Below are 53,764 nucleotides of genomic sequence, written 5' to 3'. Positions count from 1 at the left end.
GTAGGTCGTCGCCGATTTTTTTGTGAAAAGCCTGTCCTTACGGACGGGCTTTTCTCGTTTGGCTCCCAAGCCTTTTTCCCCCTCTTCCCCCTCTTCCCCCTCATCTGCACAGCTGGCTCCGCCTCGTATTGCGGGACTTCCGCCAGGACAGATGCCATTTCTGCTGATTGAAATGGCTCTTTTGTTCCAGATATTGCTGCGCCATCGTGGTTTTCCTGACCTGGCGAGGTGTATGGACAAGCTGTATGAACCTTCCCGGCTCGTGATGCAGAGGGTGAGTCAGCTGTTTTTTTATGGCGCGTTCACTTTCATGGTCCTCACCAGCTGGACAACAACCCCCTCATATGGACCGCCTTTTTCCCACAGCAGGATCTCCTTTCCTTTCGCTGTGTTTTTGACGATATGATCGCCTTCTTCAGGTGAGAGTCCGGGATGGATAAGCAGAGTGTCTCCTTCCATGATCATGCCGGGAGTCATCTTCTTTCCTGCAGCTGTTATGCTGTAAATCTCCCCGGCCTGTCCGATTTCTTCAAGCCTGAGAGATGGATGAGGCCGGGGCAGGTTTTTCTCAATCATTCCTGTTCCCGTCAAGAGCCATGAACTGTTGCACCCGAGGGCTTCAAGGCGCTTGAGTATGGGGGCTCCCGGCTGGCGCTTGTCTGAAAGATAGAACTGCAGGTTGGATGCACTCATTTCGAGGGCATCGGCAAACGCCTTGACTGTTTTGAATTTCAGTTTACCAAAAGTCCGGATTCTGGCGCCCGTAGTCAGCAATTGCATTCTTTTTTTTGTTAAAAAGTCACTAATTGTATACTATTCTTGCATAGGGTCTTTGAAAGCAAAGATACGAAAAGCCCGGAATCTTCTTTGCCGTCCGGGTTATTGCTCATGAGAGGCTGCTGAGGGGTGTTTGGGGTGGCTTTGTTTTTGTTTCTGTAGGCAATCGCATGTATTTGTGGGTTGAATTGTATGTATTTGTTGGCTAAAGTAAGAAATAACTGAATGTTACATTAGATGGATGCCTTATGGTCAGTCGTTACCCGAGTTCCACTATATCATCACGACGGGTTGTTGTCGTGCAGAGCGATCCGGATGCACGGGAGCGCCTTGTTGCATATCTGAAGAAAGAGGGGATAGATGTTTTCTCTGTGGCTTCAGCTCTTGAGCTTTACAGCCTCCTTTCGCAGGAGGAGTTTGCGTTGGCGGTCATTGCCGATGACCTTGCAGATCAGCGCGGTCTGGTTGTGGCGCGTTTTCTCAAGCGCAATACCTCCCTTTCATCAATTATGCTGATTGGAGCAGTCACGCCCAAGGCGCGTCTTGCTGCATATAATGCCGGTGCACTGGCATGTTTTGCCACACCTGTTGAATGTGCAGAGTTTTCTGTCCTCATCGGGAATCTTTTGGAGAAGGGGGTTGCCGAAGGACGCGGTGAAGCAGCGTTGGCTTCGCAGCTGCAGTTCGGAGGCGGCGAGTGGAAGCTTCTGCGCAATGGCTGGGTTCTCGTTGGTCCCGGGGGGGCAATGGTGAAGCTGACAATAAAGGAGTTTGAATTCATGTCCATTCTTGCGTCATCAAAAGAAATGGCTGTGCCTCGTTCCACCCTCATGGAGCATATGGAATACCGTAACGACATTCATGGGCATAAAGCACTTGAGGCGGTCGTTCACAGACTGCGTATGAAAGCAGAAAAAGCTGGCGGTCAACTGATAGAAACGGCCCATGGCGTAGGTTGGGGCTTTTCGTCTGTCGTCACCCTTGTCTGATTGCCCTCAACCCTTCCATTCCGTCCCTAGAATCTATAAGCCGCTGCCAGGCCTGTTATGGAAGGCATTTCTTCGTCTGAGAGAACAAGAACCCTTCCTCCTTTCTCCATTACCAGCGATCCAATATCATCAAGAAGATCATCGACTCCGGGATTGTCAAGCGGTGCAAATGTGACTTCTCCTGTGGCTGGATCAAGTTTTCCCGGCAGCAGGGCTTCGCTTCGGAGAAGAAGCACTGCGATGCGTCCCTCTGCGGCGGCCACGGCAGCTGTTTCCGGGTCATCGGTTCCTGTTCCTGAGGCAATGGCAGCAGCGCACAGCTCACCTTCACGGGATATTCTTGCTGCATGAACCGGTGCCATGGCTTCCCATGCGCGCTTTTTGAGCTGCTCTTCTGAAAGATGTTGCGGGTCGGTCGTCATTGCTTCTTTGATAAGCCGCTCATTCTTGCTGATTTTGCGGAAAAGACCCTGGTGTTCCGGCAGAGCTGCCAGCATAAGAGGCATACCGGAGGTATTGCTGAACATTCTGGAAACTGCTGAGTCGACCTGCCTGAAAAACTTTTCAGCATCAATTTCCTCCTCGTCTCTCCGCGAACTGTGGCCGTGGCGTCTCACACCGCCACCTGCCGCAGGGCCAAATGATGCAAGAGTGATTTCAGGGTGGCTCAATTCACTGCCAAGTGCCTGTTCAAGGGTGGCTGGAAAATCTGATGGCAGCTGAAGTGCATCAATGGAATACTGGTCAGCCTCAAACATTGCTGCAGTAGTCCTGCTCAAAGAGAGAATATGAAACCGCCTGCTACTCTGCATGACGCGTAAAAGAGGCTTGGTGTGAAAACTGTCGGCGGCTATTGCAAGTTCACGCGGTGAACCCTGGAAACGATAGGCATGGAAAAAGCCGGGTGCACCGAACACTGCCAGCCCATCAAGCGCATGAGTCCAGAAATCTTCGTCATCTGCCAACTGCAGGTAGGGTTCGAGAAGTGTCTGTATTTCTCTTGCCGGGTATTTCTGAGCAAGAGAGCGCTGAAGGGTACTGAGAAGATTTGTGTAACGCAGAGTGTCCTGGCGGTTTTCAGGAAAAGTTCTGTGAGTCTTCTGGTAGAGCGAAAGGCATGGTGACGGGGCGTTTTTTATAAGTCCAGGTACCATATACTCATTGAGTGCGCTCATGATAATCCTCCATGGTTTCAATGCCAGCCTATCATATAGGTAAAAAAATATCAACAGCGTTCTTCCTGTTTTAGTTGCAGTAAGTACACTCAGTCATGAGTGTCCCCAACTTTTGGGGCTTTTGTGGGGATTTAGTGTTATGTTTCTTGAAAGGTATTTTTGGAACGGGAGATTTTGAGATGATGGATGGTTACCAGTTTGAGATTGAGATGGGTGTTCGCGATTATGAGTGCGACATGCAGGGGATTGTCAATAACAGCGTGTATCAGAATTATCTTGAACATGCCCGTCATGAGTTCCTGAAGGTGGTTGGTGCTGATTTTGGGGGATATGCGAAAAAGGGCATCAATCTTGTTGTTGTAAGGGCCGAGCTTGATTACAGGTTTTCGCTGCAAAGCGGCGACAGGTTTGCGGTGGGGCTGAATCTTGCACGGGAGTCGGTTTTGAGGTTTGCGTTTTATCAGGATATTTTCCGTCTGCCGTGCAGGAAACCTGTGCTGCGGGCAAAAATTATTGGAACGGCGCTGAATGGTTCGGGCCGTCCTGAAATTCCTGCCGCTCTGGTCTCTCTTCTTGATGGCGGGGCGGGGAAAGCAGTTGAGGAGACAAAAGAATGAAGCCATTGCGGGAGGTTGCCGGAGCCTATGCGGCTTTGGGAAAGGCTGAGCGGGAGCTTGGCGAGGGTTTGTTTGAGGCGGCTGCCCTGAGCTGCAGGAACGCAATGGATGTTTCCCGGACGGTTCCGGCTGAAGAGGTGTTTGACCATGCCGGATTTGATGCGTTCTGCCATGCCTGGCTTTCACGGGCGCTTGGAGAATTGGGCCGCTTTGATGAGTCGCTTGCTGCAGCGGAGCTGTCGCTTGGTTATTTCAGCCGGCGGGGCGAGTTGCAGGAAGAGGCGGGGAAGATGTGGATTACTGCGGTGATGCAGCGGGCTCTGGCTTTTGATGCTCTTGGACGGCAGGAAGAGGCTCTTGTGGAGCTGCAGAAGGGGGTGGAGATGCTTCAGGAGCGAAAGGGGGAGATGGCCCAAAAGGAGGCCTACCTTCGTGAGGCATCGTTGCGCATTGCCCGGCTGGAAGACTTTCAGAAGCAGGCAAAGCCTTCTGGTTACAAGGCCTGGTGGGAGTTCTGGTCGTAGTATGATGGAAGAGGCTCCCTCCATTCTTGTTGTCCGGCTGAGTTCCATCGGCGACATTATTCTGACGACGCCAGTGGTGCGTCGTCTCAAAGCGAAATGGCCCGGGGCTGTGATTGAGTATTGTACCCGGCCTGAGTTCCTCTGTCTGCTTTCCGGCAACCCGCATATTTCCGTTCTGCATACCCCCGAAACGCTTCCCGGGGGTTCGTATGACCTGATCATTGATCTTCAGAACAGCCGCCGCTCGCGCACTCTGCTGCGGAGGGTGGAGGGGGATGTCAGGGTGCGATACCGGAAAGCAAATTGGAAAAAATGGCTTCTTGTGCATCTGAAGCTTCGTGTCGATGCACTCTCTTCTAGTGTTGTGGAGCGATATCAGGCGGCTCTCGGGGATGTGTTGCTGCAGGATGACGCCCTTGGGTGCGAACTGTTTCCCTCGGAGGAGGATGCTCTGTTCGCATCTTCTCTCATAGCTCCCGGCGAGCGTGTGCTGGGGGTTGCATGCGGGGCCCGGCATTTTACGAAGCGGTGGCCGCCGGAGCATTTTGCTGAGGCAATCCGTCTTGTTGCGGACGGCGAAAAGGTGAAGGTGCTTCTTCTGGGCGGAAAGGATGACCGGCAGAATGCCCTTGGGATTATGGACAGGCTCAGCGAAAAGACGCTGGAGAGTGTGCATGATCTGACCGGCACCTGTACACTGATGCAGACGGGCGCTCTGCTCAGGCGGTGTGATGCGGTGCTGACCAATGATACGGGTTTGATGCACGAGGCTTCAGCTTTTTCAAGAAGGCTTTTCGTGCTGTTTGGTTCATCGGATGCTTCGTTTGGATTTCTTCCCTACAATACCCCGTTTGAGCTGTTTGAGGTTCCGGGTCTTTCCTGCAGGCCTTGTTCGCATATCGGTAGGGAGCGATGCCCTGAAAAGCATTTCCGCTGCATGCGTGACATTCTTCCCGAAAGGGTTGCCGGAAGCATTCTGGCGTTTTTCAGAAGCTTTGCATGATTGAGTGTGTGTGGTGGTGATTGTTGCGTGAGGGGAAATCAGCGGTAAGGTTGGAAATGAGATTGTGATGTCTTACATTTAAGGTCCAAATTTGCGGGCGGTGTTTGCGCTTTCTGGCGTGAAGCCGTGGGTCCGGTGTGCGCAATCCCGGAACCTCGCCGTCTGCAAGCAACTGAGGACACTCAATCATTATTGCATTTGCGCTATGGAAACAAACAAATTATACGAATGTACGGTCATCATTGATGGCGGGCTTCAGGATGAGCCTATTGCCGAAGCAATGGCGATGGTGCAGAAGGTCATTACCGAAAAGGGCGGAAGCATCAAGAGCGTTCTTGATATCGGTCGCAGGAAGACTGCCTATCCGATCAACAAGAAGACCATAGGCTACTATGCCCACATTGAATTTACCGCAGACACTCCGGTTATTGCCGAGATTGAGAGGGTACTCCGTTTTGAGGATGTCCTTCTGCGCTATCTGATCATCCATCTGACAACGCCTCTTCTTGAGATGCGCAAGAGGGTTGAGAAGTACAGTGTGGTCATTGGCAGCCCTGAAGACAAGGCGGCTGCGGAGGCTGAGGCATCAGAAGAGGAAAAAAAGTGATTGTGAGCCGTTGCGGCTGAGATGGTTACGGCAGTTGAGCTTTATGAGATATAAACGGAGGGTGTTATGGCTGAATTGAAAATGCCGGAAATCAACGGTGTTGTCATTGCGGGGAATCTTACCAAGGATCCTGTTTTCAGACAGACCAATTCAGGCGGTACGCCAGTCGTGAATTTTTCAATAGCATGCAATCGCCGGTTCCGCGACAGCAACCATCAGTGGCAGGAGGATGTCTGCTATGTAGGGGTGGTCGCCTGGAACAAACTTGCCGAAAGCTGCCGCGACAATCTGAAGAAAAGTTCGGCAGTCCTTGTTGATGGTGAGTTACAGAGCCGCACATGGAAAGCGCAGGACGGTGCATCACGGACCGTGGTCGAAATCAAGGCAAGACGGATCCAGTTCCTCAACAAACGGAAAAAGGATGGCGAGGAGGATCACGACGGCTTCATAGAGGACGAGAATCATGAGCATCATCATGAGGAGTTTCATGAAGAGGATGCCGGCCATATTTATGAATACAAATATCTCTCCTCCGATTGAGGGGGCGGGTTAAGACAAATTCGCAATGAAACCAATGAGACAGAAGCCCGGAAGAGGGCAGGGCAACAAATCAATCAGCAACGCTCTGGCATCAAAGAAAAAGGTATCGAAAAATCAGGCGGTGTTTTTTGATTATCGTGACGAGCGCAAGCTGAAAAGATTCATCAACGATCAGGGAAAAATGATTCCCCGTCGCATTACGGGACTTTCGGCCAAAGAGCAGAACCTTCTGACCCATTCAGTGAAATGGGCGCGGTTCCTGGCTGTTATACCGTATGTGTCTGATGAGTACAAGTAAAATATTTTGCAATCTTTGAAACGAGGAAGCTAAGAAGTGAAAGTCATTTTAAGAAAAGATGTGGCTGCCCTTGGCGATGCAGGTGAAGTTGTTGCCGTGAAGAACGGTTATGCAAATAACTTCCTGATTCCGCAGGGCATGGCCACGAGGGCTACCGAGGGAACCCTCAGGGCTCTTGAAACAGAAAAGAAACAGCAGGCAAAGAAAATGGAGCTGAAGAGAAAGAGCGCCCGTGATCTTGCTGCCAGAATTGAGCAGATGGCCTTGAAAGTGCAGGCGAAAGCCGGCGAGTCGGGCAAGCTGTTCGGAACGGTTACTGCAGCTGATATTGCCGAGGTCCTGAAAGCTCAGGGTGTTGAGATCGACCGCCGCAAAATCACCATGGAGGCTCCTGTCAAGACGCTTGGAAAGTATGAGGCCGAAGTAAAACTTTTCAGTGATGTCGTCGTGAAGGTTTCCTTTGAGGTTGAGGCAGAAGGGGTTGAGGCGTAAAAGGCATTTCCTTGCCCTTACAGTGATAAAAAGCTCCGTATCCCCCAGGGGAATGCGGAGCTTTTTTCTTTATCTTCCGCCAGGAGATGCATGGTGAAGTTTTTTAATCAAGATGTGATTTCTTATGATTCAGACCCTTCTGCAGGAAAAATATCCTGTCTATACCATCCAGTTTGATAAAAAAGAGACGAGCTGTGGTAGTGTTGACGATATCATTGCCCATTTCAAAAAGCGGATTGACGCCCATTCTGTTGTGCGTTTTATTGGCGTGTTCGACCATTATGCCCATACAGCCTCACTTGAGGGGGGGGTGATTGCTCCCGGTATCAAGGCGGCGAAGAACATTCTGTTCTGCTTCGGCAAGGAGATGCCGAGCCCGCTGGTGTTGGCTGTACGGCCCCGTTCAATCGGTGTGACGGAGATGGATGATTCATTTGTGGTGACCTTTCTCGAGGCTCCCAACCCTACGGCTAATGAGGCTATGGAGAGTTGGACGAAAGCTCTGATTGATATCGGGGGGTAGGCGGGCAAAAAAGGCTCACAATGCTGCCGGTGGGGGTGCTGCAGTTGGCTGTAGGCCCCTTATGCTGTGAACTGGCGAAGCATACGGATATCGTTCTCAAAGAGAAGCCGGATGTCGTTGATTTTGTAGTGGAGCAGAACGGTTCTGTCAACGCCCATGCCGAATGCATACCCGCTCCATACCTCAGGGTCTATGCCGCAGTTCTGTATGACATTGGGGTGCACCATGCCGCATCCCATGATTTCGAGCCATCCGGATTTCTTGCAGACTTTACACCCTTTTCCTCCGCAGAGGTAACAGGTGACATCCACTTCGGCTGAGGGTTCCGTAAAGGGGAAAAAGCTTGGGCGGAAGCGGAGCTTTACATCAGAGCCGAACATCTGGTGGGCAAAGGAGTATATGGTCGCCTTGAGGTCGGCAAAGGTCACCCCTTTATCGATATAGAGCCCTTCAAGCTGGTGGAAGACGCAGTAGCTTCTGGAGCTTATGGCTTCGTTCCGGTAGACTTTTCCGGGGCAGATGACGCGAATGGGTGGTGGTTCTTCAAGCATAACCCGAACCTGCACCGGTGAGGTGTGTGTTCGGAGAAGGACATCATCTTCATTACCGTTCCGTTTGATGAAAAATGTGTCCTGCATGTCTCTGGCCGGATGGTCGGGGGGGAAGTTCAGCATGTCGAAATTGTAGCTGTCAAGCTCCAGTTCCGGTCCGGTTGCCATGGCAAATCCCATGGCGGAAAAAATGCGTTTCATCTCGCCCAGAACTTTCTGGACAGGATGCTCGCTGCCTGTGAATGAGACTCTCCCCGGCAGGGTCAGGTCAATTACCGGCTGAGAACTTTCTTCATGGTGGCTTATGCTTTCGGCCGCTTCGGCAATTCTTGCTTCGGCGCTCTCTTTGAGCTGATTGAGCAGGTTCCCGATACGGGGTCTGTCTGTTGGGTCAACTGACTTCAGCTGAGAGAAAAGGGCTGCTATCAACCCTTTTCTCACGGTATAAAGCAGCCGGAACGATTCAATATCTGCCTCGGAGTTGAGAGGCGCGGCATTGATCTGCTGCTGTAGGCTGCTGATGCTTTTTTCCATGAAGAGCGGTGTTCTCTGCTTAATCGATGATTGCTTTCACGAGCGTGGTGAAGGCCTCGGGATCCTTGACTGCGATTTCAGCCATTGCCTTGCGGTCGATTTCAACGCTCTTCTTGTTCATTGCGTCAACAAGACGGGAATATGTTGTGCCATTGAGGCGTGCTGCAGCGTTGATGCGCATGATCCAGAGGGCGCGGAATGTGCGCTTTTTTGCGCGACGGTCGCGGTATGCATACTGTTCGGCTTTGTCTACGGCGTGCTTGACAACGGTCAGCACATTGCCGCGCGAACCCCAGTACCCTTTGGCTTTCTTTAAAACTCTCTTTCTGCGTGCCTTTGCGGCGACGGCATTATTTGCTTTTGGCATTGTAGTGTAAGGTTATGGATTGAGTGTTATGCCAGAATCATTCGCTTGATCTGCCGTTCCTTTTTTGTGCACTCGAGGAGTGCGGACTGGTGGAGACGGCGCGTGCGCTTCCTGTTTTTGTGTTCGAGGTTGTGCGAGCCGTTCATTCTCTCTCGTTTGATTCTTCCTGAAGCAGTGGCTTTGAACCGTTTGCAGGCACCGCGGTGCGATTTCATTTTAGGCATGATCGTCCTTGTTGTGTTGGTATTGAAAAATGCGATGTTCAGTTAATCGTTGTTCTCTCCATCCTCTTCGGGTTCGTCGGGAAGAGGTGCCAGTTTGCCGGTTTTGGTTCTGATCCGGTCGTAGGCGTCAATTTTCTTCTTGTCTGGTTCGAAGTAGACAAAAAGCTTTTTACCCTCAAACTTGGGGTCACCGTCGCGGTTGCCTACAACACTCAGCCGTTCGGTCAGCCGTTCGGCGAGTTCCAGCCCCTTGTCTTTGTATATGATGGAGCGGCCGAGAAAGACGATTGTTGCCCGAACCCTGTTGCCTTTTCGGAGAAACTCTTCAAGGTGGGCTGTCTTGAAGTCAAAGTCGTGTTTGTCGGTGTTGGGGTGAAACCGAAGCTCCTTGAGCGTTGTGGTTTTCTGTTTCTTTTTCAGGTCCTTGTCCCTCTGCGCCATTTTGAAGAGCAGTTTGCCAAGGTTGTCAAACTTGCATACGGGCGGCTCGGCGTTGGGCTGCACCTCGATAAGATCGGTGTTGCGCTCTTCTGCCATGCGTCGTGCCTCAGCAGTCTGCATAACCTTCTGTGTCCCGTCCTGAAAAATAATGCGGACTTCTGGTACACGGATCTGTTCATTGACCCTGTAGGTGATTTTTGGCTTCTGGGAAGTAACCTTCTGTTTCTTCATGCGTTCGTAGTTGGTTTGGTTGTCAGCCCTTTTGCGGCTATCTCGTTCAGGAGCTTTTCGGTCATTTCCTGTATGCTGAAGGCTCCTTCGTCACCGATGCGGTGGCGGCGGAGCGATACGGAGCCCCCCTCTTTTTCTTTCTGGCCTACAATGACCATGAAGGGGATTTTAGCGAGTTCAGCTTCACGGATCTTTCTTCCGATTTTTTCATTCCGTACATCAAGTTCAACACGGATGCCTGCCCGGTGCATTGCGTCCCGTACCTCGCTGCCGTAGTAGTGTACATCTTCTGCAATCGGAAGTACGACGGCCTGTACCGGTGCGAGCCAGAGTGGGAAGTTGCCGGCCGTATGTTCAATGAGGACGCCGATGAAGCGTTCCATGGAGCCGAACGGTGCCCGGTGGATGACAATGGGACGGTGTTTCTGGCCGTCGCTGCCGACATAGCTGAGGTCAAAGCGTTCGGGCATGACATAGTCAACCTGCACTGTTCCGAGCTGCCATTTCCGCCCAAGGGCGTCGCGAACGATGAAGTCTATTTTGGGGCCGTAAAAGCTTGCTTCCCCGACACCTATGAAGTAGTTGATCTTCATGCGGTCAGCTGCTTCCCTGACATCCTTTTCGGCCTGTTCCCATACATCGGCGGTTCCTCCGTATTTGGACGGGTTCAGCGGGTCGTGCATGGAAAGGCGGGTCTCCACTTCAGTGAACCCGAGCGTAGCAAAGACATACCGGGTCAGATCAATGGCGTTGCAGATTTCATCAACCAGCTGATCGGGGCGGCAGTAGATGTGCGAGTCGTCCTGGGTAAAGCCCCGTGCGCGTACGAGTCCGTTCAGCTCTCCGGATTGTTCGTGACGGTACACGGTACCGAACTCAGCGAGGCGGACCGGCAGGTCGCGGTAGCTCCGCATTTTTGAGCTGTAGATGAGGTGGTGGTGCGGGCAGTTCATCGGTTTGAGAAGATACTGCTCCGCTTTGCCCTCTTCATCGTGATAGGTCAGTGGCGGAAACTGAGAGTCGCTGTAATAGGGATAGTGTCCGGACCGTTTGTAGAGGTCTATGTTGCCAATGTGGGGCGTATAGACCGGAAGGTAGCCGCGCCGGCGCTGCTCCTCTTTGAGGAATGATTCAAGCTCCTGGCGGATGACGGCTCCTTTGGGAAGCCAGACGGGCAGACCGCTGCCGATTTCGGGCGAGAGCATGAAGAGCTCCAGCTCAGTACCGAGTTTGCGGTGATCGCGTTTTTTTGCCTCTTCAAGAGCAGAGAGATGTGCTTTGAGGAGTTTTTCTGTGGGAAAGGCTATCCCGTAAATCCGCTGCATGCTTTCACGCGACTGGTCGCCGCGCCAGTATGAGGCGGAGATGTTGAAAAGTTTCACCGCTTTGAGTGCCGCTGTTGAAAACAGGTGGGGGCCGCTGCAGAGGTCGGTGAAGCCGCCTTCATGGTAGAGGGAGACCGTTTCTGTCTCTTTGAGCGTGTCGGTAAGGATTTCAACCTTGTACGGGTCCTCCCTGACCGTCCGGAAGTACTCTATGGCCTGTATGCGGGGCATTTCTTCCCGGACTATCGGGATGTCGCGTCCGGCGATAAGGAGCATACGCTCTTCTATGGCTCTGAGGTCCTCTTCGGTGAAACGGTGTTCTGAGGCAATGTCGTAGTAGAAGCCCTGCTCAATGGCCGGGCCGGCGCCGAATTTTGAGCCCGGGAACAGTTCTTCAATGGCATGTGCCATGATATGGCTGGCGCTGTGCCAGAAAATTTCCTTCCCTTCAGGGGAGTCGAATGTGATGATTTCAGCGGTGCAGTCGGCCGTGAGTGGAGCCGACAGGTCAACGGCTTTGCCGTCAATCTTGATGGCGACTGCTTCACGGGCAAGCCTGCGCCCTATTTCAAGGGCTATATCCATGCCGGTGCTGCCAGCGGGTAACGGTTTTGTCGTTCCGTCCGGCAGGGTAACGGTCAAGGTCACCTGCTGATCCAGATTCTGAGACATATGTCGTGTCCGGTCGTTGTTGTTTTTCGGGCGTCAGCCGGCTTTGGTTATGGCGCGGATCCGTGTCCGAAACACTCGTTCAATACAGCCTCTTGTCGTCGGTATTATCCGGCCGGGAGGGCTGTGTCAGTGCACTCTGTTTCCTGAAACTCTTTTCCGCATACTGACGCGGATTGGTTTTCAGGGTATAGGTGCGGTTACCCCGGTTCCGTATTGTGGATTTTGATAGTACGAATTATCTCCTAAAAATCCAAATCACAGGACGAGCGATACTGTCTCTTTTGATATGGTTTTTTTACCCTGGCGGATTGCGAGCAGTTCGGCTTTCTTTTTGAGTTCACGGCCGAATGATATCTGGCTGATAAAGGGTGCTTTTTTTACGGCCTCGTTGAGGAACTCTTCGGCTTCAGCGTCCCATTCAGGCTTTTGGGTGGGGGTTTCACCGGCTTCGCTGAGCCTGTTGAGCGGGAGAAAGTTGAAAAGCATGTCGTAAAGCGAGTTCACAATCTCCTGCAGGAGGAATACCGCTCCGCTGTGCCCCATGAACGGGGTGCCGAGTGCCCGGCGGACGATTGGTCCGGGAAAGCCGGCCGGAATGAACCGTGTTTTGGCGTCAAGTTCGGCGAGGTAGATTTTGTCGACAATCCTGCCGAAGAAAAACTGCGGCTGTACGCTGGCCAGTTGCTCGCGGAGGGCTGTGTTGTCAGTTTCTTCGGTTATGTGGCTGAAGAGGCACTGCATACCCATTTCATCGGCAAGAAATTTTTTCAGGCCGTTTGCGTAGGAAGCAGCAGCAACCACGCCGAAGCGGACTGTGGGGAACCATTCTGCCTGCGGGCCGCGCCAGAGGTCCCAGATGGGGGCCAGAACGGTCTGTTTCTCTTTGGCAATGAACGCTTCTCCTGTTTGTTCACACCCGAGCAGTCGGGCGAGTTCCATAATGAAGGTCGAGGTTTCGTCAATGCCGAAGGGGCCGTACAGAACCGGTCGGTTGAGAAGCTTGCCGAGGCGGCTTCCGAACTCATGGTACATGAGAATAATGACTTCAGAGTTTTTCAGGTCGGAAATGTCGCTGAGTCTGCTTTCAAACGGGAAGACATGTTTGAGGCGGCCGCCGGCGCCTGCAATGAGCCGTTTGATTTCGGCAAGGTCGGAGGGGCTGTTGAAGCATCCGTAGGTTGGTCCGATAATGCTGACTGTTCCGGGTTCAACTGCTGCGGGGCGGCCGTCGTCAAAGTTTTTGAAGAGCCATTCAAGTGCGCGGTCGCGGCCCTGCCACTCGTTTTCTCCCAAAGAGTGCGATGGGAAGAAGCGGACAAGGGGGAACTGCATGGCAAGCATGCGTTCGTGGTCGCTGCCTATCATTTCGCTTTCGGCACTGGAGACCAGAATCAGCTGGCGGCCCGGTTCCTGCAGTTTTGTAATTGTGTCGCGGACGATTTCAGAGCTGCCGGAGGAGGCAATCTCTTTTTCGGTGAGGCTGGTGGGGGTGAAGTTCTCCAGATAGGGAATGGCATCGGTATAGTCCATGACTGCGGCCCCGACAAGGTTGTAGCAGCCTACGGGAGCATCGGCTATGACATGCACATCGCTGAGGGCGCAGAAGGTGTTGACGGAGGCCCAGTATGCGCTTGCAGTTGATTCATCTCGAATTGTCTTGCCCATGGCCGGATGGTTCTTGCGGGTTGTTGGTGATGTTGAGTGCTATCGGCAGTTTCCCTTCAGCTTTCTGTTTGCCAAGCAGGACGCCCACAGCGTTCCGTTGACTTTCTTCCCCTGTGGAGAAGGTACAGATGGAGTTGTTGATTTCAGGGAAGATGTTGAGAATATATGGGGTGCCGAGTGCTATGAAGACAAGCGGTTTTGTTGCCTGGTGTTTTTCTGCGAGTTGGCTGATGAACTTCTGCTGGCTTTGGGTGAGGTGCCGGGAGCCGGGTCCGGGGAGTCGCCCGAGGGTGGAGCTGATGATGATGGCTGCTGCGCTGTCGGCCAGAGCTTCTGCCTGCCGGTAGGTTGCGGGGTTCGTTTTCGGGTTGCATTGGACATGCGTGGCGTGCCAGTGGCGGTCAATTTCCTGCGAGAAGGCTTCTGCGGGGTGGGCGATGCCGGAGTCGCTGAGAATCAGGTGGAGCACCGGGGCCGGGGAGGAGAGTTGGAGCGGGATGCTGCCACTCTCTTTTGCGATGGTAATGGAGCGCCGGGAGAGCTCGCTGGCAAGCGCCCTGTGTGAGTGGGGGCTGGAGAGCGCCGGAACATGGTTCAAGTTGACCATACGGCTCTGCTGCAGCTTGAGCCAGCGTTTGGCCTGCATGATGCGCAGGACGGACTGGTTGATTCTTTCTTCTGTGATGAGACCGCTCTTAACCGCTTCAAGCAGGGAGCGGTGGGTGAGGGCGGGGTCGGGGGAAAAAAGGAGCAGGTCGTTACCGGCAAGGACTGCGCGGACTGAGATGCCTGGGATGTTGCTGCCGTTGTAGAGCGCTTTCATGTTGAGCGCATCGGTGATGATGAGCCCTTTGAAGCCGAGTTCCTGACGGAGCAGACCGGTGATTATTTCGGGCGATAGCGTTGCGGGGGTCATGGTGCCGGTAATGGCGGGTACGGCAAGGTGGCCGACCATCACGCTCATGACCCCTTGCCCGATGGCGGCCCGAAAGGGTTCGAGCTCATACTGCTGAAGGTGTTCTTTCGGGGCGGAGAGCACAGGGAGTGCGAGATGGCTGTCGACATGGACATCACCGTGTCCGGGAAAGTGTTTGATTGTGGCTATGAGGCCTCCGCGCTGGAGTCCCTCAATGTATGCTCCTGTCATCCTGACTGCGGTTTCGGGGCGGTCGCCGAAGGAGCGGGTGTTGATGACCGGGTTCATCGGGTTGCTGTTCAGGTCGCCAACCGGGGCGTAGTTCTGCCGGATGCCGACAGCTTTTGCCTCGGCGGCGATGGCCGCTCCCATTGCTGCTGCGAGTCGGGGGCGTTGGGTGGCGGCAATGGCCATGGCGGGCGGAAATTCGGTTGCTCCTTCAAGGCGCATGGCTGCGCCGTTCTCCATGTCGGCGCTCAAAAGCAGCGGCTTCGGGGCGATTGACTGGAGGTGGTTGGCAAGCATGGCGGTTTTGAACATGCCTCCTTTGAGAAACATGACTCCGCCGATTGTTCCACTCCGTACGAGCGATTCAAGTTTCTCCTGCTGCGGAGTGTTGTCGGTTTCAAAGCCGCCGGGGCTGTCGGCAATGAGCATCTGTCCAATTTTCATTGAGAGCGGCATCTCGTTGAGTTCCCGAAGCAGCAGGGAGTCGGCGGGGGTGAAGATTTCTTCTGCCCGCCATGGGAGATGTTCCGCCATGGCCTTGAATGGCGGTGCAGCTATTGCCGGAAAAGTGACAATGGCCGCTATGAGAGTGGCGTATGTCTTCTGAAAAAGGCGTTTCATTCGGGGCCCAGGGATGGTTTTCTGCTGGAACTGGATGTGCTGGAAAGGAAAAGTAAACAAAATCCGGATAATGCTGTTGTTTTCGTCGAATGGAGTTTGTGGGCAGCGGGCGGGAGAGGCGGATGCGCTCATGTCATGTAGAGGTAGGGCTTCCAGTCTTCAGCTGCAGCGGCTGTCAGCTGCTGCATGAACATGAGGTGGTTTGGTCGCTGGGGCTGTTTCATGATGGGCATGCCGGCTTCGCGGGGGGTGCGGTTGCCTTTTTTTGAGTTGCACCGGCGGCATGCTGTGATGAGGTTTTCCCATGAGTCTTCACCGCCGCGGGAGCGGGGGATGATGTGGTCTATTGTGAGCGGGGCATCGGTTTTTCCGCAGTACTGACATTGAAAGGCGTCACGGCGGATGATGTTTTTGCGGTTCAGCATGATCCGCTTGTAGGGAACCCTCACAAATACCGTGAGGCGGACAATGCTTGGCATTGGATAGGTTTCGGTAACGGTGCAGATGAAGCGTTCAGGGTGGTGGGTGACCGGTACTGCCTTGCCGCCGAAGAGGAGGAGGATGGCTTTTTGGGCGTCGCAGACACTGAGCGGTTCATAGCTGCTGTTGAGCACCAGGACTTTTTGTCGGATCAGTGACATTCCATTCCGGTTTATGTGTCATCGTTCCTGTTTTACATAACTATAACGGGTTCTGTGCGGACTTCAAAATGGAATATGTGAATATTCCGTAAACAGCTCTTTCTCTGAGGGCCTTGCATGGCGTCAGGATGTTCACCCTCAGCGGCAGCAGATATTGAGCTGTCGGGAAGCCATGGCTTCGTCAAGCCTCCGCACCGGGGTGGTTTCAGGCGCAGCAAGAACAGTTTCAGGACACTCTTCAGCCTCTTTGGCAATCTGCAGCATAGCGTCTGCAAAGCGGTCGAGCGTTTCGCGTGATTCTGTTTCGGTTGGTTCAATCATCAATGCCTCGCTGACTATGAGCGGGAAGTAGATGGTCGGGGCATGAAAACCGTAATCGAGAAGCCGTTTGGCTATGTCGAGGGTCCTGACTCCATGGGATTTTTTCTGCAGGTCTCCTGAAAGACAGAATTCATGCAGAACGGGTTTCGGATAGGGGAGGCTGTAGGCTCCGTCGAGACGGCTGAGCAGATAGTTTGCGTTGATGATGGCGTTTTCCGATACCCGTCGGAGACCTTCGGCGCCAAGCATGCGGATATAAGTGTAAGCCCTGATGAGGACGGCGAAGTTGCCGTGGAAGTTCATCATTCTGCCAATGCTGTCCGGGCAGTCTCCGGTAAGATGGTAGCGTGCGCCTTCTGATGTCGCCCTTTTTTCAATGACCGGAACGGGCAGGTGTGGAATGAGTTTTTCACAGACTCCTACCGGGCCGCTGCCGGGGCCGCCACCACCGTGAGGGGCTGAGAATGTTTTGTGAAGGTTGAGGTGGACGACATCAAAGCCCATGTCGCCGGGCCGTGTGATGCCGAGCAGGGCGTTCATGTTCGCCCCGTCCATGTAGAGAAGGCTGCCGTTTTTGTGCACCATGTCGGCTATTGCGACAATCTCTTTTTCAAACAGGCCGATGGTGTTGGGGTTGGTGAGCATCAGTGCGGCAACATCCCCGTTGAGTTTTTCCTTGAGGTCGTTGAGGTCTGTGCGTCCGATTCCGTTGCTTTTCACCGATACAATGGTGTATCCGGCAAGTGCGGCTGAGGCGGGGTTGGTGCCGTGTGCGGAATCAACGACGAGCAGCGTTGTGCGTTTGCTGTGTTGCGCTTCGTGATATTTTTTGATGAGCAGTATGCCTGCCAGCTCACCGTGGGCTCCTGCTGCCGGCTGCAGGGTGACGGAGGCCATTCCGGTGATTTCAGCGAGCATTCCCGAGAGTTCGTGCATAAGCTGGAGTGCCCCCTGGACGGTTGATTCCGGCTGCATCGGGTGCAGTGCGGCGAAGCCTTCAAGAGAGCAGGTTTCGTCGTTGATTTTCGGGTTGTACTTCATGGTACAGCTGCCGAGCGGGTACATGTCTTTGTCAACATGGTAATTCAGTGTGGAGAGCCTGAGAAAATGCCGTACAACCTCGCTTTCTGGTACTTCGGGTAGTTCGGCAGGCGATTGGCGGAGAAATTTTCCGGGTATCAGCTGACTGTGAGGGGTGCGGATCAGGTCGCTTGAGTTGAGCGAGTACCCTTTCCTTCCTGTGCGGGAAATGTCGCTGATGAGAGGTTCGTTCATGGCTGTGCGGGGAATGGCTGGTGGCAGTTGTGTTGCTTTGTGTGTTTTTTCAATATAGAGCGCAGGCGATAAATGCTCAACATAATCTCCATGAAAAAGCTCTCTTTTCTTCAGGATATGCTTTCAGGGTTGAGCATTGCTTCGGCGGCAGCGTGCTGTTCTGCATCCTTTTTTCTCGCGGCGATCCCTCTGCCGAGAACTTTCCCGTTGCAGCTGACCTCGACGGTGAACCGTTTTTCATGCTCTGCGCCCTCTTCCGATATGACGCTGTATCGGGGGGGAGGGAGGTGGAGGGCCTGGGTGTGTTCTATCAGCCGGCTTTTGTGGTTGTTTTCGGCTGTTATCAAGGTGTTGAACCGGCGGTGTTCGATGACATGCTCATTGATGAATGAGGTTGCCGCACTGATTCCCCTGTCGAGCCATATGGCTCCGATGAACGCTTCCAGAGCATCGGCGAGGGTTGATTCGCTGACTCTGATTTTGGCGTGGTCTGCGCTTTCTCCGAGAATGAGGTGATCGCCGATCTTGATGCTTCGGGCAAATCCCGCAAGGGATTTCCTGTTGACGATTTTGGCGCGAGTGTTTGAAAGTTCTCCTTCGGGGCTGTCGGGCAGTTCCCGGAAGAGGTAATCGGTGATGACAAGGCCGAGGATAGCGTCTCCAAGAAATTCAAGACGCTGGTTTGAGTGTGTATTGAGCGGGGTTGACGGGTCGTGTACGGCTGAGCGGTGGGTCAGGGCTGTTGTATAGAAGCGCATGTCTCCCGGTTTTCTGCCGAGAAGCCTGCTGACAAATTCAATGGACTCCGGTGTGGCTGTCAGCGCACTCCCTGTTTTCAGTTCGGCGCTGAAAATGGGGAGTGCGGAGATTTTTTGCCAGAGTTGCTCCATTCGCAAAAGAAGGGGGAGAGTTTCAGAGTGACGAGCCGTTGCGGAATATCAGTGAGGCGTTGTGTCCGCCGAATCCGAATCCGTTGTTCAGCGCGTATTCGATTTTGCGCTTGCGGGGTTCGTTCGGGGTGATATCCAGATCAATCTGGGGATCGATATTGTCGTTGTTGATGGTTGGCGGCACTGTCTGGTTCTGCATTGCAAGCAGACAGGCAATTGATTCAACAACTCCGGCTGCGCCGAGAAGATGGCCGGTCATTGATTTGGTGGAGCTGACGCTGAGTTTTTTTGCATGGTCACCGAAAACATTCTTGATTGCGGTGATTTCTGCAATGTCGCCCAGTGGGGTGGCTGTTCCGTGGGTGTTGATATAATCAATGTCTTCGGGCTTGATTCCTGCAATGGAAAGTGCCGTTTTCATGGCATTCATTGCGCCTTTGCCTTCCGGGTGGGGTGCTGTAAGATGGTGTGCGTCGGCTGTGGCGCCAACACCAACCAGTTCGCCGTATATTTTTGCACCGCGGGCTTTAGCTGTTTCAAGGCTTTCAAGAATCAGGCTGCCTGCGCCCTCTCCCATGACGAATCCGTCGCGGTCGCGGTCGTAGGGGCGTGATGCCTTTGCGGGGTTCTCGTTGGCTGTTGAAAGAGCTCTTGCGGAGTTGAAGCCTCCAACGCTCATCGGAGTGATCGGGGCTTCCGATCCGCCGCATACCATATAGTCGGCCATGCCGCATCGTATGAGCATGAAGGCGTCCATGATTGCGTGGAGTGATGTTGCGCACGCTGATGCCGTTGCATAGTTGGGCCCCATGAGTCCGTGACGCATGGATATCTGGCCGGCTGCAATGTCGGGGATGAGCATGGGAATGAAAAACGGGCTGATCCGCCGTGGACCGCGGTTCAGGTACTGACGGAACTGCTGGTCGTAAATGGTCATGCCGCCAATGCCGGAGCCGTGGACAACGCCGATTCTGAGAGGGTCGATTGCTTCCAGGTCGAGGCCGGAGTCTTTCAGGGCCTGGTCGGAGGAAACAATGGCATACTGGCAGTAGGGGTCCATGCGGTCAGCCGTTCTCTTTTCGATGTAGTCTTCTACAGAGAAGTTTTTGAGCTCGCATGCAAAGGTTGTCGCGAAGTCTGTCGCATCAAAGTAGGTGATCGGCGCGCCGCCGCTTGTCCCTTTCATCAGCGCGTCCCAGAACGCTTCTTTTGTGTGGCCTATTGGGGTAAGCGCCCCGATGCCCGTAACGACGACCCGTGTCTGTTCTTGACCCATCTGTGGAAATTTGGCGTTTGCTTGAAGAAACAGCAGAAGTCGGCTGCAGGCTCACTGAAATGTTGATGTGCCCGCAGCCGCTCTGTATTTGATCCGTGATAAGGAAAAAGTTTTCCTTCCCGGGGGGAGGTTACTTTTTGACGATGTAGTCGATTGCCTGCTGGACGGTGCCGATTTTCTCAGCGTCTTCGTCGGGGATCTGTACATCAAATTCGTTCTCGAGCTCCATGATCAGCTCAACGGTGTCGAGTGAGTCGGCGCCGAGGTCATCGGAAAATTTGGATTCCGGCTTGATCTGGTCTTTGTTGACGCCCATTTTGCTGACGATAATGTCGTATACTTTGTCCTTGATTTCTGCTTCCGTCATGGTGTTTCTCCGTGGTTGGTTGTTGTGTTGATAAAAAGGCGAATAAAAAAATGTCTTTCAATATACAAAGAAAAAAATCGCACTCAAACAGAAGCGGTCTTACATGACCATTCCTCCGCTGATGTTGATGACTTCACCGGTGATATAGGCTGAATGGTCGCCGGCAAGGAACGATACCACATCAGCAACATCGTCGGGGGAGCCGAATCTGCTCAGGGGGATGGCTTCCAGCATTTTCTGACGGACATCCTCAGACAGGGCATCGGTCATTTTTGAAGAGATGAATCCGGGAGCAACAGCGTTGACGCGGATGTTGCGGGAAGCGAGTTCCTTTGCCACCGATTTGGTGAAGGAGATAACCCCGCCTTTTGAAGCGGCATAGTTTGCCTGGCCGGCATTGCCCATGAGGCCGATGATGGAGGCTATATTGACAATTGACCCGGAGCGCTGCTTCATCATGATGCGGCTGACCGCTTTGGTGCAGGCGAAGGTGCCTTTCAGGTTGACACTGAGCACTGCGTCCCAGTCCTCTTCGCTCATGCGCATGAGAAGTCCGTCGCGGGTGATGCCCGCGTTGTTGACGAGAATATCTATCCGTCCTGTTGTGTCGGCAATGTCGTTGAAGGCTTTCTGGACGGCGTCAGCATCGGTCACATTGAGTTCAAAGCACCAGACTTTCCTTCCTGCTTTTTTGACTCCTTCTGCAGTTTCGGCAAGCCAGTCTTCCTTGATGTCGCAGAGGACGATGTCGGCTCCTCCTCTGGCAAGATTCCAGGCGATTGCCTGCCCTATTCCACGGGCGGCTCCGGTAATGACAGCTGTTTTTCCTTCAAACATATCTGGTGTCGTTAGTTGTTAAGAGAGAATGTTCTGTACGCTTTCGGCTGTGTCTACGCCCGAGAGTGAGGCATTGCGGTTGATGCGTTTGATGAGCCCCTGCAGGACTTTCTGCGGCCCTACTTCAACAAATTCGGTTGCACCGGCTGTTGCCATTGTTTCAATGGACTGTGTCCAGAGCACGGAACTGGTGAGTTGCAGCAGCAGGTTTTTCCTGATTTCTGCTGCGTCGGTTACCAGTTTCGCTACGGCGTTCATGCAGACGGGGATTGACGCGTCGCGGAACTCAACAGACTCAAGCGCTTTTGCGAGCTCGGCTTCTGCCGGTCGCATGAGGGGAGAGTGGAACGCTCCTGAAACAACAAGTTCCTTGGCCATTCTTGCCCCTTTGGCGGGAGCGAGTTCAACTGCTTTTTTGACGGCTGGAATATCGCCTGAAATGACAATCTGCCCGGGAGAATTGAAGTTGGCTGCCTGTACGATCCCCTCTTTGGAGGCTTCGGCGAGAAGTCCTTCAAGTTCACCCTCTGCCATACCGATGATTGCGGCCATGGTGCCAGGGTTCTCTTTTCCTGCGTTCTGCATCAATTCACCGCGGCGGGCTACAATGCGGAGGGCATCGGCAAAGCTGATGGCTCCTGCAAAGCAGAGTGCGCTGTATTCGCCAAGGCTGTGGCCTGCCGCCATTGCTGCCCCACCGCTTCCATTGCTCTTAATCAGTGCGGCTGCAGCCATGCTGTGGAGAAATATTGCGGGCTGGGTCCGGTTGGTCTGGCGGAGCTCCTCTTCAGTACCGGAGAACATGACATCGGTGATGCGGTAGCCGAGCAGCTCATTTGCCTGCTCCATCAGGTCGCGGGCGACGGGAAAGCTGTCGTAGAGGTCGCGGCCCATGCCGCAGTATTGAGAGCCCTGTCCGGGAAAAACAAATGCTTTCATGAAAGAGAGTGGTTCAAGTGTGTTGTTCAGAGTGGTGGCAGTTACTGCCACTTGACATAAACGCCGCCCCATGTGTAGCCTGCGCCGAAGCTGCAGAGCACAAGGTTTGAGCCCGGGTGCAGTTTGTTTTCTTCATCAAGTTCGGCAAGGCATATTGGTATTGTGCCTGCTGTGGTGTTACCGTAGCGGGCAACATTGGATATGAACTTGTCGCTGCTGATGCCCATCCGCTCGGCTGTTGCGCTTATGATTCGTTGATTTGCCTGATGCGGCACAAGCCATGAAACATTCTCTGCTGTCAAGCCGTTGCGTTCCATGATTTCGACGGCAACATTGGCCATTGAGGTTACTGCCGATTTGAAAACCATACGGCCGTCCTGATAGATATAGTGCAGGTGGTCGTCAACGGTTTGGTGGGTTGCAGGATGAAGGCTTCCTCCGCCTTTCATGAGCAGGTGGTCTTTTCCGCTTGTGCCGTCGCAGTACATGCGGTTGTCGAGCACGCCGCAGCCTTCTGTTGTTGCAGGCTCCAGAATGACGCCTCCGCCTCCGTCTCCAAAGAGAATGGCTGTGGAGCGGTCTGTGTAGTCAATGACGGATGACATTTTGTCGGCCCCGATGACCATCACTTTTTTATGGGCACCCGACTCAATGAAGCGCGAGCCGGTGTTGAGTGCGAAGAGAAATCCCGAGCAGGCTGCGTTGAGGTCGAAAGCCCATGCGTTGCCTGCTCCGATAATGTCCTGCACAAGGCATGCGGTTGATGGAAAGAGCATGTCGGGGGTCATTGTGGCAACAATGATCAGGTCAAGTTCTTCGGCCTTCATCCCCCGCTTTTCAAGGAGCTGCCGGGCTACTTCGCCGCAGATGTATGATGTCGCTTTTTCCGGGTCGCGGAGAATGCGGCGTTCGCTGATGCCTGTTCTTGTGCGTATCCACTCGTCGTTTGTGTCGAGCATACGCTCGAGGTCGAGGTTGCTGAGTATGCCGTCTGGGAGATATTTGGCTGTTGCCGTAATTGCAGCGTTCATCTGTCGGGTGTGGTTGTGTTCTGCCGGCTTGAATAGGTTTTTCTGCAGTGTCGGCCCGGCCTTACCCTGCAGAGTGGTGATGACCTTCCGGGGTGCTTACTGTCCTGAAAGCACCTCGGCTATATGCTGGTTGACTTTTCTCTCAATCATGTGCCCGGCCATGAAGATCATGTTCTTGATTGCCCGTGATGATGAACGGCCGTGGCCGACTATGGAGATGCCGTCAACGCCCAGGAACGGCACTCCTCCGACCTCTTCCACATCAAAGGATTTGAACATCCCTTTGAACATGGCGGTGGTGACTGCCGCGGTTTTTTCGTCCATTCCGCCGGAAGCAACTGTGCTCCCGAGGGCGCGCTTGAAGAGGGTTCCGAGAAATTCGGGTATGCTTTCGCCGAACTTGAGGATGGTGTTTCCTACAAGACCGTCGCAGACTACGATGGTGGCTTTTCCTTTGAGGATATCGTGCCCTTCAATGTTGCCGATGAAGTTGATTTTCCCGTGCCCGTCAGCTTCTTTGAGAAGATTGTATGCCTGTTTGAGGGTATCTGACCCTTTGCCTTCCTCTTCACCGATATTGAGGAGGCCGACCTGCGGCTGCTCAATGCCGGCGGCGTACTTCTGGTAGATGGAAAGCATTTCGGCAAACTGCAGGAGATTTTCCGGTTTGCAGTCAACATTTGCTCCGACATCGACGATGTTGGTCAGCCCCTCTTCCTGCAGTCTCGGAAAATATGCGTAGATGGTGGGGCGGAGCACTCCGGGGAGCCGACCCAGCACAAAAAGGGACGCAGCCATCTGGGCGCCCGTGTTGCCCGCGCTGACAAATGCGTCGGCCTCTTTTGTTTTGCACAGTTGAAGGCCTCTGACCAGCGATGAATTCTGTTTTGTCTTGACGGCTGTGGCGGGTACATCGTCCATGGTGACCACTTCAGGAGCATGCAGGAAGCGTAGGTTCAGTCCATCCGTCTCCTCCCGGGCAAGCATGGGTTCAACGATTTCCGCCTGGCCTATAAGGACGACCTCAAACTTGTTGCCGCTCTCTTTCAGAGCCTGGATTGTTCCCTCTATCACGCATGCCGGGGCGTTGTCTCCGCCCATGGCATCAACAGCAATGGTCAGCATTGTGGGGTGGTCTCTAAATGGTTTTTTCAGCTGTTCGCTGCTTTTGCGACGACGGCTCTTCCGCGGTAGTGGCCGCAGTGGCGGCATGCACGGTGAGGGAGGGTCGGTTCGCCACAGTTGGGGCAGTTGACGGTGGTTGCCGCTTTGGTACGCGCGTTGAACTGGGCCCGCCGTTTGTCCCTTCTGGATTTGGATACTTTGGCTTTCGGATGTGCCATGGTAGTCTTCTTGAGTTATATGTGTCAGTTAACGATAGTTCTGTTTCAGTTTAGCCAGGCTTTCGTGCCAGGGGCTGGTACTGTTTTTTTCTTCCTTTTCTGCCTTTTCCACGCCTGTATAGAGCCTGCAGTCAGGGTTTGCGGTGCAGGTCACCTTCATTGGCACAGAGAGCAGCAGCGTTTCCCGGACATCTTCCGTCAGGTCTATGCCGACAGCTGTGCGGTCGAGCTGTCTGTACTCGTCACGCCTTGTTTCTTCGTCCTCTTCATCCCGGGAGCACCCGTCTGTATTGCAGTACATGCGCCAGGATCCGCTCATGCTTACCTTTACCGGAGCCAGGCAGATGTCGCATGGTATTTCGCCCGTGGCATCTGTTGTCAATGTCAGCATCAATTCGCTGCCATTCTTTTGGGTAACCGCCCTGACTCTGATCTCATCTGTGAAGCCGGACTCAGCAAGTTTCGGGTCGTTGAAGTCTTCTGCCCGACAGGTAAAATCAAAGACGCAGGCGCCTTCGGTGATGGCCGCTGTGCGGATTTCTATCAGTGCGTTCCCGGTCTGCATATTGTTCTCTTTTCAGTAAAAGAACACCAATGTACAAAATATTCAGGCAAAACGAAAAGATGTTCCCGCCCGCTCCTGAAGGGGGTTTGCGGGGTCGGATCAAACTGAAAAAAGCAGAAGGACCATGGGGTCTTCTGCTTTTTTCCAGAGCTCCGCGAGTAGGACTCGAACCTACAACCCTGCGGTTAACAGCCGCATGCTCTACCATTGAGCTATCGCGGAATGCGATTTCCTTTCTTCCTCCCCCTCTTTTTTGGAGAGGGGTGGTAAATATACATCTGTTTTTTTTATTTCCAAGGCGCTCGTCATATTTTTCTTCCGCTCTCTTCCCGGCTTGAATCTCTGCCTTTTAGGTGTTACCATATCTATGGTACGAATGATACGGTGAGCCACTGACATGGCTCTTTTGCGCAATGCACTTTTATGAATGAATGGAACAGAGGGGAGAGTTGTGATGATGAGAGCGCGATACGGATTGTTTTTTTGTCGCCTTCCGCTGCTTGCGGGGGTTATGGCCATGCTGCTTCTTGTTGGATGCGCCCGACAGGCGGGATCGCCCGAATCGGTTGCGAAGTTGATGAATACGGTGTGGAGGGCTGTTGAGGTTGATGGGCAGAGGGTGGAGTTCCTTCCGGGACAGAAGCTTGATGTTTCTCTTGTGATGCACCGGACAGGTGCTGTCAGAGGGGCAACAGGGTGCAACAATCTTTCCGGCAGTTTCTCGCAGAAGAGCGACAGGCTCAGCTTTTCTTCTCTCATAACAACACGCATGGCAGGACCGAAGAAGCTGATGGTGCGTGAACGGCTGTTTCTTCAGGCTTTGCGCAGGACTGCGGGCTGGTCGGTGTCGGGACGGACCCTGACGCTTTACGATGATATGGGCTCCCGTGTTGCGCGGTTTATGGCTGTTGGCGGTCGTTGAGAATCGGGAACCCGGGAGTCTTCCGTTGCGTTCTTTCTGATATGGCCTTGTTGCGGTATGGCTGGTGTTTTTTATATATTCATGTATGACAGTGCCGTGAGGCTTGAACTTATTGATTTTTTTTGCGATGCCTGAACCGGTCATGAACCTGTGTTCACTACTCTTCCTTCTTCTTTCCTCTGCCCTGCTTTCAAGCGGGACGGAACCGGGGAGTGGTGCATTGTAAAGTTCGATGTCAAACTGGACAGAAAGAACATTATTCAGGCTGCCTCTCTTTTCAGGGAGGTGGCTTTTTTTTTGAAACGGAAAACCGAAGAAGGGTGACTGGCATGAAAACGATGAATTTCAGGAAGTATTCCGCCTATCCGGCGGTTCCCATAGAGGGCCGTACCTGGCCCGACAACAGAATTGAGGCTGCTCCGGTCTGGTGCAGTGTGGACCTTCGTGACGGCAATCAGGCGCTTCCTGTGCCGATGAGTGTGGAGGAGAAGGTGGCGATGTTCAAGCTGCTTGTCTCTGTGGGATTCAAGGAAATAGAGGTTGGTTTCCCGTCCGCCTCGGCGACGGAGTTTGCCTTTGTCCGCAGGCTGGTGGAGGAGCAGCTCATACCTGATGATGTGACCATCCAGGTGCTGACCCAGGCCCGGGAACATTTGATCCGCCGCAGTTTTGAGGCGATCAGCGGTGCTGCCAATGCCATTGTGCATATGTATAATTCCACCTCTACCCTGCAGCGTGATGTGGTGTTCCGTAAAAGCCGTGAGGAGATCAAGGCCATTGCTGTTGAGGGTACGCACCTCTGCCGGCAGCTGAAGGATGAGAGCGGCAGTGCCGGTATCAGGTTTGAGTACAGTCCGGAGAGTTTTACGGGGACGGAACTTGATTATGCTCTTGAGGTCTGTCATGCCGTTATGGAGGCATGGGGTGCTTCGGCAGACAATCCTGTTATTCTGAACCTTCCCTCGACGGTTGAAATGTCTCTTCCTAATATGTATGCCGACCGCATTGAGTGGTTCTGCAGGAACATCATGGACCGAGGTGCGGCAATCATAAGCGTTCATGCCCATAATGACCGTGGTACGGCGGTTGCAACGGCCGAACTTGCCCTGCTTGCCGGTGCCGACAGGATTGAGGGGGCGCTGTTCGGAAATGGTGAGCGGTGTGGGAATATGGATATGGTAACCATGGCGCTGAATCTGTTTACACAGGGGGTCGATTCGGGTCTTGATTTTTCGGATCTTCCTTATATCCGCGAGGTCTACCGCCGGTGCACCCGTATGGATGTTCATCCCCGTCACCCGTATGCCGGAGATCTGGTCTATACTGCGTTTTCGGGTTCGCATCAGGATGCCATCAGCAAGGGGATGAAGGCCCACGGAAGTCATGGCGATGGGTTGTGGGATGTGCCGTATCTGCCGATTGATCCGGGCGATGTGGGTTGCTCATACGAGGCAATTGTGCGCATCAACAGCCAGTCGGGAAAGGGTGGCGTGGCTTTTGTGCTTGAAAAGGATTATGGGATCCAGATTCCCAAATGGATGCAGCCTGATTTTGCGTGGGAGGTGCAGGCGCTTGCCGACAGGACGGGGGAGGAGCTGTCGCCCCAACGGATTCATGAACTGTTTCTGGATGGATTCGTGAGGCTTCGCCAGCCTTCTGTGTCTCTGAAAAAATGTACGATCAGCTGGGCTGATTCGGTGCAGCTGGAGAGCGGTGAGGCGGCAACGCTTATCAGGGCTGAGGTGGAGGTGGATGGTTCCCTGATCAACTTTGATGCCACCGGCAATGGACCGCTTGATGCTTTTGTGAAGGGATTTGGAGAGAAAAGCAGCATATCCATCCGTGTTGACGAGTATGCCGAGCATGCTATTGGTCACGGTTCCGGGGCGGAAGCTATTGCCTATGTCCGGATTGTTTGTGATGATGGTCGCAGCGCATGCGGTGCCGGAGTGGATTCCAATATCAGCCTTGCATCCATCAGGGCGACCCTCAGCGCCCTGAACCGCCTTTCCTGAATAAAAAAAACAGTCGTCGGTGGAGGGCGTAAACCGATGGCTGTTTTTTGTACCTTAGTATCAAAGAGTACTTCCATAGTAGTATATCAACACAATTCAGTGGTGCCGCACCGGGTTTCCCAAAATGATGAAACGCGTCACAATAGCTCTTCTTCTTCTGCTGGCGGTCATCCCTTCCAGCTGTGCATCTCCTCCTGAATCGGGCAGGATGCGCGTTGTTGTCTCCATTCAGCCGCTGGCATGGTTTGTTGAACGGGTTGCCGGCAATCGTGCTGAAGTAAGGGTTATGGTGCCCCCGGGTGGCAATCCTCATACCTATGAGCCGTTGCCGCGCCAGATGACGATGCTGGCTGAAACAGCCTTGTTCGTGAAAGCGGGTTCGGGAGTTGAATTTGAGCTTGACTGGATGGAGCGATTCATGAAGATGAACCCTTCGCTGACAGTGTGCGACGCTTCCAGCGGTGTGGCTCTTCTCCCTATGGAGGAGGGTCATGGCCATCGGCACGGCTCCTCCCCTCATCGCCTTGATCCCCATTACTGGCTTGATCCCCGGAACGGAATGTTGATGGCCGACACCATTGCGGGAGCACTCTCAAAGGAGGATCCGCTGAACAGTGATGTCTATCGGGAAAATGCGCAAAGGCTGAAGGGGGAGCTGGAGGCGTTGGACGCCTTTATTCGCGGAAAGCTTCAGGGGGTTTCCGGCAGGAGCTTTCTGGTCTTTCATCCTGCCTGGGGGTATTTTGCCCACGCCTACGGGCTCCAACAGATTGCGGCAGAGGAAGAGGGTAAAAGCCTGACGCCCCGGCAGATGGAGCGGGTGATACTGCAGGCCCGGGAGGCTGGCATTACAGTGGTGTTTGTGTCGCCTCAATTCAGTACGGCACAGGCTGAAACCATTGCGCGGGGTATCGGCGGGGTGACGAAGAGTGTTGATCCGCTGGCTTTTTCCTACGATGAAAATCTTCGTGCCGTGACAGCGGTATTTCTGGAGGGGGGCGGGTGAGCGGGCCCGTGATTGTCTGCGACCGTCTTGCCGTCCGGCTGGGTGGGACTCAAGTGCTCAATAGGCTGACACTGTCAGTGTTTCAAGGGGATTTTCTTGGCATTGTGGGGCCGAATGGCGGGGGGAAAACGACACTCCTGCGGGTTATTCTCGGGCTGCAGCGACCGACAGAGGGATCTGTCAGGGTCTTTGGCTCTGAGCCGGGCTCTCAGCCGAAGAGGACGGGGTATGTGCCCCAGCGGCTTTTTTTTGACCGCGATTTTCCACTGAGTGTCGGTGGTCTGGTGCTGATGGGGCGTCTGTCCCGCCGGCGGCTCTTCCGCCCATATGGGAATCGGGACAGGCAGGCAGTTGAGGAGGCTCTTCACACCGTCGGGCTTGGGGACCTCCGCGACCGTCAGGTCGGCGCACTGTCGGGCGGGGAGCTTCAGCGTGCGCTTATTGCCCGGGCGTTGGCGGGCGAACCTGAACTGCTTCTGCTTGATGAGCCGACAGCGAGTATTGATCCTGCCATGAAGTCCAGCGTCTATGATCTTCTCGACAGCCTCAGGGGGCGGATGACCATTGTGATGGTCAGTCATGACACAGGAGTCATTACGAAGCATGTGACGAGGATTGCCTGTCTCAACTGCACGCTCGACATGCATGAAGAGGGCTCCTCCCTCAAGCGGGCTCCTATGGGCGATTTCTATGACTACCCGGTTGACGCCATTCTCCATAACCGCCCGAAGTCAGAGGGGAGCGAACCATGAGCGAAACACTGTTCGGCGGGATTCTTGCTTTTGAGTTTATGCAGAACGCCATTCTTGCTGCGCTGCTTTCAAGCATCGCCTGCGGAATCATCGGTACCTTTGTGGTGGTGAAAAGAATCGGCTTTATCAGCGGTGGGATTGCCCATACGGCATTCGGCGGTATCGGTCTTGGTTACTACCTGGGAGTGAACCCGCTTCTCGGGGTCATTCCTTTCAGCCTTGCTGCTGCCCTCGGCATAGGGATTCTTGGCAAAAAGCTGAAAGTTTCGGAAGATACGGCCATCGGCACCTTCTGGGCGGCCGGCATGTCTCTGGGTGTTATCCTCATCGGTCTGACGCCGGGCTATGCGCCTGACCTGTTCAGTTATCTTTTTGGAAACATCCTGACGGTGCCCTCCGGTGATCTCTTGATGATCATGCTGCTCGATCTGCTTATTGTGGGGGTGGTGCTGCTTCTCAACAGGGAGTTTCTGGCTATCTGTTTTGATGAGGAGTATGCCGAAGTGTCGGGGCTGAAAAGCACGGCGCTTTATCTGCTTCTGCTCTCTCTGATTGCGCTGACGGTGGTGGTTATGGTAAGAGTTGTGGGTATTGTCATGGTGATTGCCCTGCTGAGCATTCCTGCCGCCATTGCCCGGAATTTCAGCCGTTCCATCCCTTCAATGATGGTAATGGCAACCGTTCTCTCCTTTCTTTTCAGTCTTGCCGGACTGGCTCTTTCCTACATGTTCGACCTTGCATCGGGGGCTACCATCATTCTTGTGGCAGCCTCCGCATTTTTTCTGGTGCAGGGTTGGCATTTTCTCAGCGCAGGGCGGCAGGGACGATGAGAACCGGGCACCGGGACCGTCGAACAACTCCTTCCGATACGCTGCCGATCAGCAGGTGGAACAGAGCGCCATGGCCGTGTGAGCCCATGACAATCATGTCCGCGTTGCTCTTCATGTGTTCACTGATGATGCATTCCACTTCGTCGCCGGCAACCGTTATGGCTGTTGTCGGTATGCCTTGAGCCCGGAGCGGTTCGGCAATGCCCTGAAGGCGTTCGCCGTCGGTTGGGGGTTCTCCCTCCGGCAGGGGATCACCTCCGGCGGGGAGGGTTACAATCTCTGTTTCGGGGTAGAGGTCGAGGGCCGGTGAAACCGGAGGGTGTACATGGAGCAGAATCAATTCTGCCTTGAGCGCATCTGCCAGTCTGGCGGCTTCCTTGACGACCGGCTCGGTCAGTTCTGAAAAATCGATTGCTGCAAGCAGTTTCATGATGTCGGGTCTTTTGTTCTGCCGAGAGGAGACCAGGTGCGATCCCGCTCTTCGGGGGTGTTGATATTCAGCGTGGCTTCGGCTGATATGGCCTGAAGTCTGGTGATGCGAGAGGTTTCAAGGAAGCTGGCGGGAGAGTTGATGGCCGCAGCGTGTCGGAGGAGAAGCCGTGTTCGGGATTTTGGCTCGTAACAGGCAGCCATCGGTTCAGGCCTGCCGCTTTCGGGACTGCAGAGAGCGGTCGCAAAACGGAAGGGGTTCCGTTCATCGATAAGCTGCTGAACAGTTACTCCATCAAGAAAGGGGAGATCACAGGCAAGCATGATCCATGCCGAATCGGGGTTGTGTTTCTGTGCAGAAAGCAGTCCGCCGAGGGGTCCGATATCCAGATAGCTGTCGGTCAGTATCGGAATGCCGAATTCAGCGTACTGCCTGGCCTGGTCATCCCGGCAGGAGATGAGCACTTCACTGCAGAATGGCTTGAGAAGTTCTGCTGTATGAACCAGTTGATTGCTGTCATGGTATCGGAGAAGGGCCTTGTCTGTTCCCATTCGGGAGCTTCTGCCTCCTGCCGCCACAATGGCGGAGAGGGGAACCTTTTCCGCTGCCCGCTGGATCAGGTGGCCGACAATGAAGTCGGCAATGGCGGGTGCATCGTTCCGGTTGAACACGGGAATGCCCGGGATGGGGGAAGAGCCGGGGGAGTCGGGAAAGACGAACGCGACAATATTGGTGAGAGAGCCGTCGGCGACATAGTCGAGGATTGTCTGTCCGGCGTCGACCATGATGATTTTCGGGAGAGGAAGCTCCTTGAGTCCCTCAACAAGCAGGATGTCGCAGTCGAGGAATGCCTGCCGTTCAAGCGTTTCCTCTTTTGGCCCCGCGATGAGAGCTGTTTTTTCGGGATCTGAAATCATGACGGTATGAGCTCCCGCCGAGGTGGCAAGTTCGGAGTCTTTGCCTTTGCGGTCAATGTCGAACCGATGGCAGCCGTGCTTGTAATATCCTACACTGAGCCGTTCGGAGAGAATACGGATAAGGGCTGTTACCAGTGTTGTTTTGCCTGAACCTGACCAGCCTGAAAAGGCGAGCTCAAAAGGATGGAAAAGCATGGTGTTCATGGGCGTTGCGGGCGGCAGCCAAAGAAATTGCACTTCCACTTCTTACGGAAGTGCTGAAGGGACAAAGTGGTTACGGGTGCAGATGCTGCATCATGCGTTTTGGGGTGCGTTTCTCTCCCGCAATCATCACAAGGGCGGCAACGACGCCGGGTACCCAGCCGAAAACAGTGAGAAGGCCGGTCAGCATGATTGTCCCGGCTTCCTTGTTCATGACAGCGGCAGGAGGAAGAACAACTGCAAGCATAAGTCTTTTGATGTCCATGGGATGCTCCGGAATAATTGGTTTGGTTGACTGCATTACAGACATAAATTTACCATATAAAGCGACAACAATCAATGCTTTTCAGCCAGCAGCCAGCCCCTCGGTTGTGAGGCTTTCTGTATCCGAATAGCCACATTCTTGCTTTTTGTATTGAAAATAGTAAATTAATGTCCCTTCAGAACAATCCCTGCAGATAACGGGACTGCTCGAACTATCGTGAACATAAATGCAATCATCTTGGTGAATACCGTTCATCCTGACACGGTGCCTGATGCGTTTGACGAGGTTATTGACGAACCAAACTTCAATAATTTCAATACCTCGCCGGATCCTCCCAGCCCGTACGCTGACCTTGAAAAAAAGTACCGAAAAAACCGCTTCAACAAGATCCGTACCCGACAGACGGGAGATTTTCAGAGTGGTCAGCAGAAGCAGTCAGCTTCCTCGTCAAAAAGCGCTGACGGCAACAGAGTCCAGAAACGAAAATCCAGAAAGAAACCTTCTTCGAAAGCGGCCCGCCCCTCTTCCGGGCGTCGCCGAGCCTGAGTCTGCCTCCAATGATACCGTGATCCCATGTTCAGCCGCACCTGCGGCTGCCTGCGTGAGCTGTTTGAACTCTTCACTGAAGATGCGTAGCTTGCAGTGTCCACGAAACCAGAACCTCCCCCGACATTGCAGGAGTCAACCATGGTGCTGATCAGTCGTTTTATCCGTCTCATTGAAGGTCATGCCGAATCACTCTCTCTTCTCTGGGTGGAAACAATCCGCTCGAATCCTCTGACTGCAGGGTATGCGAAGCTGTCGAAACAGCAGCTGCATGACATTGTCTACAGCCGTTTCCGCCGGCTTGGCGGCTGGATGGAAAAAAATGAGGGGGTTGACAGAGAGATAGCCCGCGAATTCATTGAAACTGGACAGGAACGGGCGGCATCGGGCATAAAGGTCAGTGAGATGGTCTATTCGCTGATGCTTGAGCGCGATATGCTGTGGCGTTATATTCTTGATGAGGGTATTGTTGCCGAGGGCATTGACTTGAACCGGGCGATTGAGTTTTCCGGAAGGCTCAACTATTTTTATGAGAAAGCGGTCTATTTTGCTGTTGTCGGTCATGAGAACTACACAGGCCCCATTGATGCAGACAGGGACGAGGGTTTTTTTGACAGCATTTTTGAGGGTTTCAAGCATTGGATTGTCATTCAGTAACCACTGCCGGGGAGCGTCATGACTTCATCCGCAGAAAGGCCGTTTGAAGTTCAGGCCCACAGGGGCGGCCGGTTGTTCTTTCCTGAAAATACCCTGCAGGCATTCTGCTCTGCGGCAGACCTCGGCTTCAGGGTTGTTGAACTTGACCTGCATGTTTCCCGCGACCGACGGATTGTGGTTGCCCATGACCCGCTCTTGCCTTCAGGCAAGAACCTGAAAGGATCGGGTTGTTCCCGTCAACGGATTTTTTCCCTCACCTACTCTCGTATTGCCGGGTACGACTGTGGCATGCCTCACCCCGATTTTCCACTCCAGCAGCGCATTGCCGCCGCTCCTCCATTGCTTTCCGATGTTTTTGCTTGTGTTGAGGGCCATATGGCCGATTCGGGATCAGGAGGGGAAATGGTCTATAATCTTGAAATAAAGTCATGGCCACAGAGAGATGGTATTTTCCATCCTCCGCCACGGGATTATGCGGCTCTTGTACTCGGCGTTGTAAGGGATGCGGGAATGCTCCACCGGGTCCGCCTCCAATCATTTGACTTAAGGGTCGTTCGTGAAGTCTACCGGCAGGCTCCTGATGCGGCTTGCGGGCTGCTTGCAGAAAAAGCATCGTCCATTCGCCCGGCTCTTCGCCGTCTCGGCTTTACCCCCCGCTGGCTCAACCCCCACTCCACCCTCGCCACCCGCCGCCTTGTCCGGCAGCTCCACGCCCGCGGCATGCGTGTGATTCCCTGGACAGTCAACACCCCCGAAGAGGCCAGCCGGCTGAGGGCTATAGGCGCCGACGGCATCATTACCGATGTTGCCGATGGGGGCAAGAGTTGGGGACACTCATGACTGAGTGTACTAATTAGTACACTCAGTCATGAGTGTCCCCAACTCTTGGGAGGGGGGTGGGTTGTTTTTGTTTGGGGGGATTGGTATTTAGTATTGCTTGCTTTGGTAACCCTCTTTTTTGTTTCCTATGCCATTTACCCATTTGGACGGGGACGGTAATGTCTCTATGGTTGATGTTTCTTCGAAGCCGGGGACGCTGCGGACTGCGCGGGCTTCGGGTTGGATTTCATTGAGCCCTGAAACGCTCCGGCTGCTTTCGACTGAGGCGCTGCCGAAGGGTAATGTGCTGACTGCTGCGAAGGTTGCGGCCATTCAGGCTGCGAAGGGTACGGCTCATATCATTCCGCTTTGCCATCAGCTGAACCTGTCGTGGGTTGATGTGCGTTTTGAGGTTCAGCCGGGCCGTATTGCCATTTTTGCCACTACCCGTACGAAGGAGGCGACGGGGGTGGAAATGGAGGCTCTGACGGCGGTTTCTGTTGCTGCACTTACAATTTACGATATGTGCAAGGCTGTGGATAAAGCTATGGAGATCGGCGGAATCCGTCTTGATATGAAGAGTGGGGGCAAAACTGATTTTTCGGATGCTTACCGCCCGAGAACTTCAATTCTGGTGCTTTCAGATTCCATTGCTGCGGGAGGTGGCGAGGACCGTTCGGGTGAGCTTCTCCGGGAGGGAATGGAGCGTGCGGGTTGTGAGGTTTCCGAGGTTCGCATCATTCCCGATGAGCCGGAGCAGATCAGTGCGGCAGTGGAGGGCTGGAGGGCTGCGGGGGTTGAGTTGATCCTTACAACGGGAGGGACGGGCCTGGGGCCGCGTGATGTGACGGTTGATACCATTGTTCCGAAATTTTCCCGGACGCTTCCGGGTATTGAGGCTGCGTTGTTCAACTGGGGACAGACCAAAACAAGAACTGCTATGCTTTCGCGGCTGGCTGCGGGCATGATAGGGAGTTCAATGGTGGTCTGCATTCCTGGAAGCGCGGGCGCGGCCCGTGACGCTCTGGAGGTGCTGGTGCCTTCGGTGTTTCATGCTTTTTCCATGATGAAAGGGGAGGGCCACTGATGATTGATGTAGAAGAGGCGCGTCGTCTTGTCCGGCAGCGTGCGCTGCGCTTTGGGGGGGTTGAGCAGTGCCCTCTTGGGATGCTTGCGGGTCGTGTACTTGCGGGGGATGTTGTGGCGCCTTTCGGGCTGCCGCGGTTTACGAATTCGGCAATGGATGGCTTTGCTGTCCGTTGGGAGGATATAGAGGGGTGTACTCCGGAGTGCCCGGTGATGCTGAGGGTGACGGATGACATTCCAGCCGGAAGCAGTGCTTCGGGGCAGCTCACTCAGGGGACTGCTGCCAGAATAATGACGGGGGCGCCTCTGCCTGCTGGTGCGGATACGGTTGTGCCGTTTGAATTTACAAGCGGCTTTGAGGGTGAGGAGGTGACTGTGTTCCGGCTGCCTTCCCGAAATGGAAATGTCCGTTATGCGGGAGAAGAGATTCCTGAGGGGGAACGGGTGCTTTTGGAAGGGAGCGTGGTGAGTCCGTCTGAAATTGCTGTGCTGGCTTCTCTCGGCTATGATTCTGTTTCAGTCTGCACGCTTCCTGCGCTTTCAATTGTTGTTGTTGGCGATGAGCTGCAGTCTCCGGGAGAAGGGGTGTTGGATGCGGAGATTTATGATTCCAACAGCTTCATGCTGCAGGCTGCCTGCCGCTCGATCGGCATTGAGCCTTGCAGCGTCCGCCATGCGGTGGATGACAGGGTGGCGGTTTCAAGTGCTCTTGCGGCGGCTATGGCGGAGGCGGATCTGGTTGTGAGCGTTGGAGGGATTTCAACGGGGGAGTACGATTTCGTTCGCGAGGAGCTGGAGCGGCTTGGTGTCAGCCAGCATTTCTGGACTGTTGCCCAGAAGCCGGGGAAGCCGGTCTATTTCGGATCACGGGATGGACGCGGGGTGTTTGCTTTGCCGGGTAATCCGGTTTCGGCTCTGGTCTGTTTTATGGAGTATGTTGTTCCTGCAATAATGCTTATGCAGGGAAGAGCAGAGCCGGGCCGGCTGCAGGCTGTTCTTGACTCACCCTTTCCGGCCGACAGAAAACGCTACCGGTTTCTGCCGGGCCGGCTCCGTGAAGAGGACGGGCGTCTGTTCTGCAGTGTGACGGAAAAGATTGAGTCGCATATGATTTCCTCTCTGGTGGGCTCCAACTGCATCATTGAGTGTTCCCCGTCTGCTGAACCACTTCCTGCCGGCTCTCTTGTCTTCTGTTCGCAACTTCCCTGGGCCGGGCTGCTGTAGCACGGCCTTCCGGGTCTCTTATTGCCCCAGTTCGCGTGAGCGGGTGGCTGCGGCTGCAACCGCGTCAACAAGAGTGGCGCGGATGTTGCGCTCATCCATCACTTTCAGCCCGGCTTCGGTAGTGCCTCCCGGTGTGGTGACCTGACGGATGAGCTCTTCAGGGCTTTTGTCTCCATTGAGTACCATTCTGGCGGCCCCCAGCATGGTCTGTGCTCCAAGCAGCAACGCCTGTTCACGGGTGAGGCCGCACTGCACTCCGCCCTCGGCAAGTGAGGCGAGAATGTGGAACATATAGGCCGGGCCGCTGCCGGAGAGAGCCGTTGCTGCATCCATCTGTGATTCTTCCAGAAGTGCGACCCGTCCAATGGCACCAAGCAGGCTGCTGACTATGTCGCTGTCCCGGGTGGTTGCATTCTTTCCTCTACAGAGGGCGCTCATCCCTTCTCCAAAAAAGGCCGGTGTGTTGGGCATGACCCTTATGACGCGGGTTTCATCCGAAGTGTTCTCCCTGATGAATTCCGTGGAGATTCCTGCGGCTACGCTGACAAGCAGATGGCTTGGGGAGAGTGATGGACGCAGTTCGTCAAGAACTTCCTGTATCTGATAGGGCTTGACGGCCAGAATGATGACTGTGGAGCCTTTGGCAAGTTCGGCGGGTGAAGTGCATGGGGTGAGGCCGTAAGCGGAGGCAAGTGGACGGAGGGCTTCGGGGTCGCGGTCGAAGCCGAGGAGGGTCGTTTCTTTTCTGGAACTGAGGCCGGCAATGATGGCACTGGCGATCCGTCCTGTTCCTATGAACCCGATATGAAGGGTGCTCATGGGGTCGTTGTTGTAGTGTTAGCGGTAGCGGAGTTTCAGTGCGAGAATGAGCATGAGCAGAATGAGGGAGAAGCTGTTGGCGGCAATCATCGGGAGGTCGCCTTGTGCGAGACCATAGAGCAGCCAGAGGATAATTCCCGTGTTCATGGCTATCGCCCAGACGAGACTGATGTCGCGCGTCTGGCGTGTCGAGAGGATTTTGATTGCCTGCGGCAGCAGTGCCAGCGTGGTGATGATGCCGGCGGCATAGCCGAGAAACTCGTTCGGAAACATGATGCGCTGTTTATTGTTGCAATCAAGATACACTCCCGCCCTGAGATTCCCGAATTCTCGTGAACGGAAAAAGGCGGGAATTGCTTCCCGCCTTTTTCCGTTCGTTATGCAAGGAGTCTTACCTGCTCTGTTCTACCATGTAGGCCACAGCATTGCCAACCTCTGCGTCGGTCAGTTTCATGTTGCCGCCCTTGGCAGGCATCATTCCTTTTGTGCCCTGATAGCCTTTGATCGACTTCTGTACCATGGCTTCCATACCCTGGGGAATGCGGCTGGTCCATGCGGTTTTGAGGCCGACTTTCGGGGCACCCATAATGCCGGCGGCATGACAGGCTACGCAGCTTCCGTCATAGATGGCTTTACCGGCAGCGGCGTTGTAGGCTGCTTTGGCGTCGATGGAGCCGAGCGAAAGAACAAGCATTGCGCCTGCTGCGGCTGAAATGATACGGGACATAGAGAGATCTCCTTTAGTGTGTGGTTGTTATATATGCAGAAGCCGCCCGGAGGCGGCTCCCTTTATTTCTTCGGCTGGTTTTATTCTACAGTGCTGGCCATCCAGGCTACTGCGCCTCCGACCTCTTCGTCTGTGAGATCCATATTGCCGCCTTTTGCGGGCATCATCCCCGCTGCTCCAGTGAATCCGTCAATGGATTTCTGCGTCATGACATCCAGACCCTGTGCCACACGGTCAGCCCATGCAGCTTTGTCTCCGGGTTTGGGAGCACCCATCATGCCAGCATCATGGCATGCACCGCAGCTCATGTCGTACACCGCTTTGCCGGCGGCAAGCGCGGGATCAAGAGGAGCTTCGGGAGCTGCTGCCTCTACGGCTTCATTGGCAGCGCCTTCATGTTCGCCGGGGAATTCAAGTGTGGCCGGGGGTTTTTCAAGTCCGCATCCGCCAAGGACGACAAACCCGATGGTCAGAAAAGGAAGGAATTTTTTCATTGTGGTCTCCGTGAGCTGTTTTAGGTGTTGATGCCCGCCTCTGCTGCGTCGGGCGATAAAAGCCGAATATAGCAGTTTACTTATTATTCATTTGACGGCAAAATGATTTTTTTTGTTTCACTTGCCGAGGAATGCCTTCTGGACTGCCGTGACGCCTGTGCCGGGGGTTAGGGGCAGGCCAATTGCTTTCATTGCCCGTTCAATTGCGCCGATAACTGTGAGCATGTCAAGTTCGTCATAGTAGCCGAGATGGGAGATGCGGAAAATCTTCCCCTTGAATGCATCCTGTCCGGCGGCCACGGTTATGCCGTTGTCGTGCTTGAGGGCGTCGTTGAACTCTGTCCAGTCAGCCCCTTCGGGGAGCCATACCGGCGTGACGGCGAAAGAGGGGGAGCTGCTGAAGATTTTCATGCCGAGCGCAATGCATCCTGCCCGGCAGGCTGCGGCCAGGCTTTCATGCCGCTGCCATACATGCTCAAGACCCTCGTTGCGTATCATTGTCAGTGCTTCGTCGAGCCCAATGACGAGGGATACTGCGGGAGTGAAGGGTGTGTCGTCACCGGCATGGGATTCAAGCGCTTTTTTCAGGCTCAGGTAGTAGTTTGAGGGCTTGCGTGCGGGTTCATTGATTCGCTCCTGTGCCCGCTCTGAAATGGCAACGAGTGCCAGGCCCGGAGGCATCATCAGCCCTTTCTGGGAGCCGGTGATGCAGATGTCGATTCCCCAGTCGTCAAAATGGAACTCATGGGCGCCGATTGCCGTGATGCCGTCCACAAGTATCATCGCATCAGAGTGTTCCCGGATGACGGTGCTGAGGGTTTTAATATCCGAAGCGGTGCCTGTGGATGTTTCCGAGTGAGTGAGGCATATCCCTTTTGCGTCGGGATGTTCCTTGAGAAGCTGCTTCAGGCGTTCTGGCGTGATTGCGCTGCCCCAGGGAAGGGTTTCTTCGGTGCTGCTGCCGGTGTAGAGCTGCACAAGTTCTGTCCATCGTTCGCCAAACTTGCCTGCATTGACTGTAATGACTTTGTCGCCTTCGCCAAAAAGGCTGGAAACAGCAGCTTCCATTCCTCCGGTTCCTGAGCAGCTGAGTGCTACGACCGGCTGGGTTGTCTGGAAGAGATAGCGGAGGTTTTCATGGACCCTGGCGAGGATTTCCATGAACTCGGGGTTCCGGTGGTGTATGATGGGGGCGGCCATGCGGAGCATGACCTCCTCGGGCACCGGTGTGGGCCCGGGGGTGAAGAGTCTTTTTTTCATTCCGCGTCAGTTTTTTGCCTGATCCATCATGGCGGTGAACTCGTCAAACAGGTAGTGCGAGTCGTGTGGCCCTGGAGCAGCTTCAGGATGGTATTGAACTGAGAAACAGGGAAGCTCCGAGTGCATGATGCCTTCAACGGTGTTGTCGTAAAGGTTGAGGTGGGTCATTGCAAGGGAGTCGGGCAGTGAGTCCATGCTGACGGCGAAGCCGTGGTTCTGTGATGTGATCTCAATGCTTTTGGTCGCCATGTTCTTGACCGGGTGGTTGCTTCCGTGGTGGCCGAACTTGAGCTTGTAGGTTGTGGCTCCAAGGGCAAGCGCAAGGAGCTGGTGGCCGAGGCAGATGCCGAATATGGGCAGCGGACGGGTTGTGCGGCTGTAGTCGGCAAGCGACCGGATGGCTGCAATGGCATAGTCTACTGCCGAGGGGTCGCCCGGTCCGTTTGAGAGGAAGACGCCGTCGGGCTTCAGGGCTATGACTTCTTCGGCCGTTGTTCCGGCTTTGAGAACGGTGACCCGGCATCCCGCATTCTGGAGGAGACGGAGGATGTTGGTTTTGATTCCGTAGTCAAATGCGGCAACATGATAACGCGCATTGGGGGTGTCAAGAGTGTAGTTCTCGCTGCAGGTGACTGTTTTTGCAAGGTCGCGTCCCGTCATTTGGGGAATGGCCTGTGCTTTTTTCTGCAGGCTTTCAGTATCGGTTTCAGTGGTGGAGATGAAGCCTCTCATCGCACCCTTTTCACGGATTTCACGAACAAGCTTTCTTGTGTCGATTCCTGCAAGGCCAAGGACCCCGGCTTTTTTCAGCGTGTCGTCAAGGCTTTCGGTTGCCTCGTAGTTGCTGTAGATATTCGAGATTTCCCGGACTATGAATGCTGACGCCCATATCCGCCGTGATTCATTGTCGGTGGGGTTGAATCCATAGTTGCCTATGAGAGGATAGGTCATGAGTACCATCTGCCCTGCATAGGAGGGGTCGGTAAGAATCTCCTGATATCCTGTGTGAGAGGTGTTGAAGACCACCTCTCCCGAGGCTTCGCCTTGATGCCCGAAGGCCGTTCCTGTGTAGACTGATCCGTTTTCCAGGACCAATGTTGCTCGTGTTGGCTGCATGCTTGTCCGTTATTCTCCGCTCGTGAGTTTGTCGCCTGATTCCTGTTTGTCGATGTTTGCTACTGCAGAACGGTCGAACTTGATTTTCGTGTTGTCAGCAACCTGCACGAGTACAGTCTTTTTTTCTGTGTCAATGCCGGCAACCGTTCCGTGCATTCCGCCGATGGTGACAATTCTGTCGCCCCGCTTCAGGCTTTCAAGTACTTTTTCGCGATCCTTCTGCTTTTTCTGCTGCGGGCGTATCATGAAAAAATAGAAGACAACGAATATGAGGACCAGCGGTACGAGCTGGATGATGGGGTTTGGTGCCGCGCCTCCTGTTGTGGGAGGTGCGAAAAGCAGGAGTGCTGAGATGAATTCGTGCATTATGCGGGGTGTCGTCTTTTGGTTTATAAGGAAAAATGCTGAAAGCTCACAAGGCTGTTCTCAGTGGTTTTAAATGTAATCTATTTGCAGGACTATTTCAATCAGGCTTTGCTCCCTCAGCTTGGCATTCCTGCAAAGGGAGCTGTGCTGTATCGTCTTTCGGGCCGCATGCCGCGGGAGATCTGCAGTTCGCAGAGAGCGGCAATCATGGCGGCATTGTCGGTTGAGTAAACCGGCCCGGGCAGGTGCAGCCGTATGCCTTGGCGGGAGCACTCCTTTTCCATGGCGTCCCGCAGGGCGGAGTTTGCACTGACCCCGCCGGCTATGGCGATGGAATTGATCTGGTGACAGAGGGCTGCGGCAACTGTTTTTTCCTGCAGCACAGAAACAATGGCGTCTTGAATGGAAGCGGCAATGTCGGCCCGGTGCCGGTCGATGTATTCGGGTGACTGTTTCTGCAGCCAGGTGAGGACTGAGGTTTTCAGGCCTGAAAAACTGAAATCGTAGTTCCCCCGGTAGCTTTTGCTTGTTTGCGACTGCGCGGTGAGTGCTCTGGGGAAACGGTGGAATGAGGGGTTCCCCTGTTTTGCCAGCCGGTCGATTTCAGGCCCTGCGGGGTAGCTGAGCCCGAGCATTTTCCCCGTTTTGTCAAAGGCTTCCCCTGCTGCATCGTCGAGGGTCCGGCCAATGATGCGGCGGGAAAGGTCGGTTCCGATGATGGAAAGGAGCGTGTGGCCGCCCGAGACGGTCAGCGATATGAATGGTTCTTCTGGAACCCCTTTGGCGGCGCCCGCTTCAATGAACGGTGAGAACATGTGCGCCTCAATGTGGTTGACGGGGACGAAGGGGACCTGGAGCGCCCACGCCATAGACTGGGCAAAACAGAGCCCTACCATGACAGCTCCGATAAGGCCCGGGCCTGCCGTTGCGGCTATGACATCAAGGTCGTTTTTTGTTATATTGGCTTCGCTGAGAGCGGCGTCCGTAATGGCGACCATGAGCCGTTCGTGCTCCCTCGAGGCCAGTTCGGGAACAACTCCGCCGAAGTCTGTGTGGCAGCATTGTGAGCTGACTATATTCGAGAGAACTTTGCCGTTCTGCACGACAGCCGCAGATGTTTCATCGCAGCTGGTTTCCAGTCCAAGAATAATCATTCCATCATTGTTTTAACTCGTATGGGCAAAGCTAACAAACAGGGGAACAATCCCAAACGGCGGGTAAAGGTGAGGGTTCTCAATGTGCTGATGATTCTTGCCGGCGCGGACCTTATTCTTCTTCTGTCGCCCGGAGCGGGAATTCTCAACAGCCTGTTTTTCATTCCCGATATTTATACATGGCCGGCTCTGGGGGTTGGTCTTCTTCTTCTGTTCGCAGGTCTGCGTGACCTCTACAGGGAGGAGGGGGGGGCGCCTTGACTGCGGGGAAAAATGGTTATATTATAATGACAGGCGGGAGTTTTCAATCAGAATCATAAGAGAAGAATGCTATGGAGCAGCAGACAACAGAAGGAAAAGTTCTTGACTCAATTGAGAGGGCCAAGCTGGGGATCAAGGTTTTTTCCATGTCTTTTGACGAGGCTGAAGAGGTGATTGATGAATATGTGAGTGAGGGGGGCTACGATCCGGCCAGTGTCGAGCTGTTCAAGGATCAGCTGGCAACACAGCGGTTTATCCAGCACAAGGGAGCGGAGCTTGTTTCAACCGGCGGAGAAATCATGAGGCTTGTTGTCGGGGCACTTGCCAGAAACATGTCGAAAGCTTCGGCCCCTTCAGAAGAGGGTGATAAGGAGTATTAGGAGGAGAGGGTTCCCTCCCTTGTTTTTTTAAACCGCAGTGCCTTGAGGGGTTCGGCGGTTTTTTTTTGACATGTGACATGGTGTTGCTGCAGGAGTAACTATTTTTCATTTTACATTGTTTATGGATATGGCGTACGGAATTTTTCTTTCCTGAAAAAAAACATGAACGAGCCATGCAATTCGATCCCAACAAATTTACTACCAAGGCCCAGGAGGCCATTCAGGCAGCCGCAACTATGGCTGGCAGCCATCAGAATCAGCAGGTTGAGCCGGAACATCTTCTCCTTGCCATGCTTGACGAAAGTGCAGGCATTGCTGTAGAGATTGCCCGAAAACTTGAGGTTTCCGTGGAGAGCCTGCGGGAAGTGCTTGATCGGGAGATTGAGCGTATTCCAAAGGTTACGGGAGCTTCGGCGACGGGGCAGTATCTGTCGCAGAATCTCGGAAAGGTTTTTGATTCGGCTTTGAAGGAGGCCGAAAAGCTGAAGGATGAGTACATCAGTTCGGAGCATCTTCTCATTGCCCTGAGTGAGGCGGGCGGGACGGTTTCTCGTCTGCTTGGAGACGCAGGAATGAACCGTGCGGCCATTCTCAAGGTTCTTCAGACCCTTCGGGGGTCGCAGCGGGTGACGAGCCAGAGTGCGGAGGATACCTACAACTCGCTGAAAAAATATTCCAGAAATCTGAACGATGCTGCCCGCAAAGGGAAACTTGACCCGGTTATTGGCCGTGACGATGAGATTCGCAGGGTGCTGCAGATCCTCAGTCGCCGGACCAAGAACAATCCGGTGCTGATTGGTGAGCCGGGAGTAGGCAAAACGGCCATTGTTGAGGGGATTGCCCAGCGTATTGTGGCGGGCGATGTGCCTGAAAATCTTCTCAATCGCCAGATTGCCGCTCTTGACATGGCCCAGTTGGTTGCGGGGGCCAAGTTCAGGGGCGAGTTTGAAGACCGGCTGAAAGCGGTGGTGCGTGAGGTGCAGGATTCCAATGGTGAAGTGATTCTGTTTATCGATGAGCTGCATCTTCTTGTGGGTGCCGGTTCTGCGGAGGGGTCGATGGATGCTGCAAATATTCTCAAGCCGGCTCTTGCTCGTGGAGAGCTTCGCTGCATAGGTGCCACAACGCTTGATGAGTACCGGAAACATATTGAGAAGGATGCGGCTCTGGAGCGGCGGTTTCAGACTGTGGTTGTTGACCAGCCGAGTGTGGAGGACACGGTCTCCATTTTGCGGGGTCTCAAGGAGAAATATGAGATCCATCACGGTGTGCGTATCAAGGATTCGGCCATTGTTGCTGCGGCGGAGCTGTCGAACCGGTACATAGCCGACCGGTTCCTTCCTGACAAGGCGATTGACTTGATTGACGAGGCTTCCTCGCGTCTGCGGCTGGAAATAGACAGCAGTCCCGAGGAGCTGGATCGGCTCAATCGCGAAATCCGCCGTCTTGAAATTGAACGGGAGGCTCTCAAGCGGGAACTTGACCCTGGCAGCGTCATATAATTAACAGGAAAATCGTATAATAAGGGTTGCCTGTCATTGTATGTTTATCGCTGTTTGATTTTATTACAACACCAAAAATGAATGGCCATGATGAAAATGATGAAGAGTGTTCTCGCCGTGCTGCTTTTGGCGGGGTTTGTTACGGGTCCGGCGTTTGCCGGATGGGATCCGAATGAAGGCGACAAGGCTGCAGATGCGGTTCAGTATCTGAAGAAAAACGATCCATCTCTGGAGCGTTTTTTTTCCAGAGCGTATGGTTATGTTGTGTTCCCTGATGTATACAAAGGGGGATTTCTCATGCTGGGCGGAGGGCACGGCAGGGGGTATGTGTATGAAGGCGGCCGTCTGGTTGGCCGCTCCTCCATTTCTCAGCTCAATGTGGGACCGCAGCTTGGTGGTCAGTCGTTTACTGAGATTATTTTTTTCAAGGATAATAAGGCCCTGTCGGATTTCAAGAAGGGTAATTTTGAAATCAGCGCCCAGATGACGGCGGTTGTTGTGACTTCGGGTATTGCAACCAACGCTGATTATTCTGATGGTGTGGCGATTTTTGTGCTGCCGAAAGCAGGAGTGATGGCTGATGCCACAATAGGTGGCCAGAAGTTCTCCTATGAGCCTCTGCAGCCGGGGAGCGCACTGGCTCCGAAGTCGCCGGCTGTTCAGCCCATCTATTCTGAAAGCGTTCCCGGGCAGCAGTACAGTGCCCCTGCGCCCTCCGCGCAGCCTTACAGCGAGCCGGCTCCGTTTGATGACCGTCCTTTTGAGAAGGCTGATCAGGGAAGCGTAGCTTATTAATATCAATGCGGGTACGGGAGTGCCCGAATGCAGCGAGGTTCCATGAAGTATGAATTAGTGGTGGGTCTTGAGGTTCACTGTCAGCTCAATACAAAGAGCAAAGCTTTCTGTGGCTGTTCCGCCCGGTTCGGCAATCCGGCAAACACCAATGTGTGCCCCGTATGTCTGGCGCTGCCGGGCGCGCTTCCCGTGCTGAACCGCCAGGTTGTTGAAGATGCCGTCAAGCTTGGGCTTGCAACCGGCTGCAGTATTGCGCCCCTTTCGGTACTTGCCCGAAAGAATTATTTTTATCCTGATCTGCCGAAAGGATACCAGATTTCACAGTTCGAGGAACCAATCTGTCTGGAGGGTGGTCTCAGGATTGACGCAGGTGAGGGTGAGCGGCATGTGCGGCTGATCAGAATTCATATTGAGGAGGATGCAGGTAAATCCATTCATGATATCGGGGATGATACCTTCATTGATGTCAACCGGAGCGGTGTGCCGCTTCTGGAAGTTGTGAGCTATCCCGATATCCGGACAGCCAAAGAGGCTTCTGTCTACCTCCAGAAACTGCGTCAGATAGTCAAGTATCTCGGTATTTCCGATGGCAACATGGAGGAGGGCAGCCTGCGGTGCGATGCCAATGTTTCGCTTCGTCTGTATGGTGACGAAGAGTATGGCACCCGTACGGAAATCAAGAACATGAACTCCTTCAAGAATGTTGAAAAGGCTATAGAATATGAGGCCGAACGGCATCGCCAGATTCTTGAGGCAGGAGGCGCCATATCACAGGAGACGAGGCTCTGGGATGCCGACAAGGGTGAGACCCGTTCGATGCGGGGCAAAGAGTTTGCCCATGACTACCGGTATTTTCCTGATCCCGATCTTGTTCCGATTCTTGTTGATGAAGAGATGCTTGAGAGAATCCGCCTTGAGCTTCCCGAGTTTCCCGAAGCCCGTGCGGAGCGTTTCGTACAGGAATTTTCCATTCCGGCTTATGATGCGGGTGTGTTGACGGTTGAACGGGAGGTTGCCGATTATTTTGAAGAGCTTGCCGGCCTTGCGAAAGATGCGAAAGTGGCATCAAACTGGGTGATGGGCGAGGTTCTGCGGACCTTGAAGGAGAAGTATCTCTCCATAGAGGAGTTCATTGTTACGCCGGTGCGTCTCGGCGGGCTTATCCGTATGATAGCGTCAGGTGCGGTGAGCAACACCATTGCAAAACAGGTCTTTGAGCTGATGCAGGAGAGTGATGCTTCTGCTGAAGAGATAGTGGAGCGTGAGGGGCTTGCACAGGTTTCGGACAGCGGTGCCATAGAGGCAGTTGTTGACGGGATTCTTGCGGCCAATCCCGGTCAGCTGGCAGCTTACCGCGAGGGGAAAACGAAGCTTATGGGATTTTTTGTGGGCCAGTGTATGGCAAAAATGAAAGGTAAGGCCAACCCGCAGATGGTCAATGAGGTTCTCGTGAAAAAGCTTGGTGCGTGAGTGCGGTTCAGCTCCCGGGGGTAAAAAGGTCCTGAACCCTGTCGGCGGCGGGTTTTTCTTTGTGCATGCCGCTGTTGATGACCTCGATTTTTTTCCTGGCCTCCTGAAGCCTTTTTCTGCACTGTTCGGCTATGGAAAGCCCCTCTTCGTAAAGAGCGATTGAGCCCTCAAGGCCGGTTTCCGGGGTTTCCATGGTGCGGGTTATCTCTTCAAGACGCGAGATAAGCGTTTCAACGGATGGTTGTGCTGCGGTGGCTTCTGCCATTGGTTTGTGTTGTGGCCTCGTGTTGGTGGATTATTGGTTTTGTAAAGTATAGGGAAAGCATAGGATTATTTCAACAGTCAGGAGTCCCCGGTGAAATTTGTAGACAGTGCAACGGTATTTGTGCAGGCCGGTGATGGCGGCAGAGGCTGCGTCAGTTTCCGGCGGGAGAAATATGTGCCGAAGGGTGGTCCGGACGGTGGTGATGGCGGCGATGGAGGGAATGTATGGCTGCGGACAAACAGCCATCTGACCACGCTGCTTGATTTCAAGTACCGCAAAAAGTATCTGGCTCCCCGTGGCGCCCATGGCATGGGGTCACGAAAGGCAGGCCGGAAAGGGAAGGATATTGTTATTGATGTTCCCATTGGGACACTGGTTCGCAACGCAGAATCCATGGAAGTCATTGCCGACCTTACCAAGCCGGACGAGGAGATCATGATTGCCCGGGGTGGCCATGGCGGACGGGGTAACCAGCATTTTGCCACCTCCACCAATCAGGCTCCCAGGCGAAGCGAGCCAGGCTGGAAAGGAGAGGAGCTGGAGCTTGCGATGGAATTGAAGCTGATGGCAGATGTTGGCCTTGTAGGATTTCCCAATGCGGGAAAGTCAACCCTCATTTCGGTATTGAGCGCCGCCCGGCCCAAAATTGCCGATTATCCCTTCACGACGCTGGTTCCCAATCTCGGTATTGTACGCTATGAGGAGTATAAGTCATTCGTGATGGCCGACATTCCCGGTATTATTGAGGGCGCTGCCGAGGGTCGCGGGCTGGGTCTGCAGTTCCTCCGCCATATTGAACGGACAAAAATTCTTGCGGTGCTGGTTTCGGCGGATTCTCCCGATATTCTTGCCGAGTACGGAACCCTTGTTGCAGAGCTTGAGAAATTCGGGCACGGTCTGATTCAGAAGCCGCGGCTGCTTGTGGTAACAAAAATGGATATTGCTCCCGGGGATTTCGTTGTGCCTGAGGCTCCGGAGGGTGTCGGGCTTATAGCTGTGTCGAGTGTTGCCGGCAAGGGTATGAAAGAGCTCAAGGATGAGCTCTGGCGTCAGGTCTCCCTTTGTGAACGGCAGGCTGAGCCGCCGGAGGATGGGGAGTAGAGATGAAGGGTGCGGTACGGATACGGCAGGCGCGGCTTGCCGATGCGGAGGCGATTTCGCTCATCATCAATGTCTACGCCGGTTCCGGCTTGATGCTGGAAAGGGCTCCAGAGACTGTGGTTGAGAACATCCGGAATTTTTTTGTGGCTGAGGATGTGGGTCAGGTGGTTGGTTGCTGCGCCATTGCGTTTTATACCCGTACACTTGCTGAAATCCGTTCACTGGCCGTTCAGGAGAGCTGGAGGCTCAAGGGGACGGGACGGCTGCTTGTGGAAAAGGCGGAAGCTGTTCTTCAAGAGGAGGGCGTTGCCGAGGTTTTTGTGTTGACCCTCTCCCGGCATTTTTTTTCCCGTCTCGGGTATAGTGAAATTGAAAAAGAGTATTTTCCGCAGAAAATATGGCGGGACTGTACCCGCTGCCCAAAACTGATGGCCTGTGATGAAACGGCCATGGTCAAAAAACTTCCCGTTCCCAACAACACCAAAAACAGGTACTCTTTGCCGTGATTGTTCATGAAGTCATAGTTAAAAACAGGGCCGGTCTCCATACACGGCCGGCAGCAGCGGTCGTGAAGCTTGCGTCGCGATTCAAATCCGATTTCTTTATTGAAATGCAGGGTGTGGAAATCAATGCCAAGTCCATCATAGGCGTCATGAGTCTTGCTGCGCCGAAGGGGACAAAGCTGACTCTGAAACTTACCGGTGAGGATGCTGATGAGGCTGCCCGCCAGCTTATCGAGTTTTTTGAGCAGGGGTTTGGGGAACAGTAGTGTTTCCATTGTCTTCCTCTCCCCCTTCCCCCCTTTGAGGGGCGGGATTGCCCGTTTCAGTGCCCATCTGCTTGAGGCTTTGAGGAGGGATGGGTGCCGTGTTGAGGTTGTAGGATTCCGTGCTCTCTGGCCCCGTTTTCTGCTTCACGGCAGGCTTTCTGCTGCAAGTCCTCTGGGTGAAGGGCCGCTTGTTCTCTACAATCCCCTGACCTGGTTCGCCGTTGCCGGAGAGCTGAAAAAAAATCCGCCCGACATACTGCTTGCCGCCTACTGGGGAGGGTTTCTTGCCCCCCTCCTGTTTGTGCTTCGCCGATTGAGCGGTGTTCGCACCGTTGCCCTTCTGCACAACATGTCATCTCATGAGTCATTCTTTTTCGAGCCCGTGATGCGCCGCCTGCTCGCCCGTACGCTTGAGGGGGCCATTACCCTTTCGGACACGGTTTCACGGGAGGCCGCGGCCGCAATGCCTTCGGTTCCTCTGCTGCCGCTCACCCATCCGCTCTATCCGCCTGAAGTTGCCCTTCCTCCGCGGGAAAGTGCCCGTCATGAACTTGGCCTTTGCCTGGAGGATCGGGTTCTTCTGTTTTTCGGGTTTGTCCGCCATTACAAGGGGCTCGATCTTCTTTTGCAGGCTCTGGGGGAGCTTCAATCCTCTTTTCCCTCGGTGCGTCTTGTTGTGGCTGGAGAGTTTTATGAGCATCCCGACGGATACCGGCTGCTTGCTGAAGGACTTGGCATCAGCGACAGGGTGATATTCCTTCCCGGCTTTGTTTCGGCCGGGCAAACGGCCTCCCTTTTTGCTGCGGCAGACTGCTGTGTACTGCCATACAGGAGTGCGACCCAGTCGGGTGTTGCACAGCTTGCCAAAGGTTACGGTGTTCCTCTTGTTGTAACACCTGCCGGTTCCCTTCCCGATGCTGTTTCCTCCCGCCATGACGGTGTTGTTGCTGCGGAGTGTACTGCTCCTGCCATTGCGGAGGCTGTCACGGAACTGTTTATGCGGGAGCAGGAGGGCGTTGTTTCCGTTTCGCAGCAGGGCGTGGCGGATGAGGGGTGGCGGGAATTCGGTTCACAGGCAGGGGCCTTTCTCCGGCGGCTCGCGGGAGGTGAGGAGTGAGGGGGGGGCTCGTCGTGGTGGTGCTGAATTGGAATGGCGCCGATGATACCATCCGGTGCCTCCATTCACTTGATGCAGCTGCGCTCGAAACTTCTTTCCGTGTGCTGGTGGTCGACAATGGCTCCAGTGATGGTTCGGCTGGTCGTATCCGTAGAGAGCATCCTGATGCTGAAATTCTGGAGCTTCCCTCCAATCTTGGCTATGGGGGAGGCAACAACGCCGGGTTCCGGCGTGCTGAGGAGATGGGTGCGGACGAGGTGCTGTTTTTGAACAACGATACTGTTGTTGATTCCGGGTTCGCACTTCCGTTGCTTACGGTTCTTCGTGGTGAGGGCGGGGCAGGTGCAGTTGTACCGAAAATTTTCTATATGGCCAATCCTTCACTGATATGGTATGCTGGCGGGGAAGTGAGTCTCCGTTCGGGCCTTGTGCGTCATGTGGGGCTGCGCCGCCATGACGGCCCCCGGTTCAGCCGGCCAGGCACAACCGGATATGCGACGGGGTGCTGCGTTGGTCTGCGGGTTGGTGTTGTCAGGGCTCTGGGTGGTTTTGATGAAGCATTCGGTATGTACGCCGAGGATGTCGATCTTTCCCTTCGCCTCCGGGCGATGGGGCTTCGGATTGTGTTCGTTCCCTCTTCAATGGTTTGGCACCGGGTTTCAGGGGCTTTTGAGGGGCGACTTTTGCGGAAGCTATGGTTACGAACCGCCTCAACCGTCCGGTTGCTCCAGAAGCACGGCACTCCATTCTCGGTGCCGCTGTTTCTGTTGCTGTTGCCGCTTCGTCTGGTTCCGGCTGCTGCGGGGATGTTTTTTTCGAGGCTTCGCCGGGAGGAGAGCGCATGAGCGGTTACAGGAATGCTGTGGATGGTGACTATCTTAATGAGGCTGCGCATCCTCTCAGATGGCAGAAGAGCATTGCTTTTATGGCCGATTCCGGGATTTCGGGCCGCTCGATTGATAAAGGGCTTGATCTCGGGGAGCGGACTCCTTTGACGGGAATGATAGAGGAGCTCTTCGGGTGCTGTTTCGTCAACAGTACAGTTGACCTTGATGTGGAGTCTCTGCAGGGCTCATACAGCGTAGTGTGTGCCATGGAGGTGCTTGAGCATCTCTACAATCCGCTTCACCTGCTTCTTGAGGTGCGCAGGGTACTTTCGGGACCCGAAGCGCGGCTTTTTGTTTCTATGCCTCTCAGCCGTCCGGCCATGCTCCGGAGCCCTGATCATTTTCATGAGATGGGGGAGAGTGAGGCGCGCGCCCTTTTCGGGAGGGCGGGCTTCAGGGTGCAGAGAAGTGCAGAGTTCCGCATCCGCCGTCCTCTGTTTTACTTGAGCGGGGTGAAGCCATTTCTCCGTCTGCTGTTTGAAAAGGTGCAGATCTATGAGCTGAGGGTTGACAGGGGAGGTGAGAATGCCGGAGGGTAAGCAGCGGCTGGTCTGGTTTTCGGAGGTGCAGTGGGATTTTCTTTCTACCCGCAAACAGCGCCTTCTCGCCCGTTTTCCCGACAGCTGGGATATTCTCTTTATTGAGCCCTTTACCCTTGGCCGCAAACATCACTGGATGCCGGTCCGCCGTGGAAGGGTGCTTGTGGTGACAGTCCCTTTCCTGAAACGGGTTCCTTTTGCTTTCGGCCGCCTGCTCAATATTCCTGCAGTGCGTTTTTTTCTGGGTATTCCCGGAGTGGCGATGATGTTGTTTTGGACCCTTGTTCTCGGGTTTTGGGGAGGCGACCGGGTTATCGGTCTCAGCAATGTTTATTGGGGGCCGGTTGCTGCCCGGCTGCCTGCCCGGCTTGGTTTCTATGATGCCAATGACGATCATCTGGCCTTTCCCGGTTCACCGCCCTGGCTTGCGGGGTACCGGGCTGCATGGCTGCGGAGGGCGAAACTGATGTTCAGCGTCAGCAGTGAATTGAGTGAGCGCATTGCGCCACCTCCGGCCGTTCGTGTGGTTCCTCTTGGTAACGGGGTTGAGTATGAACGGTTTGCCGGGCCGCGCTGTGATGTACCCCTTCCGCTTCGTGAAGCTGGTGGAACGGTTCTTGGATATCTTGGGGCGATGGACTGGCTTGATGTGCCACTCCTGGTTCGTGTGGCCGGGCGGTGGCCCGGGTTCAGCATTGTTCTGGTGGGGCCGGCCTATGAACACGGCTGGTGGGAGAGGCAGCGGGAGCTTCGCGCACTTCCCAATGTCCGTTACTGCGGTCTGGTGCCCTACGACGAGGTTCCTTGCTGGGTACAGCATTTTTCTCTTGCGCTGATGCCGATGCAGCGGAGCCCGCTTAAACGGGCTTCGGATCCGAACAAGCTGTATGAATATGCCGCTGCCGGAGTTCCGGTGCTTGCCCTCAACTACTGCGAAGCTGTTGAAAGGGCGCGCACTGTTGCTGCAGTAGCCGATACGGAAGAGGAGTTTGTGGAAATGGTTCCCGAAGCACTGGCTGACAGAAGGAGTGATGAGCGAAGGGCGTTCGCCCGGCAGCACAGCTGGGATGCTCTTGCTGCTGCAATGGTTGCTGAGCTTCATCGGGCATTGCAGGAGGAGGGATCATGAACCGGAATGTATCGATAGCAGCCGGTGCAGGGTTTTCACTGGGCGGATTTTTTGTCGGCCAGGTGGCGCGATTTCTCTATAGCCTTGTGGTTGCACGGCTGCTCGGCGCTGATGCTCTCGGCACCTATGCGCTTGCCATTGCCGTTGTTCAGATTGCAGAGGTGGCAGCAATGGCGGGGCTTGATTCGGCGCTTCTTCGTTTCGTTCCTGCTGCCCGCCATGATCCCGTGCGGCGGACGGAGCTGATAGGCTCTGTCGTGAAAATGGCGCTCTGGCTCTCGATCGCCATTTTTCTTCTTCTTGAGCTTTTTTCCGCTCCGGTGGCGGCGGCGCTTCACGGCGGCCGTCTGCTGCAACTCGCAGTTGCCTGTTATGCTGCGGCCATTCCCTTCAATGTTGCTTCGATGCTTTATGGCAATGCCATGCAGGCATGCGGCAACATCCGTCCTAAAATCATTGCCACACAGGCTCTCAATCCGATACTGCTGCTATTCTTTACCCTGCTGTTTTCCATGGCTTTCGGCAGTGAGGCTGCGCTCCTGTTCCCCTTCGCGCTGTCGGCCGTGATTTCGTATTTCTGGATACGCCCGCGCCTTTTTCCTGTTGCCGGTATGCTTCCGGAGGTTGGGTGGAATGGTGCAGTTGAGCGGCCTGTGCTTTTCTATGCCCTGCCTTTCATGGCGGTATCGTTCATCAGTATGAGCATGCACTGGCTTGATGTGATGATGCTCGGGATGCTGACTGATCCGGCAACCGTTGGCCTCTATCATCCTGCAGCACGCACAGCCGGCCTTATCCGCGCGGTGCTGGTCGCCTTTGCCGGAATGGCCGCCCCTGTTTTTGCCGAGCTTCATGCGGCCGGCAGGATGGAGGAGGCTGGACGGGTCTACCGGCTTCTGAGCAGGTGGGTTCTGACATTAGCCATTCCGCTGCTGCTGTTGTTTGCCCTGCTTCCCGGTCCTGTGATGGCGGTGTTCGGAAGCTCTTTTTCGAAGGCCGCTCCGGCACTTGTACTGCTTTCGGGCGCCGCTCTGCTGCAAGCTTTTTTCGGGATGGCAGCAACCCTGCTGGCCATGACCGGCCATGCACGCCTCAGTCTCATGAATGCTGCAGCCGCTCTCCTTCTGCAGGTGCTTTT

The 53,764-nt window shown here is 54.4% G+C and carries 64 protein-coding genes and 1 tRNA gene; 32 read left to right on the top strand and 33 right to left on the bottom strand.

The annotated features are described in order from the left end of the window. Window positions 1-291: 291 nt before the first annotated feature. Window positions 292-780, bottom strand: coding sequence for a helix-turn-helix domain-containing protein (locus tag EKD02_RS08590; protein ID WP_011889427.1), 489 nt, complete (start codon window positions 778-780; stop codon window positions 292-294). Window positions 781-1,025: 245 nt separating this feature from the next. Here EKD02_RS08590 and EKD02_RS08585 point away from each other — a divergent pair, with 245 nt between their 5' ends. Beyond that, a complete protein-coding gene (locus EKD02_RS08585; protein ID WP_126385008.1) occupies window positions 1,026-1,766 on the top strand; it encodes a response regulator transcription factor in 741 nt (246 codons plus the stop codon). 26 nt (window positions 1,767-1,792) lie between these two features. Here EKD02_RS08585 and EKD02_RS08580 read toward each other — a convergent pair whose 3' ends face one another. Beyond that, the gene (locus tag EKD02_RS08580; protein ID WP_011889429.1) at window positions 1,793-2,941 is read right to left on the bottom strand and encodes a baeRF3 domain-containing protein; all 1,149 of its coding nucleotides are present in this window, start codon (window positions 2,939-2,941) and stop codon (window positions 1,793-1,795) included. 182 nt (window positions 2,942-3,123) lie between these two features. On the opposite strand from EKD02_RS08580, the gene EKD02_RS08575 reads away from it, so the two are divergent. The 8 genes from EKD02_RS08575 to EKD02_RS08540 all read left to right on the top strand — a co-directional run bounded on the left by EKD02_RS08575 (window position 3,124) and on the right by EKD02_RS08540 (window position 7,545). Then, the gene (locus tag EKD02_RS08575) at window positions 3,124-3,558 is read left to right on the top strand and encodes an acyl-CoA thioesterase (RefSeq protein ID WP_126342915.1); all 435 of its coding nucleotides are present in this window, start codon (window positions 3,124-3,126) and stop codon (window positions 3,556-3,558) included. After that, on the top strand, window positions 3,555-4,082 hold the full coding sequence (locus EKD02_RS08570) for a DUF3856 domain-containing protein (protein ID WP_126342864.1): 528 nt from the start codon (window positions 3,555-3,557) through the stop codon (window positions 4,080-4,082). Before EKD02_RS08575 ends, EKD02_RS08570 begins: the two co-directional genes overlap by 4 nt. Before the next feature lies 1 nt (window position 4,083). Then, window positions 4,084-5,085 (top strand): glycosyltransferase family 9 protein, encoded by a 1,002-nt coding sequence (locus EKD02_RS08565; protein WP_342352902.1) that lies wholly within the window; start codon window positions 4,084-4,086, stop codon window positions 5,083-5,085. A gap of 205 nt (window positions 5,086-5,290) precedes the next feature. Next, window positions 5,291-5,692, top strand: coding sequence for a 30S ribosomal protein S6 (gene rpsF, locus EKD02_RS08560; protein WP_126385006.1), 402 nt, complete (start codon window positions 5,291-5,293; stop codon window positions 5,690-5,692). A 66-nt stretch (window positions 5,693-5,758) separates the two neighbouring features. Beyond that, window positions 5,759-6,232, top strand: coding sequence for a single-stranded DNA-binding protein (locus EKD02_RS08555; RefSeq protein ID WP_011889434.1), 474 nt, complete (start codon window positions 5,759-5,761; stop codon window positions 6,230-6,232). A 25-nt stretch (window positions 6,233-6,257) separates the two neighbouring features. After that, a complete protein-coding gene (gene rpsR, locus EKD02_RS08550; RefSeq protein ID WP_011889435.1) occupies window positions 6,258-6,530 on the top strand; it encodes a 30S ribosomal protein S18 in 273 nt (90 codons plus the stop codon). Window positions 6,531-6,566: 36 nt separating this feature from the next. After that, window positions 6,567-7,022, top strand: a complete 456-nt coding sequence (gene rplI / locus EKD02_RS08545) for a 50S ribosomal protein L9 (protein ID WP_126385005.1) — start codon at window positions 6,567-6,569, stop codon at window positions 7,020-7,022. A 124-nt stretch (window positions 7,023-7,146) separates the two neighbouring features. After that, window positions 7,147-7,545: a DUF6858 family protein gene (locus tag EKD02_RS08540; protein WP_011889437.1), complete on the top strand. Its 399-nt coding sequence runs from the start codon at window positions 7,147-7,149 to the stop codon at window positions 7,543-7,545. Window positions 7,546-7,604: 59 nt separating this feature from the next. On the opposite strand, the gene pheS is transcribed toward EKD02_RS08540, so the two are convergent. The 19 genes from pheS to EKD02_RS08445 all read right to left on the bottom strand — a co-directional run bounded on the left by pheS (window position 7,605) and on the right by EKD02_RS08445 (window position 25,027). Next, window positions 7,605-8,630 (bottom strand): phenylalanine--tRNA ligase subunit alpha, encoded by a 1,026-nt coding sequence (gene pheS / locus EKD02_RS08535; protein ID WP_126342870.1) that lies wholly within the window; start codon window positions 8,628-8,630, stop codon window positions 7,605-7,607. 19 nt (window positions 8,631-8,649) lie between these two features. Next, a complete protein-coding gene (gene rplT / locus EKD02_RS08530) occupies window positions 8,650-8,997 on the bottom strand; it encodes a 50S ribosomal protein L20 (RefSeq protein ID WP_011889439.1) in 348 nt (115 codons plus the stop codon). A 26-nt stretch (window positions 8,998-9,023) separates the two neighbouring features. Continuing rightward, a complete protein-coding gene (rpmI, locus tag EKD02_RS08525; protein WP_011889440.1) occupies window positions 9,024-9,221 on the bottom strand; it encodes a 50S ribosomal protein L35 in 198 nt (65 codons plus the stop codon). 42 nt (window positions 9,222-9,263) lie between these two features. Continuing rightward, complete coding sequence (gene infC, locus EKD02_RS08520) at window positions 9,264-9,893, bottom strand: translation initiation factor IF-3 (RefSeq protein WP_126342873.1); 630 nt, start codon at window positions 9,891-9,893, stop codon at window positions 9,264-9,266. Next, window positions 9,890-11,890, bottom strand: a complete 2,001-nt coding sequence (gene thrS, locus EKD02_RS08515; protein ID WP_126385003.1) for a threonine--tRNA ligase — start codon at window positions 11,888-11,890, stop codon at window positions 9,890-9,892. The genes infC and thrS overlap by 4 nt, the downstream gene beginning before the upstream one ends. 255 nt (window positions 11,891-12,145) lie before the next feature. After that, window positions 12,146-13,555: a chlorophyllide a reductase subunit Z gene (gene bchZ, locus EKD02_RS08510; protein WP_126342879.1), complete on the bottom strand. Its 1,410-nt coding sequence runs from the start codon at window positions 13,553-13,555 to the stop codon at window positions 12,146-12,148. Further along, window positions 13,533-15,320, bottom strand: coding sequence for a glycoside hydrolase family 3 protein (locus EKD02_RS08505; protein WP_126385001.1), 1,788 nt, complete (start codon window positions 15,318-15,320; stop codon window positions 13,533-13,535). The genes bchZ and EKD02_RS08505 overlap by 23 nt, the downstream gene beginning before the upstream one ends. 128 nt (window positions 15,321-15,448) lie before the next feature. Next, window positions 15,449-15,961: an HNH endonuclease gene (locus tag EKD02_RS08500; RefSeq protein WP_011889445.1), complete on the bottom strand. Its 513-nt coding sequence runs from the start codon at window positions 15,959-15,961 to the stop codon at window positions 15,449-15,451. Window positions 15,962-16,099: 138 nt separating this feature from the next. Further along, the gene (gene gcvPB, locus EKD02_RS08495) at window positions 16,100-17,557 is read right to left on the bottom strand and encodes an aminomethyl-transferring glycine dehydrogenase subunit GcvPB (RefSeq protein ID WP_011889446.1); all 1,458 of its coding nucleotides are present in this window, start codon (window positions 17,555-17,557) and stop codon (window positions 16,100-16,102) included. Between the two features lie 110 nt (window positions 17,558-17,667). Further along, window positions 17,668-18,447 (bottom strand): ribonuclease III, encoded by a 780-nt coding sequence (gene rnc / locus EKD02_RS08490; protein WP_011889447.1) that lies wholly within the window; start codon window positions 18,445-18,447, stop codon window positions 17,668-17,670. Between the two features lie 22 nt (window positions 18,448-18,469). Then, window positions 18,470-19,723, bottom strand: coding sequence for a beta-ketoacyl-ACP synthase II (fabF, locus tag EKD02_RS08485; protein WP_011889448.1), 1,254 nt, complete (start codon window positions 19,721-19,723; stop codon window positions 18,470-18,472). A 130-nt stretch (window positions 19,724-19,853) separates the two neighbouring features. Next, window positions 19,854-20,090, bottom strand: a complete 237-nt coding sequence (gene acpP, locus EKD02_RS08480) for an acyl carrier protein (protein ID WP_011889449.1) — start codon at window positions 20,088-20,090, stop codon at window positions 19,854-19,856. 99 nt (window positions 20,091-20,189) lie between these two features. After that, on the bottom strand, window positions 20,190-20,927 hold the full coding sequence (gene fabG / locus EKD02_RS08475; RefSeq protein ID WP_011889450.1) for a 3-oxoacyl-[acyl-carrier-protein] reductase: 738 nt from the start codon (window positions 20,925-20,927) through the stop codon (window positions 20,190-20,192). Between the two features lie 18 nt (window positions 20,928-20,945). Then, a complete protein-coding gene (gene fabD / locus EKD02_RS08470) occupies window positions 20,946-21,866 on the bottom strand; it encodes an ACP S-malonyltransferase (protein ID WP_126384999.1) in 921 nt (306 codons plus the stop codon). Window positions 21,867-21,907: 41 nt separating this feature from the next. Continuing rightward, window positions 21,908-22,897 (bottom strand): beta-ketoacyl-ACP synthase III, encoded by a 990-nt coding sequence (locus EKD02_RS08465; RefSeq protein ID WP_011889452.1) that lies wholly within the window; start codon window positions 22,895-22,897, stop codon window positions 21,908-21,910. 96 nt (window positions 22,898-22,993) lie between these two features. Then, window positions 22,994-24,022, bottom strand: a complete 1,029-nt coding sequence (gene plsX / locus EKD02_RS08460) for a phosphate acyltransferase PlsX (protein WP_126384997.1) — start codon at window positions 24,020-24,022, stop codon at window positions 22,994-22,996. Between the two features lie 26 nt (window positions 24,023-24,048). Next, a complete protein-coding gene (gene rpmF, locus EKD02_RS08455; protein WP_011889454.1) occupies window positions 24,049-24,240 on the bottom strand; it encodes a 50S ribosomal protein L32 in 192 nt (63 codons plus the stop codon). A gap of 28 nt (window positions 24,241-24,268) precedes the next feature. After that, window positions 24,269-24,805 (bottom strand): YceD family protein, encoded by a 537-nt coding sequence (locus EKD02_RS08450; RefSeq protein ID WP_126384994.1) that lies wholly within the window; start codon window positions 24,803-24,805, stop codon window positions 24,269-24,271. A gap of 150 nt (window positions 24,806-24,955) precedes the next feature. Then, window positions 24,956-25,027: transfer RNA gene (locus tag EKD02_RS08445), tRNA-Asn, on the bottom strand. Between the two features lie 232 nt (window positions 25,028-25,259). Between EKD02_RS08445 and EKD02_RS08440 the strand changes: the two genes are divergently transcribed. The 5 genes from EKD02_RS08440 (at window position 25,260) to EKD02_RS08420 (ending at window position 30,330) form a co-directional block, all read left to right on the top strand. Further along, window positions 25,260-25,727, top strand: coding sequence for an META domain-containing protein (locus tag EKD02_RS08440; protein ID WP_185805725.1), 468 nt, complete (start codon window positions 25,260-25,262; stop codon window positions 25,725-25,727). A gap of 329 nt (window positions 25,728-26,056) precedes the next feature. Then, window positions 26,057-27,742: a 2-isopropylmalate synthase gene (leuA, locus tag EKD02_RS08435; RefSeq protein ID WP_126384992.1), complete on the top strand. Its 1,686-nt coding sequence runs from the start codon at window positions 26,057-26,059 to the stop codon at window positions 27,740-27,742. 124 nt (window positions 27,743-27,866) lie between these two features. Beyond that, the gene (locus tag EKD02_RS08430; protein WP_126342909.1) at window positions 27,867-28,748 is read left to right on the top strand and encodes a metal ABC transporter solute-binding protein, Zn/Mn family; all 882 of its coding nucleotides are present in this window, start codon (window positions 27,867-27,869) and stop codon (window positions 28,746-28,748) included. Beyond that, on the top strand, window positions 28,745-29,500 hold the full coding sequence (locus EKD02_RS08425) for a metal ABC transporter ATP-binding protein (protein ID WP_011889459.1): 756 nt from the start codon (window positions 28,745-28,747) through the stop codon (window positions 29,498-29,500). Before EKD02_RS08430 ends, EKD02_RS08425 begins: the two co-directional genes overlap by 4 nt. Continuing rightward, the gene (locus EKD02_RS08420) at window positions 29,497-30,330 is read left to right on the top strand and encodes a metal ABC transporter permease (protein WP_011889460.1); all 834 of its coding nucleotides are present in this window, start codon (window positions 29,497-29,499) and stop codon (window positions 30,328-30,330) included. The genes EKD02_RS08425 and EKD02_RS08420 overlap by 4 nt, the downstream gene beginning before the upstream one ends. Here the strand turns inward: EKD02_RS08420 and EKD02_RS08415 are convergent. The 3 genes from EKD02_RS08415 to EKD02_RS08405 all read right to left on the bottom strand — a co-directional run bounded on the left by EKD02_RS08415 (window position 30,305) and on the right by EKD02_RS08405 (window position 32,143). Then, window positions 30,305-30,760: a universal stress protein gene (locus tag EKD02_RS08415; protein WP_011889461.1), complete on the bottom strand. Its 456-nt coding sequence runs from the start codon at window positions 30,758-30,760 to the stop codon at window positions 30,305-30,307. The genes EKD02_RS08420 and EKD02_RS08415 overlap by 26 nt on opposite strands. Continuing rightward, window positions 30,757-31,881 (bottom strand): bifunctional molybdenum cofactor guanylyltransferase MobA/molybdopterin-guanine dinucleotide biosynthesis adaptor protein MobB, encoded by a 1,125-nt coding sequence (mobAB, locus tag EKD02_RS08410; RefSeq protein WP_126384990.1) that lies wholly within the window; start codon window positions 31,879-31,881, stop codon window positions 30,757-30,759. Before mobAB ends, EKD02_RS08415 begins: the two co-directional genes overlap by 4 nt. A gap of 70 nt (window positions 31,882-31,951) precedes the next feature. Beyond that, window positions 31,952-32,143, bottom strand: coding sequence for a YqaE/Pmp3 family membrane protein (locus EKD02_RS08405; RefSeq protein ID WP_011889463.1), 192 nt, complete (start codon window positions 32,141-32,143; stop codon window positions 31,952-31,954). Window positions 32,144-32,359: 216 nt separating this feature from the next. Between EKD02_RS08405 and EKD02_RS08400 the strand changes: the two genes are divergently transcribed. The 5 genes from EKD02_RS08400 to EKD02_RS08380 all read left to right on the top strand — a co-directional run bounded on the left by EKD02_RS08400 (window position 32,360) and on the right by EKD02_RS08380 (window position 36,475). Beyond that, window positions 32,360-32,689 (top strand): hypothetical protein, encoded by a 330-nt coding sequence (locus EKD02_RS08400; protein WP_011889464.1) that lies wholly within the window; start codon window positions 32,360-32,362, stop codon window positions 32,687-32,689. A 141-nt stretch (window positions 32,690-32,830) separates the two neighbouring features. After that, window positions 32,831-33,346, top strand: a complete 516-nt coding sequence (locus tag EKD02_RS08395) for an RsbRD N-terminal domain-containing protein (RefSeq protein ID WP_126384988.1) — start codon at window positions 32,831-32,833, stop codon at window positions 33,344-33,346. Window positions 33,347-33,364: 18 nt separating this feature from the next. Then, the gene (locus EKD02_RS08390) at window positions 33,365-34,186 is read left to right on the top strand and encodes a glycerophosphodiester phosphodiesterase family protein (protein WP_011889465.1); all 822 of its coding nucleotides are present in this window, start codon (window positions 33,365-33,367) and stop codon (window positions 34,184-34,186) included. Between the two features lie 127 nt (window positions 34,187-34,313). Next, window positions 34,314-35,252, top strand: coding sequence for a bifunctional molybdenum cofactor biosynthesis protein MoaC/MoaB (moaCB, locus tag EKD02_RS08385; RefSeq protein ID WP_011889466.1), 939 nt, complete (start codon window positions 34,314-34,316; stop codon window positions 35,250-35,252). Further along, window positions 35,252-36,475: a molybdopterin molybdotransferase MoeA gene (locus EKD02_RS08380; protein WP_126384986.1), complete on the top strand. Its 1,224-nt coding sequence runs from the start codon at window positions 35,252-35,254 to the stop codon at window positions 36,473-36,475. Before moaCB ends, EKD02_RS08380 begins: the two co-directional genes overlap by 1 nt. A gap of 18 nt (window positions 36,476-36,493) precedes the next feature. On the opposite strand, the gene proC is transcribed toward EKD02_RS08380, so the two are convergent. The 8 genes from proC to tsaD form a co-directional block, all read right to left on the bottom strand. Then, window positions 36,494-37,294, bottom strand: a complete 801-nt coding sequence (proC, locus tag EKD02_RS08375; protein WP_011889468.1) for a pyrroline-5-carboxylate reductase — start codon at window positions 37,292-37,294, stop codon at window positions 36,494-36,496. A gap of 18 nt (window positions 37,295-37,312) precedes the next feature. Further along, a complete protein-coding gene (locus EKD02_RS08370; protein ID WP_041469683.1) occupies window positions 37,313-37,567 on the bottom strand; it encodes a SemiSWEET transporter in 255 nt (84 codons plus the stop codon). 118 nt (window positions 37,568-37,685) lie between these two features. Beyond that, window positions 37,686-38,021, bottom strand: a complete 336-nt coding sequence (locus EKD02_RS08365; protein WP_011889470.1) for a c-type cytochrome — start codon at window positions 38,019-38,021, stop codon at window positions 37,686-37,688. 80 nt (window positions 38,022-38,101) lie between these two features. After that, window positions 38,102-38,515: a c-type cytochrome gene (locus EKD02_RS08360; protein ID WP_126341871.1), complete on the bottom strand. Its 414-nt coding sequence runs from the start codon at window positions 38,513-38,515 to the stop codon at window positions 38,102-38,104. Between the two features lie 117 nt (window positions 38,516-38,632). Continuing rightward, a complete protein-coding gene (locus tag EKD02_RS08355) occupies window positions 38,633-39,775 on the bottom strand; it encodes a pyridoxal-phosphate-dependent aminotransferase family protein (protein ID WP_126384984.1) in 1,143 nt (380 codons plus the stop codon). 6 nt (window positions 39,776-39,781) lie between these two features. Beyond that, the gene (gene carA / locus EKD02_RS08350; protein ID WP_126384982.1) at window positions 39,782-40,891 is read right to left on the bottom strand and encodes a glutamine-hydrolyzing carbamoyl-phosphate synthase small subunit; all 1,110 of its coding nucleotides are present in this window, start codon (window positions 40,889-40,891) and stop codon (window positions 39,782-39,784) included. A gap of 9 nt (window positions 40,892-40,900) precedes the next feature. After that, window positions 40,901-41,257, bottom strand: a complete 357-nt coding sequence (gene yajC / locus EKD02_RS08345; RefSeq protein ID WP_126384980.1) for a preprotein translocase subunit YajC — start codon at window positions 41,255-41,257, stop codon at window positions 40,901-40,903. A gap of 116 nt (window positions 41,258-41,373) precedes the next feature. Beyond that, the gene (gene tsaD / locus EKD02_RS08340; protein ID WP_126384978.1) at window positions 41,374-42,411 is read right to left on the bottom strand and encodes a tRNA (adenosine(37)-N6)-threonylcarbamoyltransferase complex transferase subunit TsaD; all 1,038 of its coding nucleotides are present in this window, start codon (window positions 42,409-42,411) and stop codon (window positions 41,374-41,376) included. 21 nt (window positions 42,412-42,432) lie between these two features. Here tsaD and EKD02_RS08335 point away from each other — a divergent pair, with 21 nt between their 5' ends. The 5 genes from EKD02_RS08335 (at window position 42,433) to gatB (ending at window position 46,819) form a co-directional block, all read left to right on the top strand. After that, window positions 42,433-42,672, top strand: a complete 240-nt coding sequence (locus EKD02_RS08335; protein ID WP_126384976.1) for a hypothetical protein — start codon at window positions 42,433-42,435, stop codon at window positions 42,670-42,672. 71 nt (window positions 42,673-42,743) lie between these two features. Then, window positions 42,744-43,052, top strand: coding sequence for a hypothetical protein (locus EKD02_RS08330; protein ID WP_011889477.1), 309 nt, complete (start codon window positions 42,744-42,746; stop codon window positions 43,050-43,052). Window positions 43,053-43,225: 173 nt separating this feature from the next. Then, on the top strand, window positions 43,226-44,554 hold the full coding sequence (locus EKD02_RS08325) for a Clp protease N-terminal domain-containing protein (protein ID WP_011889478.1): 1,329 nt from the start codon (window positions 43,226-43,228) through the stop codon (window positions 44,552-44,554). An 81-nt stretch (window positions 44,555-44,635) separates the two neighbouring features. After that, window positions 44,636-45,349, top strand: coding sequence for a lipid-binding SYLF domain-containing protein (locus EKD02_RS08320; RefSeq protein ID WP_126384974.1), 714 nt, complete (start codon window positions 44,636-44,638; stop codon window positions 45,347-45,349). Between the two features lie 42 nt (window positions 45,350-45,391). Further along, the gene (gene gatB / locus EKD02_RS08315) at window positions 45,392-46,819 is read left to right on the top strand and encodes an Asp-tRNA(Asn)/Glu-tRNA(Gln) amidotransferase subunit GatB (protein WP_126384972.1); all 1,428 of its coding nucleotides are present in this window, start codon (window positions 45,392-45,394) and stop codon (window positions 46,817-46,819) included. 7 nt (window positions 46,820-46,826) lie between these two features. Here gatB and xseB read toward each other — a convergent pair whose 3' ends face one another. Continuing rightward, complete coding sequence (gene xseB / locus EKD02_RS08310; protein WP_011889481.1) at window positions 46,827-47,084, bottom strand: exodeoxyribonuclease VII small subunit; 258 nt, start codon at window positions 47,082-47,084, stop codon at window positions 46,827-46,829. Between the two features lie 90 nt (window positions 47,085-47,174). On the opposite strand from xseB, the gene obgE reads away from it, so the two are divergent. The 8 genes from obgE to EKD02_RS08270 form a co-directional block, all read left to right on the top strand. Continuing rightward, entirely contained in the window at window positions 47,175-48,185 is a 1,011-nt protein-coding gene (obgE, locus tag EKD02_RS08305) for a GTPase ObgE (protein WP_126341859.1), read from the top strand. 2 nt (window positions 48,186-48,187) lie between these two features. Further along, complete coding sequence (locus EKD02_RS08300; RefSeq protein ID WP_126384970.1) at window positions 48,188-48,691, top strand: N-acetyltransferase; 504 nt, start codon at window positions 48,188-48,190, stop codon at window positions 48,689-48,691. Then, a complete protein-coding gene (locus tag EKD02_RS08295; RefSeq protein ID WP_011889484.1) occupies window positions 48,688-48,954 on the top strand; it encodes an HPr family phosphocarrier protein in 267 nt (88 codons plus the stop codon). The genes EKD02_RS08300 and EKD02_RS08295 overlap by 4 nt, the downstream gene beginning before the upstream one ends. Next, a complete protein-coding gene (locus EKD02_RS08290; RefSeq protein ID WP_185805724.1) occupies window positions 48,941-50,071 on the top strand; it encodes a glycosyltransferase in 1,131 nt (376 codons plus the stop codon). Before EKD02_RS08295 ends, EKD02_RS08290 begins: the two co-directional genes overlap by 14 nt. Next, window positions 50,068-50,916, top strand: a complete 849-nt coding sequence (locus EKD02_RS08285; protein ID WP_244924430.1) for a glycosyltransferase family 2 protein — start codon at window positions 50,068-50,070, stop codon at window positions 50,914-50,916. Before EKD02_RS08290 ends, EKD02_RS08285 begins: the two co-directional genes overlap by 4 nt. Beyond that, a complete protein-coding gene (locus tag EKD02_RS08280) occupies window positions 50,913-51,497 on the top strand; it encodes a methyltransferase domain-containing protein (RefSeq protein ID WP_011889487.1) in 585 nt (194 codons plus the stop codon). The genes EKD02_RS08285 and EKD02_RS08280 overlap by 4 nt, the downstream gene beginning before the upstream one ends. Next, window positions 51,484-52,626 carry a glycosyltransferase gene (locus EKD02_RS08275; RefSeq protein WP_011889488.1) on the top strand — a complete coding sequence of 381 codons (1,143 nt, stop codon included), beginning with the start codon at window positions 51,484-51,486 and terminating at the stop codon, window positions 52,624-52,626. The genes EKD02_RS08280 and EKD02_RS08275 overlap by 14 nt, the downstream gene beginning before the upstream one ends. Next, a partial coding sequence (locus EKD02_RS08270) for an oligosaccharide flippase family protein (RefSeq protein WP_126384966.1) occupies window positions 52,623-53,764 on the top strand: 1,142 nt, incomplete at its 3' end. The genes EKD02_RS08275 and EKD02_RS08270, both read left to right, overlap by 4 nt.

Source organism: Chlorobium phaeovibrioides (genome assembly GCF_003968655.1).
In the GTDB taxonomy this organism is placed as follows: Bacteria; Bacteroidota; Chlorobiia; order Chlorobiales; family Chlorobiaceae; genus Chlorobium; species Chlorobium phaeovibrioides.
This window is presented reverse-complemented; position numbering and strand designations above follow the sequence as displayed.

Bases quoted from the DNA above. Each gene is read 5' to 3' on its own strand.
- rpmI (WP_011889440.1), bottom strand. From the start codon at position 9,221: ATGCCTAAAATGAAATCGCACCGCGGTGCCTGCAAACGGTTCAAAGCC.
- tsaD (WP_126384978.1), bottom strand. From the start codon at position 42,411: ATGATTATTCTTGGACTGGAAACCAGCTGCGATGAAACATCTGCGGCT.
- EKD02_RS08275 (WP_011889488.1), top strand. From the start codon at position 51,484: ATGCCGGAGGGTAAGCAGCGGCTGGTCTGGTTTTCGGAGGTGCAGTGG.
- acpP (WP_011889449.1), bottom strand. From the start codon at position 20,090: ATGACGGAAGCAGAAATCAAGGACAAAGTATACGACATTATCGTCAGC.
- EKD02_RS08565 (WP_342352902.1), top strand. From the start codon at position 4,084: ATGATGGAAGAGGCTCCCTCCATTCTTGTTGTCCGGCTGAGTTCCATC.
- fabD (WP_126384999.1), bottom strand. From the start codon at position 21,866: ATGAAAGCATTTGTTTTTCCCGGACAGGGCTCTCAATACTGCGGCATG.
- gcvPB (WP_011889446.1), bottom strand. From the start codon at position 17,557: ATGAACGAACCTCTCATCAGCGACATTTCCCGCACAGGAAGGAAAGGG.
- xseB (WP_011889481.1), bottom strand. From the start codon at position 47,084: ATGGCAGAAGCCACCGCAGCACAACCATCCGTTGAAACGCTTATCTCG.
- EKD02_RS08505 (WP_126385001.1), bottom strand. From the start codon at position 15,320: ATGAAACGCCTTTTTCAGAAGACATACGCCACTCTCATAGCGGCCATT.
- EKD02_RS08540 (WP_011889437.1), top strand. From the start codon at position 7,147: ATGATTCAGACCCTTCTGCAGGAAAAATATCCTGTCTATACCATCCAG.
- EKD02_RS08465 (WP_011889452.1), bottom strand. From the start codon at position 22,897: ATGAACGCTGCAATTACGGCAACAGCCAAATATCTCCCAGACGGCATA.
- EKD02_RS08500 (WP_011889445.1), bottom strand. From the start codon at position 15,961: ATGTCACTGATCCGACAAAAAGTCCTGGTGCTCAACAGCAGCTATGAA.
- EKD02_RS08405 (WP_011889463.1), bottom strand. From the start codon at position 32,143: ATGGACATCAAAAGACTTATGCTTGCAGTTGTTCTTCCTCCTGCCGCT.
- rpsF (WP_126385006.1), top strand. From the start codon at position 5,291: ATGGAAACAAACAAATTATACGAATGTACGGTCATCATTGATGGCGGG.
- EKD02_RS08430 (WP_126342909.1), top strand. From the start codon at position 27,867: ATGATGAAACGCGTCACAATAGCTCTTCTTCTTCTGCTGGCGGTCATC.
- EKD02_RS08415 (WP_011889461.1), bottom strand. From the start codon at position 30,760: ATGAAACTGCTTGCAGCAATCGATTTTTCAGAACTGACCGAGCCGGTC.
- rnc (WP_011889447.1), bottom strand. From the start codon at position 18,447: ATGGAGCAACTCTGGCAAAAAATCTCCGCACTCCCCATTTTCAGCGCC.
- EKD02_RS08395 (WP_126384988.1), top strand. From the start codon at position 32,831: ATGGTGCTGATCAGTCGTTTTATCCGTCTCATTGAAGGTCATGCCGAA.
- EKD02_RS08570 (WP_126342864.1), top strand. From the start codon at position 3,555: ATGAAGCCATTGCGGGAGGTTGCCGGAGCCTATGCGGCTTTGGGAAAG.
- carA (WP_126384982.1), bottom strand. From the start codon at position 40,891: ATGCAGCCAACACGAGCAACATTGGTCCTGGAAAACGGATCAGTCTAC.
- EKD02_RS08365 (WP_011889470.1), bottom strand. From the start codon at position 38,021: ATGTCCCGTATCATTTCAGCCGCAGCAGGCGCAATGCTTGTTCTTTCG.
- EKD02_RS08280 (WP_011889487.1), top strand. From the start codon at position 50,913: ATGAGCGGTTACAGGAATGCTGTGGATGGTGACTATCTTAATGAGGCT.
- leuA (WP_126384992.1), top strand. From the start codon at position 26,057: ATGAAAACGATGAATTTCAGGAAGTATTCCGCCTATCCGGCGGTTCCC.
- gatB (WP_126384972.1), top strand. From the start codon at position 45,392: ATGAAGTATGAATTAGTGGTGGGTCTTGAGGTTCACTGTCAGCTCAAT.
- thrS (WP_126385003.1), bottom strand. From the start codon at position 11,890: ATGTCTCAGAATCTGGATCAGCAGGTGACCTTGACCGTTACCCTGCCG.
- rpsR (WP_011889435.1), top strand. From the start codon at position 6,258: ATGAAACCAATGAGACAGAAGCCCGGAAGAGGGCAGGGCAACAAATCA.
- EKD02_RS08300 (WP_126384970.1), top strand. From the start codon at position 48,188: ATGAAGGGTGCGGTACGGATACGGCAGGCGCGGCTTGCCGATGCGGAG.
- rplT (WP_011889439.1), bottom strand. From the start codon at position 8,997: ATGCCAAAAGCAAATAATGCCGTCGCCGCAAAGGCACGCAGAAAGAGA.
- EKD02_RS08580 (WP_011889429.1), bottom strand. From the start codon at position 2,941: ATGAGCGCACTCAATGAGTATATGGTACCTGGACTTATAAAAAACGCC.
- fabF (WP_011889448.1), bottom strand. From the start codon at position 19,723: ATGGGTCAAGAACAGACACGGGTCGTCGTTACGGGCATCGGGGCGCTT.
- EKD02_RS08590 (WP_011889427.1), bottom strand. From the start codon at position 780: ATGCAATTGCTGACTACGGGCGCCAGAATCCGGACTTTTGGTAAACTG.
- EKD02_RS08390 (WP_011889465.1), top strand. From the start codon at position 33,365: ATGACTTCATCCGCAGAAAGGCCGTTTGAAGTTCAGGCCCACAGGGGC.
- EKD02_RS08335 (WP_126384976.1), top strand. From the start codon at position 42,433: ATGGGCAAAGCTAACAAACAGGGGAACAATCCCAAACGGCGGGTAAAG.
- mobAB (WP_126384990.1), bottom strand. From the start codon at position 31,881: ATGAACACCATGCTTTTCCATCCTTTTGAGCTCGCCTTTTCAGGCTGG.
- fabG (WP_011889450.1), bottom strand. From the start codon at position 20,927: ATGTTTGAAGGAAAAACAGCTGTCATTACCGGAGCCGCCCGTGGAATA.
- infC (WP_126342873.1), bottom strand. From the start codon at position 9,893: ATGAAGAAACAGAAGGTTACTTCCCAGAAGCCAAAAATCACCTACAGG.
- EKD02_RS08585 (WP_126385008.1), top strand. From the start codon at position 1,026: ATGGTCAGTCGTTACCCGAGTTCCACTATATCATCACGACGGGTTGTT.
- EKD02_RS08320 (WP_126384974.1), top strand. From the start codon at position 44,636: ATGGCCATGATGAAAATGATGAAGAGTGTTCTCGCCGTGCTGCTTTTG.
- yajC (WP_126384980.1), bottom strand. From the start codon at position 41,257: ATGCACGAATTCATCTCAGCACTCCTGCTTTTCGCACCTCCCACAACA.
- EKD02_RS08370 (WP_041469683.1), bottom strand. From the start codon at position 37,567: ATGTTTCCGAACGAGTTTCTCGGCTATGCCGCCGGCATCATCACCACG.
- EKD02_RS08355 (WP_126384984.1), bottom strand. From the start codon at position 39,775: ATGAAAAAAAGACTCTTCACCCCCGGGCCCACACCGGTGCCCGAGGAG.
- EKD02_RS08450 (WP_126384994.1), bottom strand. From the start codon at position 24,805: ATGCAGACCGGGAACGCACTGATAGAAATCCGCACAGCGGCCATCACC.
- plsX (WP_126384997.1), bottom strand. From the start codon at position 24,022: ATGCTGACCATTGCTGTTGATGCCATGGGCGGAGACAACGCCCCGGCA.
- rpmF (WP_011889454.1), bottom strand. From the start codon at position 24,240: ATGGCACATCCGAAAGCCAAAGTATCCAAATCCAGAAGGGACAAACGG.
- bchZ (WP_126342879.1), bottom strand. From the start codon at position 13,555: ATGGGCAAGACAATTCGAGATGAATCAACTGCAAGCGCATACTGGGCC.
- EKD02_RS08555 (WP_011889434.1), top strand. From the start codon at position 5,759: ATGGCTGAATTGAAAATGCCGGAAATCAACGGTGTTGTCATTGCGGGG.
- EKD02_RS08380 (WP_126384986.1), top strand. From the start codon at position 35,252: ATGATTGATGTAGAAGAGGCGCGTCGTCTTGTCCGGCAGCGTGCGCTG.
- EKD02_RS08440 (WP_185805725.1), top strand. From the start codon at position 25,260: ATGATGAGAGCGCGATACGGATTGTTTTTTTGTCGCCTTCCGCTGCTT.
- proC (WP_011889468.1), bottom strand. From the start codon at position 37,294: ATGAGCACCCTTCATATCGGGTTCATAGGAACAGGACGGATCGCCAGT.
- pheS (WP_126342870.1), bottom strand. From the start codon at position 8,630: ATGGAAAAAAGCATCAGCAGCCTACAGCAGCAGATCAATGCCGCGCCT.
- EKD02_RS08420 (WP_011889460.1), top strand. From the start codon at position 29,497: ATGAGCGAAACACTGTTCGGCGGGATTCTTGCTTTTGAGTTTATGCAG.
- moaCB (WP_011889466.1), top strand. From the start codon at position 34,314: ATGCCATTTACCCATTTGGACGGGGACGGTAATGTCTCTATGGTTGAT.
- EKD02_RS08325 (WP_011889478.1), top strand. From the start codon at position 43,226: ATGCAATTCGATCCCAACAAATTTACTACCAAGGCCCAGGAGGCCATT.
- EKD02_RS08575 (WP_126342915.1), top strand. From the start codon at position 3,124: ATGGATGGTTACCAGTTTGAGATTGAGATGGGTGTTCGCGATTATGAG.
- EKD02_RS08330 (WP_011889477.1), top strand. From the start codon at position 42,744: ATGGAGCAGCAGACAACAGAAGGAAAAGTTCTTGACTCAATTGAGAGG.
- EKD02_RS08360 (WP_126341871.1), bottom strand. From the start codon at position 38,515: ATGAAAAAATTCCTTCCTTTTCTGACCATCGGGTTTGTCGTCCTTGGC.